The sequence below is a fragment of the Pseudoalteromonas luteoviolacea genome, assembly GCF_001750165.1.
Lineage (GTDB): Bacteria > Pseudomonadota > Gammaproteobacteria > Enterobacterales > Alteromonadaceae > Pseudoalteromonas > Pseudoalteromonas luteoviolacea_G.
Genome location: NZ_CP015412.1, coordinates 173,014 through 230,684, shown reverse-complemented (window position 1 = coordinate 230,684; position 57,671 = coordinate 173,014). Strand labels below are relative to the sequence as shown.

Annotated in this window: 49 protein-coding genes (1 of these 49 running past the window's edge); 14 read left to right on the top strand and 35 right to left on the bottom strand. The window is 40.1% G+C overall.

The annotated features are described in order from the left end of the window. The 7 genes from S4054249_RS21740 to S4054249_RS21710 all read right to left on the bottom strand — a co-directional run. A protein-coding gene (locus S4054249_RS21740; protein ID WP_046358039.1) for a TonB-dependent receptor plug domain-containing protein crosses the window boundary here: on the bottom strand, positions 1-658 show its beginning. 1,334 nt of this gene lie to the left of the window's left edge; the window shows 658 of its 1,992 coding nt (coding positions 1-658); its start codon is at positions 656-658; its stop codon lies off the left edge, out of view. Positions 659-792: 134 nt separating this feature from the next. Beyond that, the gene (locus S4054249_RS21735; protein ID WP_039610969.1) at positions 793-1,053 is read right to left on the bottom strand and encodes a CBU_0592 family membrane protein; all 261 of its coding nucleotides are present in this window, start codon (positions 1,051-1,053) and stop codon (positions 793-795) included. A gap of 153 nt (positions 1,054-1,206) precedes the next feature. Beyond that, a complete protein-coding gene (locus S4054249_RS27055) occupies positions 1,207-1,458 on the bottom strand; it encodes a hypothetical protein (RefSeq protein ID WP_046358038.1) in 252 nt (83 codons plus the stop codon). Then, a complete protein-coding gene (locus tag S4054249_RS21725) occupies positions 1,459-1,878 on the bottom strand; it encodes a DUF1761 domain-containing protein (RefSeq protein ID WP_235611283.1) in 420 nt (139 codons plus the stop codon). A 62-nt stretch (positions 1,879-1,940) separates the two neighbouring features. After that, positions 1,941-2,462: a response regulator transcription factor gene (locus S4054249_RS21720; protein ID WP_046358036.1), complete on the bottom strand. Its 522-nt coding sequence runs from the start codon at positions 2,460-2,462 to the stop codon at positions 1,941-1,943. Beyond that, positions 2,459-3,694: an ATP-binding protein gene (locus tag S4054249_RS21715; RefSeq protein ID WP_046358035.1), complete on the bottom strand. Its 1,236-nt coding sequence runs from the start codon at positions 3,692-3,694 to the stop codon at positions 2,459-2,461. Before S4054249_RS21715 ends, S4054249_RS21720 begins: the two co-directional genes overlap by 4 nt. Before the next feature lie 79 nt (positions 3,695-3,773). Then, the gene (locus tag S4054249_RS21710; RefSeq protein WP_046358034.1) at positions 3,774-4,172 is read right to left on the bottom strand and encodes a DUF4440 domain-containing protein; all 399 of its coding nucleotides are present in this window, start codon (positions 4,170-4,172) and stop codon (positions 3,774-3,776) included. Positions 4,173-4,310: 138 nt separating this feature from the next. On the opposite strand from S4054249_RS21710, the gene S4054249_RS21705 reads away from it, so the two are divergent. After that, positions 4,311-5,384, top strand: coding sequence for a ketoacyl-ACP synthase III (locus S4054249_RS21705; protein WP_046358033.1), 1,074 nt, complete (start codon positions 4,311-4,313; stop codon positions 5,382-5,384). A 276-nt stretch (positions 5,385-5,660) separates the two neighbouring features. Continuing rightward, complete coding sequence (locus tag S4054249_RS21700; RefSeq protein ID WP_046358106.1) at positions 5,661-7,136, top strand: aminoacyl-histidine dipeptidase; 1,476 nt, start codon at positions 5,661-5,663, stop codon at positions 7,134-7,136. A gap of 47 nt (positions 7,137-7,183) precedes the next feature. On the opposite strand, the gene S4054249_RS21695 is transcribed toward S4054249_RS21700, so the two are convergent. Next, entirely contained in the window at positions 7,184-8,548 is a 1,365-nt protein-coding gene (locus S4054249_RS21695) for a leucyl aminopeptidase family protein (RefSeq protein ID WP_046358032.1), read from the bottom strand. A 168-nt stretch (positions 8,549-8,716) separates the two neighbouring features. Then, positions 8,717-9,082: a hypothetical protein gene (locus S4054249_RS21690; protein ID WP_046358031.1), complete on the bottom strand. Its 366-nt coding sequence runs from the start codon at positions 9,080-9,082 to the stop codon at positions 8,717-8,719. A gap of 436 nt (positions 9,083-9,518) precedes the next feature. Here S4054249_RS21690 and S4054249_RS21685 point away from each other — a divergent pair, with 436 nt between their 5' ends. Continuing rightward, on the top strand, positions 9,519-12,140 hold the full coding sequence (locus S4054249_RS21685; RefSeq protein WP_046358030.1) for a TonB-dependent receptor plug domain-containing protein: 2,622 nt from the start codon (positions 9,519-9,521) through the stop codon (positions 12,138-12,140). Positions 12,141-12,229: 89 nt separating this feature from the next. Continuing rightward, positions 12,230-13,669 carry a tetratricopeptide repeat-containing sulfotransferase family protein gene (locus tag S4054249_RS21680; RefSeq protein ID WP_046358029.1) on the top strand — a complete coding sequence of 480 codons (1,440 nt, stop codon included), beginning with the start codon at positions 12,230-12,232 and terminating at the stop codon, positions 13,667-13,669. 10 nt (positions 13,670-13,679) lie between these two features. On the opposite strand, the gene S4054249_RS21675 is transcribed toward S4054249_RS21680, so the two are convergent. Next, positions 13,680-14,591 (bottom strand): alpha/beta fold hydrolase, encoded by a 912-nt coding sequence (locus tag S4054249_RS21675; RefSeq protein WP_046358105.1) that lies wholly within the window; start codon positions 14,589-14,591, stop codon positions 13,680-13,682. A 122-nt stretch (positions 14,592-14,713) separates the two neighbouring features. On the opposite strand from S4054249_RS21675, the gene rlmF reads away from it, so the two are divergent. Beyond that, entirely contained in the window at positions 14,714-15,580 is an 867-nt protein-coding gene (rlmF, locus tag S4054249_RS21670; protein WP_046358028.1) for a 23S rRNA (adenine(1618)-N(6))-methyltransferase RlmF, read from the top strand. Here rlmF and S4054249_RS21665 read toward each other — a convergent pair whose 3' ends face one another. The 6 genes from S4054249_RS21665 to S4054249_RS21640 form a co-directional block, all read right to left on the bottom strand. After that, positions 15,581-18,031: a PAS domain-containing hybrid sensor histidine kinase/response regulator gene (locus tag S4054249_RS21665; protein WP_046358027.1), complete on the bottom strand. Its 2,451-nt coding sequence runs from the start codon at positions 18,029-18,031 to the stop codon at positions 15,581-15,583. A gap of 119 nt (positions 18,032-18,150) precedes the next feature. Continuing rightward, on the bottom strand, positions 18,151-19,479 hold the full coding sequence (locus tag S4054249_RS21660) for an ATP-binding protein (RefSeq protein WP_052961138.1): 1,329 nt from the start codon (positions 19,477-19,479) through the stop codon (positions 18,151-18,153). Between the two features lie 52 nt (positions 19,480-19,531). Further along, on the bottom strand, positions 19,532-20,113 hold the full coding sequence (locus S4054249_RS21655) for a thymidine kinase (protein ID WP_046358026.1): 582 nt from the start codon (positions 20,111-20,113) through the stop codon (positions 19,532-19,534). Positions 20,114-20,176: 63 nt separating this feature from the next. Continuing rightward, complete coding sequence (locus S4054249_RS21650) at positions 20,177-20,971, bottom strand: substrate-binding periplasmic protein (protein WP_235611282.1); 795 nt, start codon at positions 20,969-20,971, stop codon at positions 20,177-20,179. A gap of 177 nt (positions 20,972-21,148) precedes the next feature. Further along, a complete protein-coding gene (locus S4054249_RS21645; RefSeq protein ID WP_046358024.1) occupies positions 21,149-21,757 on the bottom strand; it encodes a superoxide dismutase in 609 nt (202 codons plus the stop codon). 18 nt (positions 21,758-21,775) lie between these two features. Continuing rightward, on the bottom strand, positions 21,776-22,282 hold the full coding sequence (locus tag S4054249_RS21640; protein WP_046358023.1) for a hypothetical protein: 507 nt from the start codon (positions 22,280-22,282) through the stop codon (positions 21,776-21,778). Between the two features lie 296 nt (positions 22,283-22,578). On the opposite strand from S4054249_RS21640, the gene bfr (S4054249_RS21635) reads away from it, so the two are divergent. Next, a complete protein-coding gene (gene bfr, locus S4054249_RS21635) occupies positions 22,579-23,049 on the top strand; it encodes a bacterioferritin (protein ID WP_039610271.1) in 471 nt (156 codons plus the stop codon). Positions 23,050-23,061: 12 nt separating this feature from the next. Then, a complete protein-coding gene (gene bfr, locus S4054249_RS21630; protein WP_046358022.1) occupies positions 23,062-23,526 on the top strand; it encodes a bacterioferritin in 465 nt (154 codons plus the stop codon). Between the two features lie 55 nt (positions 23,527-23,581). On the opposite strand, the gene S4054249_RS21625 is transcribed toward bfr (S4054249_RS21630), so the two are convergent. The 6 genes from S4054249_RS21625 to S4054249_RS21600 all read right to left on the bottom strand — a co-directional run bounded on the left by S4054249_RS21625 (position 23,582) and on the right by S4054249_RS21600 (position 31,477). Then, positions 23,582-23,776, bottom strand: a complete 195-nt coding sequence (locus S4054249_RS21625; RefSeq protein WP_023397915.1) for a (2Fe-2S)-binding protein — start codon at positions 23,774-23,776, stop codon at positions 23,582-23,584. Between the two features lie 461 nt (positions 23,777-24,237). Next, a complete protein-coding gene (locus tag S4054249_RS21620; RefSeq protein ID WP_230851932.1) occupies positions 24,238-27,018 on the bottom strand; it encodes a response regulator in 2,781 nt (926 codons plus the stop codon). A gap of 58 nt (positions 27,019-27,076) precedes the next feature. Next, positions 27,077-27,967, bottom strand: coding sequence for a cation diffusion facilitator family transporter (locus tag S4054249_RS21615; protein ID WP_046358021.1), 891 nt, complete (start codon positions 27,965-27,967; stop codon positions 27,077-27,079). A gap of 147 nt (positions 27,968-28,114) precedes the next feature. After that, positions 28,115-29,287, bottom strand: coding sequence for an NERD domain-containing protein (locus tag S4054249_RS21610; protein ID WP_046358020.1), 1,173 nt, complete (start codon positions 29,285-29,287; stop codon positions 28,115-28,117). A gap of 54 nt (positions 29,288-29,341) precedes the next feature. Next, complete coding sequence (locus tag S4054249_RS21605) at positions 29,342-30,331, bottom strand: WD40 repeat domain-containing protein (RefSeq protein ID WP_046358019.1); 990 nt, start codon at positions 30,329-30,331, stop codon at positions 29,342-29,344. 147 nt (positions 30,332-30,478) lie between these two features. Further along, complete coding sequence (locus tag S4054249_RS21600) at positions 30,479-31,477, bottom strand: WD40 repeat domain-containing protein (RefSeq protein WP_046358018.1); 999 nt, start codon at positions 31,475-31,477, stop codon at positions 30,479-30,481. A gap of 289 nt (positions 31,478-31,766) precedes the next feature. Between S4054249_RS21600 and S4054249_RS21595 the strand changes: the two genes are divergently transcribed. Together S4054249_RS21595 and S4054249_RS21590 are read left to right on the top strand one after the other, a co-directional pair. Further along, positions 31,767-31,982, top strand: a complete 216-nt coding sequence (locus S4054249_RS21595; protein ID WP_145925469.1) for a hypothetical protein — start codon at positions 31,767-31,769, stop codon at positions 31,980-31,982. 291 nt (positions 31,983-32,273) lie between these two features. After that, complete coding sequence (locus S4054249_RS21590; RefSeq protein ID WP_046358016.1) at positions 32,274-33,638, top strand: hypothetical protein; 1,365 nt, start codon at positions 32,274-32,276, stop codon at positions 33,636-33,638. A 266-nt stretch (positions 33,639-33,904) separates the two neighbouring features. On the opposite strand, the gene S4054249_RS21585 is transcribed toward S4054249_RS21590, so the two are convergent. The 3 genes from S4054249_RS21585 to S4054249_RS21575 form a co-directional block, all read right to left on the bottom strand. Then, entirely contained in the window at positions 33,905-35,395 is a 1,491-nt protein-coding gene (locus S4054249_RS21585) for a trehalase family glycosidase (RefSeq protein ID WP_046358015.1), read from the bottom strand. Between the two features lie 14 nt (positions 35,396-35,409). Continuing rightward, the gene (locus S4054249_RS21580; protein WP_046358014.1) at positions 35,410-36,651 is read right to left on the bottom strand and encodes an MFS transporter; all 1,242 of its coding nucleotides are present in this window, start codon (positions 36,649-36,651) and stop codon (positions 35,410-35,412) included. 148 nt (positions 36,652-36,799) lie between these two features. Then, positions 36,800-37,807 (bottom strand): LacI family DNA-binding transcriptional regulator, encoded by a 1,008-nt coding sequence (locus S4054249_RS21575; RefSeq protein ID WP_046358013.1) that lies wholly within the window; start codon positions 37,805-37,807, stop codon positions 36,800-36,802. Positions 37,808-38,286: 479 nt separating this feature from the next. On the opposite strand from S4054249_RS21575, the gene S4054249_RS21570 reads away from it, so the two are divergent. Both S4054249_RS21570 and S4054249_RS21565 read left to right on the top strand, forming a co-directional pair. Then, complete coding sequence (locus S4054249_RS21570; protein WP_046358102.1) at positions 38,287-40,506, top strand: TonB-dependent receptor; 2,220 nt, start codon at positions 38,287-38,289, stop codon at positions 40,504-40,506. A gap of 257 nt (positions 40,507-40,763) precedes the next feature. Continuing rightward, entirely contained in the window at positions 40,764-40,955 is a 192-nt protein-coding gene (locus tag S4054249_RS21565; protein WP_039610262.1) for a hypothetical protein, read from the top strand. A gap of 47 nt (positions 40,956-41,002) precedes the next feature. Here S4054249_RS21565 and S4054249_RS21560 read toward each other — a convergent pair whose 3' ends face one another. The 8 genes from S4054249_RS21560 to S4054249_RS21525 form a co-directional block, all read right to left on the bottom strand. Continuing rightward, a complete protein-coding gene (locus S4054249_RS21560) occupies positions 41,003-42,697 on the bottom strand; it encodes a hemolysin D (RefSeq protein ID WP_046358012.1) in 1,695 nt (564 codons plus the stop codon). Between the two features lie 142 nt (positions 42,698-42,839). Further along, on the bottom strand, positions 42,840-43,535 hold the full coding sequence (locus S4054249_RS21555; RefSeq protein WP_046358011.1) for an aspartate/glutamate racemase family protein: 696 nt from the start codon (positions 43,533-43,535) through the stop codon (positions 42,840-42,842). A 198-nt stretch (positions 43,536-43,733) separates the two neighbouring features. Then, complete coding sequence (locus S4054249_RS21550) at positions 43,734-44,327, bottom strand: hypothetical protein (RefSeq protein ID WP_046358010.1); 594 nt, start codon at positions 44,325-44,327, stop codon at positions 43,734-43,736. A gap of 213 nt (positions 44,328-44,540) precedes the next feature. Beyond that, positions 44,541-45,152 (bottom strand): outer membrane beta-barrel protein, encoded by a 612-nt coding sequence (locus S4054249_RS21545; RefSeq protein ID WP_046358009.1) that lies wholly within the window; start codon positions 45,150-45,152, stop codon positions 44,541-44,543. A gap of 497 nt (positions 45,153-45,649) precedes the next feature. After that, positions 45,650-46,669, bottom strand: a complete 1,020-nt coding sequence (ltaE, locus tag S4054249_RS21540) for a low-specificity L-threonine aldolase (RefSeq protein WP_046358008.1) — start codon at positions 46,667-46,669, stop codon at positions 45,650-45,652. Between the two features lie 114 nt (positions 46,670-46,783). Continuing rightward, positions 46,784-47,272 carry a cupin domain-containing protein gene (locus tag S4054249_RS21535; protein WP_052961137.1) on the bottom strand — a complete coding sequence of 163 codons (489 nt, stop codon included), beginning with the start codon at positions 47,270-47,272 and terminating at the stop codon, positions 46,784-46,786. A 59-nt stretch (positions 47,273-47,331) separates the two neighbouring features. After that, complete coding sequence (locus tag S4054249_RS21530) at positions 47,332-47,844, bottom strand: DUF2938 family protein (RefSeq protein WP_046358007.1); 513 nt, start codon at positions 47,842-47,844, stop codon at positions 47,332-47,334. Positions 47,845-47,993: 149 nt separating this feature from the next. Then, positions 47,994-50,237, bottom strand: coding sequence for a response regulator (locus S4054249_RS21525; protein ID WP_052961136.1), 2,244 nt, complete (start codon positions 50,235-50,237; stop codon positions 47,994-47,996). A 305-nt stretch (positions 50,238-50,542) separates the two neighbouring features. On the opposite strand from S4054249_RS21525, the gene S4054249_RS21520 reads away from it, so the two are divergent. From S4054249_RS21520 to S4054249_RS21510, 3 genes are all read left to right on the top strand, one after another. Next, positions 50,543-50,977 carry a hypothetical protein gene (locus S4054249_RS21520; protein ID WP_046358006.1) on the top strand — a complete coding sequence of 145 codons (435 nt, stop codon included), beginning with the start codon at positions 50,543-50,545 and terminating at the stop codon, positions 50,975-50,977. Between the two features lie 125 nt (positions 50,978-51,102). Further along, on the top strand, positions 51,103-51,534 hold the full coding sequence (locus S4054249_RS21515; protein WP_052961135.1) for a BLUF domain-containing protein: 432 nt from the start codon (positions 51,103-51,105) through the stop codon (positions 51,532-51,534). A gap of 89 nt (positions 51,535-51,623) precedes the next feature. After that, positions 51,624-53,114, top strand: coding sequence for an EAL domain-containing protein (locus S4054249_RS21510; RefSeq protein WP_145925104.1), 1,491 nt, complete (start codon positions 51,624-51,626; stop codon positions 53,112-53,114). Positions 53,115-53,183: 69 nt separating this feature from the next. Here S4054249_RS21510 and S4054249_RS21505 read toward each other — a convergent pair whose 3' ends face one another. Both S4054249_RS21505 and S4054249_RS21500 read right to left on the bottom strand, forming a co-directional pair. After that, positions 53,184-54,359: a UPF0149 family protein gene (locus S4054249_RS21505; RefSeq protein ID WP_196302580.1), complete on the bottom strand. Its 1,176-nt coding sequence runs from the start codon at positions 54,357-54,359 to the stop codon at positions 53,184-53,186. A gap of 378 nt (positions 54,360-54,737) precedes the next feature. After that, positions 54,738-57,533, bottom strand: a complete 2,796-nt coding sequence (locus tag S4054249_RS21500) for an SEL1-like repeat protein (protein WP_167354863.1) — start codon at positions 57,531-57,533, stop codon at positions 54,738-54,740. Positions 57,534-57,671 lie beyond the last annotated feature (138 nt).

Genomic DNA, 57,671 nt, shown 5'->3' with positions numbered 1-57,671 from the left:
CGTCAACCGGATCTCTCACTTGTGCTTCAAAATACTTATCTCCATCATCTCTGTACAAAGATGTATTCGCCTGAAGTGATAACCCACTTTCAAATGTGTGATAAACACTAAGAGCACCTTGATACATACCATTGTCACCAATGGCAGCCATGAACTGATTAGCATTTTTCTTTGTGACGATATTCATCACACCTAAAAATGCGTTACTACCATACAAAGCAGAACCAGGGCCTCTTATAAACTCGACTCTCTCTACAATTTCGACGGGAATGAAGGGAGCATATACCGACGCTTTGCCAAAGGAGGCATCGTTTAGTCTTTGCCCATTAAGCATGACTAATACGTTACCGCTGTCTAAATATATACCTCTCGCATGTTCTTTTGGTACGGCACCAACCCAATCGCCTCTTGTTGATTGCATGCCCGGCACGAAATTCATTAACTCATAAACATTTGCTACACCAAGTAACTGTATGTGCTGGCGATTAAAAACTGTCGTACTCGAAGGAACTGTGGTGGGTGTTTCAGCAGTTTTGGTGGCTAGCGTAATGTTTACGTCGAGCAATTCCTCAAAGCTCAACTCAAACAGCTCTTCTTGAGAAGCAATTACATTAAAGCAGAAAAGAAAGATAAAAATAAGCGGGACTGTTTTTTTCATATTGAGCCTGACTACTGATACCGTAACAAGCTCCATTCAAGTGCATATACTCACTTAATTTTGCTTACACAGTTACCGTTCATACATCTAAATAATACGCATGAAATGTAACTGTGCAAGTTTTTACTTAAGTTTTATGCAGCCTGTAACTTCTTTGCCTTGAAATACTTATACAAGCCAATTAACGAAGCAACGATCCAAAACAGCTCAATCACAAAGCTTGCAAGATTAAAGTTGTAGCATAAACTGATAAGTAGCAGGATTGCACCAGAGAGGTTCATGAGGTTATATTTGAGGCCGTCAGGTGTGACTTTTTCAAGCTGAAGCAAAAAGAATGCCCCAACCACAAGAAAAGTACCAGTCATACCTATTACATCAAATAAAATATCAATCATGTTTTTGTCCATATATTTTGTGGATACTCACCCAAACACGCTGGCCCTTTTCCATGGGTAGGGTGACTTTCAATCGTTGAAACAGCACAAACTATACGATTATCTTTAAAACAGGATTAATAAGACAGGATATTTGTCCTCATTATAAAGGCACTACTTAAAGGTTACTTTGTTACCAACAATTTTAAGTGCTGGAGCTCCTCTAATTAAAGCCTTGCGAGAAAACTCTTGTTCGCATTCAGGGCAGTGAGTCTGGTTACTTGTATAATCGACACTGATCCGTTCAACAAAACACTTTATAAGGTTACCTTTACCCCCTTTGCGATACTTGAAAAGTCTAGCTTTGCATTTTGCGCAAAACACGTCCACAGTCCTAGTAGGGCCCTTTTTATTCGGTTTGGCCAATTAATTCAAACTCCCAACTACAAATCCAATCAGAGTAAATTGTAACGTGTGATAACCCGCATTCACCAGAAATAGTTTTAAGGGTCTTTGCTCAAACAGGTAACTTATCCCAAATGACGTTGCCACAAAAGTAATGCCTATAAACAGACCAAAAGCCATTGCGTCAAGTACTGCCGGCGCTTTTCCAACCAGCATCGCAACGGCAATAGACGCCAAAATGCAAAGTAAAAATGACCCCATGAATATAGCTTTATGATTAGCGTGCTTTAAGTCGAGTTCGGTCAATCCAGCTCCTTCAAGCCAAGCCTGCTGGAACATTAATGGAGAATACCACAGCCCCCCGAGTAAGAAAGAGCTCAATGCAGCTAACATTACCGCCACTATATTTACTTCAAATACATACATTAGCAATTGCCCCATTGTTTAACTATTTTCAATTTAGTTAAAATCTACCAATTGAGCAATGTGAGACCCTAAGATGCCTACTTTGAGACCGGCTTTTTTTGCAATTTACGCTGTAAGGTTCTTCTGTGCATATTGAGCTGCCGAGCAGTTTCCGAAACATTGCCATCATTCGCCTGCAATGTTTGCTGAATATGTTCCCACTCTAAACGCTCTGGTGACATTGTTGACTCAAACGAATCTTCAATACTCACCGCTTCACCCAGCAGTTTTTTTGAAATCAGCTTCGTGTCAGCCGGTTTTGTCAAGTAATCATCTGCGCCTAACTTTATCGCCTCAACAGCTGTTGCAATACTGGCAAACCCTGTCAATAAAACCAATTTGCAATTAGGTAGTATCTCTCGAATTTTGGCAATATGTTGCAAGCCTGATGAGCGCTCTAACTTCATATCTAATAACACATAGTCCGGTACAAAATTACTGCATTGAGAGAAAATGTCGAGCTCGTAATTAACAACCTGACATTCAAAGCCCATTTTTGACATTCTCCTCGCAAGTGTATTTGAAAAGGCGACATCATCTTCAATAATTAGTAATTTCATGATGCACCGACAATTGGTAATACAACTGTTGACAAAACCCCACCCTCTTCTAAATTTTCAAGGTGTAACTCACCATTGACTCTCTCTAACGTTGCATGAGTTAACAACAAGGCCATACCAAAACCGGTATCACTTTCAACGATAGATTTTCCTATATCTTCTAGTTTTTTCTGCGCGATGCCTTTACCCTGATCTTTAATTGTAAAATGCCATTTACCACTTTCTGAAAATGTAGTCAGCTCAATGTGATGTTTATTCGCCCTTTCGTTTGCCTTTGCTGCATTAACAATTAGATTTAGCAATGAAGGCACTAGCATTGGATCTCCATTGATTTCAACTGAGGTTGTCTTTTCAGTAATTGACAGAGACTGCTCTGGATATTGAAGCGTCATTAACTCTTCAAGTTGCTCAATGACAAATTGTGTAGATTGTGATTTTTCTTGACGTTTTAATTTAAGTAGCTCTGTTTGCTCTCTGAAACTATCTAGTTGTATCCGACACTGTGAAAGAGGCCCCCCCATTTCTGACACTGCGGGGTGATCAGGGAAATCTTCACGTAGCTCCTCGAGCAATAAATTTAAGTGAGCAATCGGAGTCGCGAGTTGGTGCGTTACCTGCGCAGCTGCGCTGCCTAGTGCTAACAGTTGTTCTTGTTGCAATTGCTTTTCTCGCGTTTTAGCCAAAAGCGCTTCTCTCTCTCGAATACGCTTTACAAGTATTGCTACAACCCCCACGGTAACAACCACCATGAAAACAAAATTCACAAACATGCCAAGTAGGTGCTCTCCCATGTGCATGCCATGATGATGCATTGGCATAGTCACTGCCAAATATAAATAACCATATGAGAGCAGAGCACTCGCGGATACAAACAAAACATAACCAATCGAAACAGTAACGGCCGCGATAATGCAAGGTAACAGCAATAAAGATACAAAAGCATTGCTTGCGCCACCTAAAAAAGAGAGTAAAACAGACAAAAACACGATGTCAGCCACCAACTGCAAAGTCATGGCCCTTTCAGATATCTCCCTACTCCTGCGATACATTAAGATACTAATGAGTTGAAACAATGATTCTAACGCAATCACTGTAAAAACGGGCTGATGAGGAATGCTTTTGTCGAGCAATAATATTGAAATTAAGACCAAAATAAGCTGAAAAACAATCGCAATAGAGCGCAGTAATAAAAGCTGCCCAAGTGCAGACTGAGGCGAGAAAGCGATAACCATGTGTCGAGCCTGAAAACAAATAGGCGGGTACTTTACCTGATCAACAAACTAACTTAAAGACAGAGTAGTTGAGAAGTGCTTAGTCATATTTGAGAACAAACTCTGGGCTAGGCGTGCCTTGATGAAAAAGTAATTGCCACCCAGCTCCCTTGTTGCGCCACAAGGACATCCTCAGCGAAAACTGTAAATTGGAATATGCGTTACGTCGATAAGCAGCATGATAGGTAAGCTGTGCTATAGAATCACTTAACATCTGCCCTCTAAAGTCCTGATTATAAAACTGCGGCACTTTTTCACTTGGCAAACGAGAAAGTACATGCCGTTTATCAAACAATAACCCATTGGCGGAAATTTCGTAAAAATCATCATCCAATAACAAAGATAGGCGCTCTTTTGACTCCCTGACATGAGGTTCAAGTAAACGCCGCTCTAAAGATATGAGTTCATCAAGTAGCTCTTGAGTGATTTTTTGAGTCATAAACTGCTGAAATTTGACCTGTTTCTTATACAATTTTAGTCAAATGTATCAATTCAACAAGGTATTCTTTGTGTAGAAATCAATAGTTTGTTATAAATATGAGATTAACCGAGTGGTCGGATTTGACAAAGAGAAACTATGATATACGCAAAAATAACAGGTTGGGGGAAAGCTATTCCACCCGCTTCAATAACTAATAACGAAATAAGCACAATTGTAGATACCACTGATGAATGGATAACGACTCGTACGGGGATCCGCGCTCGCCGCGTTAGCCACGTAAGCACTGCTGAGCTCGCGACGATTGCAAGTAAGCAAGCCCTTGCCTGTGCAGGTGTGAATGCTGAAGATATCGATTTGGTATTACTTGCAACCTGCTCTCCTTCAACTTTGGTTGCTAATACAGCTTCCTTAGTACAAAAAAACCTTGGCGCAACAGGCGCAGCCGCCTGCGATACTAATGCAGCGTGCTCAGGGTTTCTTTATGCTCTGCAAAATGCAACTGCACAGATCCAATCTGGCATGATTAAAAAAGCCGTCGTTGTAGCAGCTGAGCGCATGACTTGGTACATAAATTGGGCCAAAAGAGACAGCGCTGTTTTATTTGGCGATGGAGCGGGAGCAGTTGTGCTAGAGGCAAGCTCAGAGCCAAGTGGCCTATTGGGTACCAAAACAGGCTGTGACACCGAAGATAGAAACATTCTGCACATTGGAAATTATGGTACCGACCAGAATAAATATGACGCGGTTGGTCCATCCGAGGTATTTTTTGAAGGCCGTGAAGTTTTTAAGCGAGCTGTAATGGGGATGAGTTTGGCCTGTGATGACGTCATGGAAAAAGCAAAACTCAACCTTAACGATATTGACGCGCTAATCCCTCACCAAGCAAACTTACGTATCATTCAAGCGATACAGAAAAAGTTAGATATCGAAGACGAGAAGGTGATAGTCAATATTGACAAGTATGGCAATACTTCTGCAGCAACCATTGCTATTGCGCTATGTGAGGCAGTCGAACAGGGTATGATCAAGCCCCACGCAAACATTATGTCTGCGGCTTTTGGAGCAGGACTGACTTGGGCTGCCGGTTATATAAAATGGGGTGAGCGCATAACTCCTTTAGGCACGTCAGACTATACTTTCCCACCATGTGAGCAATCAGGGCTCGACCTAGTAAAAGATGCAGTCGCTGCTTGTCAAAATAACGACTAAATAACTGCGAGCAGCAGTATCAGCTGCTGCTCGAAATACTCAATAATAACTGATAATATTAGCCGCTCAGCGCGAGAGAAGTTTTTGCGCCTTTACACACTCAGTTGACTTACATTGACTACATTAAATAAAGCTAAATGAATTATTTTAACGTTGTGCAATCGTCTTACATTTAAAACTACTTTTGATTATTTCAACTGAGAGTAGCGAATATACAGCTGGTATCCGCTACAAAATCAAAATTACTGACAACAAGCTAGTTATTAGGGGAATATGGTGTTTAAACCTCATTCAGAGATTAGCCAACTCGAACCACAAATCGTATGGCAATTTTTCGATCAAATTTGTTCAATTCCACACCCATCTAAGCATGAAGAAGCACTCGCTCAATTTATTGTTAACTGGGCGAACTCAAAAAACTTAGCCACACGTCGCGACAAAACAGGCAATGTATTTATCAAAAAATCTGCGACTGTAGGCATGGAAAATAGAAAGCCCGTCGTTTTGCAAGCTCATATTGATATGGTGCCTCAAAAAAATGATGATACTGCACATAACTTCGAGACAGACCCGATAAGACCATTTGTAGACGGTGACTGGGTAACTGCAGACGGCACAACCTTAGGTGCTGATAACGGTATTGGTATGGCATCTTGTCTAGCGGTGCTTGCCTCTGATGATATTGCACATGGGCCACTGGAAGTCATTTTAACGGTCGACGAAGAAGCGGGGATGACTGGCGCATTTGGTCTCGAAGCAGGCTGGTTAGAAGGCGAGATATTGCTCAATACCGATTCCGAACAAGAAGGCGAAATCTACATGGGTTGCGCGGGCGGCATTGATGCAGGTTTGACGCTTAATATTGAAAGACAAGCTAGAACATCCGAACTAGCTTATTTAGAAATCTCACTCAAAGGCCTCAAAGGTGGCCACTCTGGAGTTGATATTCATACTGGCCGAGCAAATGCAAATAAGCTGCTTGCTCGCACATTAAAACATCATCTCACTGACATAGATTTTCAAATCGTTGAATTCAAAGGCGGCTCTCTAAGAAACGCGATTCCACGAGAAGCATATACGACCATTGCGATTCAAGATGCTGATGTAAATAAAGTCACTGCTTATATTGAACAAGTTCAATCTTTAATGCGCCAAGAGCTATCTGCAATCGAAACCGGCCTCACGTTCAATGTAAGTCAATCAGATTCGACTCTAGCCCCTCTTACATTATCAAGCACTCAGCAACTATTATCATTATTAAATGCGTGCCCTAACGGCGTAGTTCGTATGAGCGACGATATTCAAGGTGTGGTAGAAACCTCTTTAAATCTTGGTGTGATCACAACACAATCAGACAGCATAGAAATTTTATGTCTTATCCGTTCATTAATTGATTCTGGAAGAAAAGATGTTGAAGGTACCCTATCCTCTCTCGCAGAACTTGCTGGTGCACAGGTCGAGTTTTCGGGAGCTTACCCTGGATGGAAACCTGAACCTGAATCAGAACTAATCCACATCTTCAGAGACATGTACGAAGGCATTTATGGTAAAAAGCCTGATATCATGGTAATTCACGCAGGACTTGAGTGTGGCCTATTTAAAGAACCATACCCTGACATGGATATGATTTCTTTTGGCCCTACGATAAAATTTCCGCATTCTCCAGATGAAAAAGTACACATCGAGTCTGTGGGCTTGTATTGGCAACAAATGAAAGCGCTGCTTTCTAATATTCCAGTTAAAACGCTTTAATAGTTAATAAAAAACGGCTCTAATGAGCCGTTTTTTATATATCTTGATTATGCAAAGCGTTTTTGCAAGTATGAGAATGTAGCTCTTAAGCCCAACCCTTCACCACCAACCGGTCTGCCTGGCAAATGGCGAACATTCCAAGCCATTACGTCAAAGTGTAACCAAGGCGTCTTTTCAGGCTCAACAAACTCTTTTAAATATAGTGCCGCTGTAATTGAGCCACCAAAAGGCGTCGAACCACAGTTTGCAATGTCTGCTATCTCACTTTTAAACAGCCCCTTATATTGATCAAACAGAGGCAATTGCCAAACTGGGTCGTTTAATTCTAGGCCTTCATTAATAATGTCATTGGCGATTTGCTGATCTGTACTATAAAAGCCAGGTAACTCTGTACCTAAAGCAATACGACACGCTCCCGTCAGCGTTGCAAAATCAATAAGAAGGTCTGGGTTTTCAGTCTGCGCCTCAGCCAACGCATCACATAAAACCAAGCGCCCTTCGGCATCTGTGTTATCGATCTCCACAGTGATACCTTTGCGAGTGACAATCACATCGCCCGGTCTAAACGCATTTTTTGATACCGCGTTCTCAACCGCAGGCACCAACACGCGTAACCTTACAGGCAGGTTTGCTGCCATAATCATATGCGCAAGACCAAGTACATGAGCGGCACCACCCATATCTTTTTTCATATTACGCATACCAGCAGCAGGTTTAAGGTCTAACCCTCCTGAGTCAAAACACACACCTTTACCAACTAAAGTCAACTTTGGCGCGTTTTCATCACCCCAAGTTAAGTCCAACAAACGCGGTTTATTATCACTTGCACGACCAACCATATGGATAGTTGGGTAGTTATGCTCGAGTAGCTCATCACCAATTAACTGTCTAAATTCAGCACCAAATTGTTCAGTTAATTCTATGAAAGTTTCAGCCAAGTGCTGTGGCATCATGTCAGCAGCAGGCGTATTAACTAAATCGCGAACTAAATAAATACCTGTTGTGATATCAGCGACTTTTTTACAAAGTTGTTCATCAGAAATGGCTAACTTAGCCTGAATAGGTGCCGCTTTTTTATATGCATTATATTTGTATGCACCAAGAATATAACCAGTCGCAGCTCTTTCAACCAAGTCTTCACCACCAACAAACTGATAAAGCCCTTTTGGAAGTTGCTTAGCTAGATCGCCAGCTAACCATTGATCATCAAGTGACTCAACAACACAGACAACATTTGATAACTCACCACTAGTCAAATCCGGTATCAGCAAGACATTCTGACCTTCTTGGCGAGTAGCCAATACAAAGCTCTTTGACGGTTCTGCGTGGTCTGATAGCCAGCTATCAAGGTTTGCTTCTGTGGTTAGATGAATTGGTGTTCCTTCTTGGGAATGAACGAGTAAAGTACTCATACGTGCCTCTTATTCTAAGTTGTATTGCCTCAAGGATAACAATAACTGAGACACAATTCACCGTTATAAGAGTAAGTTTTTTCTATATTAACTTAAGCATAAGTCAATTGAACTCATTCAACAAAATGTGGAAGTAAACGTTAAGGCATCATCAGCTTGTAAATGCAGTTATTTCTTTTTATCTACTTTTTTGGTGGTAAAAGAACTTGGCAAAACTTCAACACCAAACTTGTTGCCCAGCGCGATGATCAGCGGAATGGTTATTGGCGCAAACGGTAAAATAGCAAAGATACCTAAACCTAAGCCTTTAAGTACATCAACAAACTGTTTGTTGGCAACCTTTAGCTCCGTTTTCGTAGCGTTGCCTAAAGTGTACCTTTTATAAATATCAAGCATTTCTTCCGTTTCTTGCTTTTCTTGTGCAAGCGCTCCCTTCAAAGCAATTAGCGTGCGTTTAATCCTTAACCTTTGCCTTTTTCTACTTATGCGTGCCACTCGTATAGGCGCTTTGTGCACGACTTTTATCAATCGCATTGATAACCAATATCTGCTTATTTTCTGACATTCTAGCAAACTTCTATTTAAAAATCGTGTAGATATTTGGTCCAAATCGAAGTGCGATATATAAGCGAGACTCCCCTTTAGTAAATGTCACCATTCGCATATTAAATAACTGTTAATAACAATCCCACATATAACAACAAAACCAATTGGGTTCACGTTATATAAATCATTTACCACCACAGCAAGTACCCATTACATTAACAAAAAGAACAAATAAAAATAAATATAAGCCTTTAAAAATGACTATTCTAAGAATATATACAATTAAATCAAACAAAACATTGAACTTAACAAATTCGCTGCTACATTTATACACGTGTTAATTGATTGATTAAAATCATGTAAAAACACAGCATTTAAAATTGCAATTTAGTATACAAAAAATTTAGAAAACTGGGGAAACAGGATGAAACTACAGAGATGCAAACTAAGAAAAGCAATTCAGTATGCTATTTCTACGACTGCAGCAACTACAGCTCTTCTGGCATTTGCCGCTCAAGCAGATGCTAGAGAAGAAGGCGCCAATAAAGACATAGAAAAAATTGCTGTTGTCGGCTCAAGAGCAGCACCCAGATCAATTGGTGAATCACCAGTTCCGATTGATATCATTGGCGGTGATGAATTAAGTAAAGCTGGTGGTGATGACATGCTCGAACTGCTTAAAGGTTCAGTGCCATCACTCAATGTTCATGCGAACCCAATTAGTGACGCGGCAAGTTTAGTGCGCCCAGCTAATCTTCGAGGACTTCCTGCAGACTCAACTTTAATTTTACTTAACGGTAAACGTCGACATCGCTCATCTGTTATCGCTTTTTTAGGCGGCGGGATTAATGATGGTGCACAGGGTCCAGATATTTCGGTAATCCCAAGCGTTGCACTCAAACAAGTCGAAGTACTTCGTGATGGTGCTGCAGCACAATATGGTTCAGACGCCATTGCCGGCGTAATAAACTTTGTTTTAAAAGATGCCTCTGAGGGCGGAAGCTTTTCCGTAAAACAGGGCGAGTATTATGAAGGTGATGGTGATACAACAACATTTGAAGGTAACATCGGACTGCCTTTCACTGATCAAGGCTTTGCAAACTTAAGCTTTCAATATAAAGAAGCTGATGCAACAAGTCGAAGCGTACAAAGACCAGATGCACAAGCTTATATTGATGCAAACGTAGAAGGTGTGAGAGATCCAGCGCAGATTTGGGGAGCGCCAGAAATCAAAGACGACATCACACTCTTTGGTAACGTAGGACTAGAGCTTAGTAATAGCTCAGAATTTTATATGTTTGGTAACTATTCCGAGCGTGATGTGAAAGGCGGCTTCTATTATCGTAACCCTCAAACACGTCCGCAAGTCTACTCTGGTGATGGCGGTAATACTCTGCTTGTTGCTGATTTAGATGGCGTTGGAACAGGTATTGAGTGCCCAATTGTAAACCTCATAGGTGCGGATGAAAAACGCATACCAAATGTTTCAAACATCGTCGCATACCAGCAAATTGCAGCTGACACAGAACTAGGCAGAAATTGTTTTGCATTTAATGAAATTTTGCCAGGCGGCTTTACTCCTAATTTTGGTGGTAACATCACAGATACATCACTGACTATCGGAACGAAAGGTGAGTTTACTGAAGGCTTTATGGAAGGTGGCTTCTACGATGTGAGCGGCTCTGTAGGACGAAATGAATCTCGTTACTTCATCACCAATACGGTGAATGCTTCACTGGGTGCTGAAACGCCGATGGAGTTTAGCCCAGGTAAATATATTCAGTTAGAGAAAAACTTTAATTTAGATGTATCAAAAGGCTTCGACTTTGACCTGGCTTATGAAGTAAATGTCGCAGCTGGCCTTGAATGGCATGAAGAAACCTTTGAAGTTATTGCCGGAGATGAAGCATCTTTCATTGCAGGTCCTCTTACACAACAAAACTTCGGTATTGGTTCTAATGGTTTCCCAGGCTTCCAGCCTTCTGCCGCTGGCGAATTTTCGCGACGTAACTATGCTGCATATGTTGATATTGAAACGCCATTCACAGATGACTTTTTAATGGGGTGGGCACTTAGATTTGAGGATTATGATTCATTTGGCTCGACGACCAACTTCAAAATTATGGGTCAATATCAACTAACTGATGATTTATCGGTTCGTGGCTCTGTTAGCACAGGCTTCCGTGCACCTACAGTTGGCCAAGCAAATGTTAGTAATGTTCAAACCAACCTAAGTAGCGGTGTTCTAGTTGATTCAGCGCTTCTTCCACCAACAAACCCGGTGTCGGAAATTCTCGGTGGTACAGAGCTACAACCTGAAGAGTCAGAAAGTTACACATTGGGTTTTGTATATCAGACAGGCGACTTGTTCTTAACCATCGACTATTACAACATCCAAGTTGAAGACAGACTTAGCCAATCTGAAAAAATTAACTTAACACCAGCTCAAAAAGAAGCATTGAAAGCTGACGGCGTGCCAAATGTGGACAGCATTGCGCAGGTATCTTTCTTTACCAATGACTTTGATACTACTACGCAAGGTGTGGATGTTGTTGCTAACTACTCCATGGATCTGTTAGGTGGCTTTGCGACCTTCAGCATGGCGTATAACTGGAATGAAACTGAAGTAGATAAGTTTTCTGACATTACAGGTGCTTTCAAGGTTAAACGCCTAGAGAATGACTTACCACAGCATCGTGCTACTTACACTTGGACACAACAATGGGAAGATTTCTCTGGCTTTATTCGCTACAACTACTTTGGTGAATACCAGGGTGTTCACGTTGACTATGATGCCACGGCAATTATGGCAGATCCGAACTTCACGTTCGATGCCGAGTTAACGTATTACGCGACAGAGAACATCAGTTTAACGGTAGGTGCAAATAACATCTTTGACCAAGATGCAGAGAAAGTCATTGACTTTCTTGAAGAGGGCAACAATGAACTTACGCCTTCAAACACATGGGGGGGTATCTACTATGAAACCTCTCCATTTGGTATTAATGGCGGCTTCTACTATGTCAAAGCAACTTATACGTTCTAAACTTTATCTGTAACCCAGAAGCAAAAGAGGAATTAGCGATGGCTATTTCCTCTTTTTATTTTTATCATTAAAATAAACAGCTTAAGAACATGTTACTTTTAGACCGTGCAACTGAATTACTGTTAGAAAATAGGCTTAGAGAAGCTGAATTTATGTTTAAGCAAGTGCTTAAACAGAACCCCAAAAATGGCAAAGCCCTATTCGGACTAGGCCGCATATGTATGCGTTTAGAGCAATATGATAACGCCATATATTACCTTAAAAGAGCATGTGAACACCTACCTAAAATGCTCGACCCGCTCTACGCGTTGGCTGATGCTTTTATCGCAGTCGGATCCCCAGTAGATGCCAAAACAGTGCTTGAATACGCGCTTAGCGTGGCGCGACATAATGCTCAAATCCACTATCACCTTGGACAATTCTACTTAGACCATGGGTTTATAGATAATGCATATCAAGTGTTTAAAAAAGGACTAGACTGTCCTGCTTCTGGCGTGTCGGTCTTCATGATTTTCGAACTCATGCAACTTGTACGCCCCGATGAAATTCCACGTTTAATCGAGCGTCTTAACGAATTTGAAAATAAATTCGAACATCCCAAATTTCATATTGTTGCATACCATGCCTATGCAACAGCCCATCAAGCACTTGGCGAGAACAAAGAAGCATTCGAGTATTATAAAAAAGCCAACGAATTGCAGCTCACTCAATGTACATTTAGAACCGCTGATATGTTGCCTTTTTTCAGTCGTTTGCTCGATACATGTAATGACGATTTCTTTTCAAAACCAATAGATAAAGTCAAATCCACCTTTACACCCGTTTTCATTGTCGGGTTGCCAAGAACCGGTTCCACCCTGTTAGAGCAGATCCTCACTCAACACTCTCAAATTGGCACAATCGGCGAAAGTATCGTACTGAGTGATAAAATCGTACCTTACCTTGAAATGCGTATGGAGCGGAATTTCCCTGATTGCATCTATGATCCCTCAACATCAATGTTGGACTATTGCCGCAGCGTATACGTGGATGAGATAAAAAAACATCGCGTGCAAGAGGAAGCCGTGATTAATAAATTACCCTCCAACTTTCAAAACATAGGCCTAATATACAAACTATTTCCAAACGCCAGAATAATACGTTTAACTCGCGAGTTTAAAGCTAATGCATGGTCTGTGTATAGTAATCATTTTGCCGAAAACGAGCCTTATTTCTGCTCACTGACAGAATTTGCGCTGTATGCAGATATTGAGAAACAAGTCATGGATCACTTTTCATCTCAAATTAAAAGAAATATTTATCAAGTGAGCTATGAAAAATTAATTGAAGAGCCAGAGAGAACCATTCAAAAAATACTCAACTTTATCTACTTGAAGTATGAGCCAGAATGTATGGAGTTTTATAAAAGCCGAGCCAAGGTGTCAACTTTAAGTAAAACCCAAGTAAGACAACCTATACACACTCGCTCTTTGAGCCGCTGGCAAACTTTTGAAGCTCAAATTGAAAAAGAATTGGGCAAACCAACATAAAAGTAAAAGGCTAACCATCCCCCTTATAGTTATCAAACCAATTAAGCACATCTTTAAACTGGTCGTTGATAGCACTAGGGTGGGTTAACATGTCGATATGGCCATAATTATGTTTATGGCCATATTTTTTACCATAAATATTAAGTTCTTGAATGCCAATACCAGACTCTTTCATAAACATTTTAATGTCGATAGGCTGAGCCAGTGCTTTATCATTAACACCAGCAATATGCAGTGTAGGCGGTAAAGCGACTTTATCTAATGCTTTGGCATAATCAAAGGCATCATCACTGTCGACCCAAGGGCTTATTTTAGCCCACTGCGCACTTTGTCTATGTGACTTTGCAGTCTCACTATCCGACCCCCAGCGCAGTTTTTTTGCAGGTAAAAAACCATGTTTTTTTGTATAATAGTACGCCAGCCAATACCACATTATATTGGCCTTTAGTAACTTCTCTGGGTGATTGTTATATAAACTGCGTTTAGAGCCAAAATAGGCACATGCTCGCACGTACTCAATTTCAGACGGAAAGCGGGCAAACACACTATTCATAATTACCCCACCCCAAGAATGAGCAACCCAATATTCTGGCCTTTGCCCCAATTGCTCAGAAATAAAGTCTAATGCTGTCGGCACATCCTCTAAAATAGACTCTGTCTGTCCATAGTCATGACCTTTACTTATTGCAGGATCACTTTCGCCTCGGCCACGTAAATCCAAAACAAAGCATCTATACCCTTGCTCTGCTAAATATGGCGCCAAGCCTTTATTTGAGTGAGTGTAGAAAATTTTACCATTTTCAATTGCGCCATGAAGACATAAAACGATTGGTCCGTGTTTGCCTGGAGTGTGAATATATCTAAGATGTAATGACGCGCTACTATGTGATAAAGGTACTCGTATTGATTCTTGTTTTATCATGATATATCCAAAATTTTTACTCATCGTACCAGTTAGTGTATTTAAAAGTAAACCCATTAGTGGAGGCATTGAAAGTAAGGTATAATTGCACGTAGTAATTTTGTGAAATAACATTTTCAACCATGCATCCTAGAAATAAACACGCTAACGGCTATGATCTGACTGAACTATCAAAGGCCATTCCGGAGCTAGCGAAGTTCATAATCAAAAAACCAAACAATCACAGTACCATTGACTTCTCTGACGCTCATGCCGTGCTGTTACTAAATAAAGCCTTATTATTTAAACACTATGGCGTCAAATTTTGGGATTTGCCACAACAGTTTTTGTGCCCGCCGATCCCAGGAAGAGCAGATTACATCCATGCATTAGCTGACTTACTCGCAGACGACAATGACGGTATCGTGCCTACAGGAAAGAAAGTGAAGTGCCTAGATATAGGAACCGGTGCAAACCTGATTTACCCTATACTTGGCAATGCAGAATATAAATGGCAATTTGTTGGTAGCGATATCAACCCTGTAGCAGTGAAAGTCGCTGATAATATCGCCAAGGCAAATAAGCTCCCAGTAAAAGTAAAGCATCAAGCCGATAGCAATACGATATTCGAAAACGTCATCACCAAAGAAAGCTATTTCGATATTACAATGTGTAACCCCCCATTTCACGCAAGTGAACAAGAAGCGCAGCAAGGCACTCAAAGGAAATGGAAAAACTTAGGTATAAATAAAACAGCCAATCAACTCAATTTTGGCGGCCATGCCCCTGAGCTTTGGTGTAAAGGGGGTGAGCTCTCATTCATAACGAATATGATAAAAGAGAGTAAACAATTTGGTCACCAAGTAGGCTGGTTCACGAGCTTGGTATCTAAAAAAGATAATTTACCTGCGTTAACAAAATGCTTGAAACAACACAACGTCAAGGACCATAAAATCGTCAAAATGCTCCAGGGAAACAAGCAAAGCCGCTTTATTGCATGGCAGTTTTAATTAACTGCCCCATTTTTTATTTCCTTCAGGAGTCGAGAAAAACGTTTTTAAAACGCCGAACAATTCCCGCATATCTATAGGTTTACCTATATATGAAACAAACCCTTGAGACAAATACCGCCGTACATCTTTAGGCATAACATTAGCGGTAAGAGCAATTACTGGTAAGTTTGGCTGCTGCGCGTTTATTAATTGCTGTGCTTCCATGCCATCCATTTCAGGCATATGAATGTCCATTAAAACCAAATCAAAATGATTACATCGACAAGCCTCAACCGCCAATAATCCATTTTCGACCAAAACTAATTCAGCTTGGGTATCTTTTAGCATCATTTCAACAAGCATTTGATTTATTTTGTTATCTTCTGCGATAAGTACCCTCTTTCCAACTAAGTCTGGGGGGGATAATGATTTCTTAGGGGTTGAATTCGAAGCTTGAGTATTTTTTTCAATTGGTAGTATAACGCAAATACTTGTGCCTTTTCCTTGCTCACTTGTTAATTCAATGCTCCCATGCATAAGCCTAACTAAACTGGCTGTAATCGACATGCCAAGCCCTGTACCACCATACTTTCTGGTTGTTGAAGTGTCAGCTTGTGCAAAACGATCAAAAATACAACTTTGAACTTCCGAGCTCATACCAATGCCAGTGTCACAAATTTTTACTAAGGCAGCAGCTTTTTCTCCGAACACAGTTTCAGATAATTGAATTTTTACAGATCCATTCTCCGTAAACTTTACAGCATTTGAGGCTAGATTAAGAAGTATCTGTTTGACTCTAACTAGGTCTCCCAGCCACTTGTCTTCAAAGTGTTCATCAATAATGATGAAGAACTCAATCCCCTTCTTACTGATCAACGCATCCAAATCGTATTTAACTGACTCCAAAATATCCACAAATGATATGGGAGCACTCTCCAACTCAAGTTTGTTTGACTCTATTTTTGAGTAATCCAGAATATCATTGATAATTGTCAGCAAGCTTTGAGCAGAAAATGAGGCGTTAGAAAGCGTCTTTCTATAATCTGAACCTAACTTCGCGCTTTGCAGTAACTGAAGACCCCCCAGAATGGCATTCATCGGTGTACGGATTTCATGACTCATATTTGCCAAAAAGTCACTTTTAGCTTTTACTGAATTCTCTGCAGCCAGCTTGGCCGCTGCTAGATTTTCAATAACCGCAACCTTATCTGTGACATCGTAATTCACACCAATCACTTTAATCGGTTGGCCCGATTTATCCTTAATTATCTCAGCACTGGCTTTCATAGTCCGGATATCTCCATTAGGGTGCACAACTCTAAATTCAGGCTCGTACACACCTTCTCCCCGGACAGCTGCAGCCAATTTAGAACGCGCAAATTCGAGATCATCAGGGTGTACACTATTTTCCCAAGCTTCATACACACCTGAAAACTGTCCCGGTGTTACGCCGTATAACCTGAACATCCAATCGTCCCAAATAAGCTCGTTGGAAATTAAATCCCACTCCCAAACTCCAATCTCCGCAGAGTCATTGGCAAGTTGCATCCTAATAGCAAAAGAATCCGCTTCATCTATTGCTTTCTGGAGTTGTGCCTCAACCTCCTTTTGGCGTGTTGTGTCTTGAACCACAGACCAAATAAAATCTTCTCCATCGTTATCTGTAATTTTGATACCGGATAATAAGACAGGAAATACTTTTCCGGATTTATGAATATACTCCTTTGCATAAGGGCCATATCGCCCTTTCATTTTTAAGTCTTCAAGCTGTTGATACTCTTGCTGTTCATATTTTTGCGGAGTCAATTGCCAATAGTCCATTTGATTAAATTCTTCGATAGAGTGACCTGTAATGTTACTAAACTCCTGATTCACGTAATCAAAGCTGCCATCCTTCATAAAATTAATGGCAATGCCTACTGGTGCCAAATTAACGAAGTGCTCAAACTTTTCTTTTTCTCTTTGATATGCTTTCTTATAATGCTTAATATCAGAGTGGGCTTCATCAAGCTTCTGTTGAGCATGCACAATTTCCGTAATATCCCTTCCAATCGCTAAAATAAGTTTCTCATTATGAAATTGCACAGAGGTGAGAGACACTAAGCAAGGAAAAGTCGAGCTATCGGGGCGGCAATGAGTCCACTGAAATAATTGAGCCCCCTCTTTCTGCGTTTTTTCCATATAATGCTCAGCTAATTGTTCAGATGATTGGCCACACGGTTGATATTTTGGCGAGATGTCTGCTGGGTTAAGTTGCAAAAATGCCTCCTTACTATCGATCCCATGCATTTCAATCGCGGCTGTATTACACTCAACAAATTGTCCAGATTGCACGTCTATTATAGAAAGGGCATCACCAGACACATCGAATAGTTTTTTGTACTTATCTCGCTCAAAGGTTACCTGCTCAAGTTCAGACCTTAACCTTTCAAGATCACGCTCTAAATTTGCACACTTAGTTCGAGACATAGCAGCTCCGTATGCGTATCAGTCTTAAATTCTTACATAGCCTGTGATAACTATAGGAGATAATTTTTGCTATTTGAAATACGTAAGTGTTGCCCAGTCCACAAAACGCAAACAAACGATTAAGCAAGTTCAGTGTGAGGGAGTTGAATTTCAAACCGGCTGCCGATATTGAGCGTTGATGCAGCAATAATCTCACCACCTTGGTTTTTAACCATCATTAAAGCGATGGTCAGGCCCAAACCTACATTAGAGCCAACCGGCTTAGTAGTGAAAAAGGGGTCAAATATGCGCGGCAATTTATTTTCTTCGATTCCACACCCTTTATCTTCGAACACAATATGCACAAACCCTGCGCTTTTGTTTGTTGTTACTTTTATTTCATTTATGTCCGAACCCGACTCTTTTGCGTTAATGTATAAAACTTCAAAAGCACGCAAAAGTTGCTCTCTGCAGCATGTAATCTGCGCGCTTTGAGCATGTGAGCTCTCATAGATACCATGCTCAGCTTTATCGCTACAAAACGTCGTGAGCATCTCCTGTAAATCATGCCCCCTGGGCTGCTCATCAGATACTCCATTGAAAATAGACAATGCTGCTACTATGCGCTCAATTCTATTTAAATCGATGGCATTGTCTTCTAACAATTCACCGATGTCATTAAAATCACTTTCTAGTTGATGTTCCCTAAGGCCCCCTACTTTTTCCTGTAAAGTGTCAATATAATCCTTCAAAACAGCAAAGTTACATTTCAAAGCGCCGAGCGGGTTATTTATTTCATGGGCCATACCCGCAGCTAAATAACCAACAGATGCCATTTTTTCAGATTGTAACAATGTAGCCTGCTGCCTAATAATCTTATCTTTTGCTTCTCTAAGAGAGTGATTAGAGGCGACTAACTCTGCAGTTCGTTGCTCAACCTTTGCTTCAAGAGTTTCATTCAATTCCTTTAATTCACTCGCTAATTTTGATTGCTTTTTGATATCTCGAAAAGCCCGCAAAGCGCTTGTCATCGTGATATATAAACGAGATTTTGTCAGGTCTACTTTATTTTTGTAATCATTAATATCATATTTAAGCATCACTTCATGCTCTGGAATGGTGCTGGGCTGCCCTGTTCGTAATATAATTCGCACATCATGATTACTTAGCTCTTGCCTAATTTGGCGCACACATTCAAGGCCAGCGTTGTCTGTCTCCATAATCACATCAAGAAGAACAACACAAACCTCAGGCTCTGACTGAATGTGCTTTATTGCATCAGCTTTAGAGTAAGCATGCAAAAAAGATAGTTCTCTGCCATCATAGGTAAACTTTGATAAGGCCATAATGGTCACATCATGTATCTCGGGCTCATCATCGACGATGAGTACTTTCCATGGAGGAAGCTGAGATGTCTGAGTTGTTTGCGAAGACTCGCTCGCGAGAAAAGAAAAAGTTGAGTTAGGCATGGCTACCAATTATCTGCATTGATAGCCTTAAGCATGGCAAAAAATGTTAAAATTACAACCTATTAAGCTCTGTTTTATAGTGCTTTCTACAAACTGATACGTATCGATCGTTACCACCAATTTCGACTTGGTCGCCGTCTGCAATTGCATTACCTTGCTCATCTAAACGCAAAACATGGTTCGCCTTTCGACCACAGTGACATACTGTTTTGAGCTCAATTAGTTTATCTGCCCAAGCCAGTAAATATTGAGCCCCCTCAAAAAGCTCTCCTCTGAAATCTGTTCTCAACCCATAGCACAATACAGGAACCCCCAAAGAGTCCACAACATCAGTTAATTCAGAAACCTGCTCTTTTGACAAAAACTGACTTTCATCAACCAGAATGCAATCTAACTTTTGTTTTTGATGCTCAATATGCACAAGTTCGAATACATTCGTCGTCGGCTCAAATGTACTTGCATCAGCTTCCAGACCAATTCGAGATGCGACTTTTCCAACACCAGAGCGATTGTCTATGGCTGCGGTTAAAATGAAAGGCGTCATACCGCGTTCACGATAATTAAAGGCTGATTGCAATAAAGTCGTTGATTTACCCGCATTCATTGCTGAGTAATAAAAGTATAGTTGGGCCATAGCTGCAAAGTTATGTTTTAAAGTGCGCGTAAGTTTACAGAAACTTATCTATTCTGACCATAATCAATATTTTGGAATTTCATGATTTACAGGGTTATTCACATAATCTAAGTAATATTCATGTAGTGGCATCCCTCCCAACTCTTGCCACAATAGTTGTGCGACGTCAGGGCTTTGCTGCAAAAACTCTTTCGACAATGCCAAATACCCATAACTAATATCAATGGGCGGAAATACTGGTTCTAACGAATCACTATATGGAAAACCAGACACTTGTTCACTGTAAACTTGACACAAGCCTAGTGCACCATCAACTAACCCCTTAAGTACTAGCTGAAATGCATCATCTTGTGAATCAGTTTGGATAACACGGTACAACTCGTGCTTCAGCGCATGCAAAACAGCATAGCCGCGAGGGACGGCTAAACTTATGGGGTAATTCTTATTTGCTACATCTTGACCAAGGCCTTCTTGCCCGACTAAACACGTACCAAGCATACTAATTGCTAAGCTCTCGTCGACGTCTCCTTGTGCATTTTTAGGGAAATTTAGAAAAGACGACCTTTCAGAACGATACGAAGCAACCACTGCATCCACTTTATTTTTCTGTATTTCATTTAAACACCTTTGCCAAGGTTTGCGCACAAAATTAAAGCGTACGTTCTTAACTTTACTTTCTAACCCCCTCAAAATTTCTATCGTTGCACCAGGTCGATGGTTAGGTACTTCAAACCCACTACCAAGAAAGAACGGCGGTATGTTTTTATCTTCATAGCACAAGGTGATATAAGTGGTAGCGTGTGACAATGAAGAACAAAATATTACAAGTAAAAACGCTAACAGACGCATAGAGCTCACAACTCGTTTTAAGGTTTAAGCATTGCAATCGCATGCCTGATGCTACTAATACTATAGCTTACCCTGTTGTCTCTGTCGTTCAATAGAGGTTTTTGATGAATGATTTAGGCATTTTTGTGGGTTAGAAAAAGTACCTTGTATGGTAGATATACAAGGTACCAGTGAGTATCACATTAATTATTTAGCGTCTTGGTAACGCTTTTCAACTTCAACCCAGTTAATTACGTTATAGAATGCTGCAATGTATTCTGGACGACGATTTTGATACTTAAGATAATATGCATGCTCCCACACATCCAAGCCTAAGATTGGTGTCTGGTTACTCATAAGTGGGCTGTCTTGATTTAGAGAGCTTGTTACTTTTAGCTTGCCGTCGGCATCAACAACTAACCACGCCCAACCACTACCAAAGCGACTTACTGCCGCTGCTGTAAATTGTTCTTTGAACGCATCAAAGCTACCAAACGTTTCTGCAATTGCTTTAGACAGTTCACCTTCGTGCAACTCGCCGCCATCTGGAGACATAATAGTCCAGAATAAGCTGTGGTTATGGTGGCCACCGACATGATCTCTGACTGCGCCCTGTAAGTTTTCAGGTAGTGATTTGATATTTACAAGCAAATCTTCAACACCGCGTTCAGCAAACTCTGTGCCCTCTAAAGCTGCATTTGCCTTATTAACATAAGTTTGATGATGAAGTGTATGGTGGATTTCCATAGTTCTTGTATCGATATGCGGCTCAAGCGCATCATACGCATACGGTAGTTGTGGCAATGTAAAAGCCATGATTTTTCCTCATTTACTTTAATGGACGATATGTGGACGGTTAAAACCACCTTCCATTGCTATGTTAACTTGTTCAATTAACTCAGGAAGATGGGGATGACAAGATGCAAAATTAATCAGCTCCTGCCGTGTTTTATGTAAGTGGTGGCAAGCAATCTCAACGATTTCAATTGACGCATTTTCGACTAAGTGAAGTATCGCAGTATGTACCTCGATCAACTGTTGGCACGCTCGTTCAGGCTTAGATAATGCTAAAAAACAGTCCGCTAGATTATGAGCAGCAACAACCAATGCTGGGCAGCAATGCTCAATCGCAGTTAACGATTCATCACTTGGCTCACTTTTAAGAAACCGTTCCAATAAATGCCCGGCCAAATTCAAAGCACTTTGATATTTGTCTCTGGCCGAGTCAAATTTACCGTGCTGAAAAGCGTGATTACCTGTTTTTATTGCATATTGCCATGGTGCCAATGCGTACTCCAAAGGAGTATCAGCTGAAGTCTCTGGTTGCTCAATTAGGGCCATTACGCTCCCCTTAGATTGCTTTACACCTGACAACTATAAACAAAACCAACACCTTAATGCAAATTGTTTTTATTTGCATTATTACCATAATTTACTAGTGGTTATTACTTTAAATACAGTTCATACCCAGTCTCCCCAGAACAACTGTTTAAATAACAAACTAAGTTAAAAGCATAAAAGACAACGATAATGAGAATAAGAATCAATTGTTAAACCTATGATTTTAAAGGATTTTTATTGACAAATATGTTCTCACATATAGAATACCCGTAAAGTCAGAGTTTGAGGAACATCCTATGAAGGGTAAACAAAAGATCATCGATGCATTTAATGCGCTACTGGCAAATGAACTTGCTGCAATTGACCAGTATTTCATCCACTCTCGTATGTACGAAGACATGGGCCTTGATAAACTGTATGAACGTTTGAACCATGAGATGGAAGAAGAAACAACACATGCAGATTGGTTAATTAAACGCATTCTATTCTTAGAGGGCGTACCAAATATGACAAAACGCCGTGACCTATTGATCGGTCAAGACGTCAAATCGATGATGGAAAATGACCTGACACTTGAGCTTGAAGTAGTGGCCTGTGTTAAAGATGCAATCAAAGCATGTGAAGAAGAGCAAGATTACCAATCTCGCGCGGTACTAGAAAAGCTGCTATTCGACACAGAAGAAGACCATGTATATTGGTTAGAGCAACAAATTGGCCTAATTGATAAGATCGGTATTCAAAACTACCTACAATCTCAACTAGCATAGGAAAGACTCAGCATGAAAGGTAATAGAGAAGTCATTGTCGCGCTCAACAAAGTCTTAGCAAATGAGCTTGTTGGTATCAACCAGTATTTCTTACATGCTCGCATGTTTAAAGACTTTGGTTTTATGAAGTTAGATAAAGCCGATTATAAAGTGTCTATCCAAAAAATGAAAAATGCAGACAGACTGATAGAGCGTATTTTATTTTTGGAAGGCCTGCCAAACCTACAAGACCTAGGTCGCTTAAACATCGGTGAGAATGTACCTGAGATGATTGCTGCCAATCATGCTTTTGAAGAAGCCTCTTTAAAAGATTTGCAAGCCGCTATCGCTTTGTGTGAAGAGAAGCAAGACTATATCAGTCGTGAAGCTTTAGACAATATTCAAAGTGAGCAAGAAGAACAAATTGATTGGCTTGAGACTCAGCAGCAATTACTTAAAACGATGGGTCAAGAAAACTACTTACAATCACAAATGTAAGTTGCTCCCATTAAAAAAGGCGCTCAATTAAGCGCCTTTTTCGTTATTCAATTCTTTATGCAACTTGCTCAGTCACATCAACAATATCAATAAGTTTTTCATTCAAAATCTTTTTCGTGCAGTTACAACATTTACCGCATTGTGTACCGACACCTAGCTCTTTGCTAAGATCTCTCATAGAACGAGCACCGTCATCTATCGTCTGCGCTATTTTTTTGTCTGTTATACCGTGGCAGATACAAATATACATGAATGAAAACCAATCTCAATTACATCAACTGAGACTAAGTTTAATCTAAACAAAAATAGTTATCAACTCACTTACGCATAAAAATGAGAATAGTTACTAATAGCATTGATCAATAAAGAGTTTTATTTCGCTTTTCTCGGTAGCTCAAACTTCTTCTCACGTCAAGATTGTACAAAATTCAATTAATTTTTTGTCTATTTGCTATATTAAACAAAGATATTTTTGAAAAATACGCATGTAAATTTCATTTTTAAAATGAAAAAAGTAAAACTCATGTGTATTAAAAGGCGTGATTTTCCCCAGTTTAGGATAAGAAAACCGATTTCACATGTACTACATCAACAGTACAGAGTGTTATCTAGGTACAATCCAATACGATTAAAGTCAGACATTAGACACGAAACTGAGCTGAACACTTGCAACACTGAATACTCCAACATAAAAAAATGAAGTTAAGCACGCTAATCATTATGTAAATCATGTGCCTGCCAAGTCATCAAACAACGATACAACTCAGACGACTCAATGGGCTTCGCCACAAAGTCATCCATACCCACTTGCAAACACTTAGCCCTATCTTCACTAAATGCGTTAGCAGTAATGGCAATAATATAAGGTTTGCCGTATTCATCTGGCTGCGAACGTATTGCTCTAGTACACTCAAATCCATCCATATTGGGCATTTGACAGTCCATGAGTACCACATCGTATTTTTGTACTTTTAAGGCTTCCAGTGCTTGTATACCATCTTGTGCTTTAACGATTTCACCACCTGTCTTTACCAACATTTGCATAGCGACTATCTGGTTTATCGGGTTGTCTTCAACCAGTAACAGGCGCACACGTTCTAAATTTGGAATTCCAATGCTATCTTGAACCGACCGCTCTATCGGTTCGCCTCGTTTTGCAGGGATCACAACCGAAAACTCACTTCCTTGATGTTCTTGTGAAGTAAAAGTCAGCTCCCCTTCCATCAGCGATACTAAACGTTTGCAAATCGTCAAACCAAGTCCTGTTCCACCATATTTGCGTGTAGTAGACAAGTCAGCTTGCGTAAATTCATCGAATAAATCTTTTTGTGCAGCTTCTGAAATGCCAACGCCAGTATCCTTGATACTGCAAGTTAATTGCTCGTTGTGATAATTAAGCTCAAAGCGAATAAAGCCTTCCTCTGTGAATTTACCAGCATTACTCAATAAGTTATTGATCACCTGACCTACACGCAGATCATCAATGACAAGTACATCAGGGACTGTATCCGACATCACATAAGTGAAATCGACTTTAGGATTTTTTATGGACTGTTCAAACGATGCTGAAAGTTCCTTAACAAACTTTCTAATGTCAGTATCTTGCTTAGAGAGGTGCAATGCCCCTGCTTCAATTTTTGAGTAGTCCAAAATATCATTGAGAATGAGCAATAGTTTATGGGCTGACTGATAAATAATATCCAACTGCTCTTTTGCTTTTAAATCTTGCTCTGACTGAATCAGCGCCTCTGACATGCCAATGATGCCATTGAGCGGCGTTCTTATCTCGTGGCTCATATTAGCCAAAAACTGACTCTTGGCTGAGCTTGCTCGATTGGCACTTTCAAGAGCAGTAATAAGCTCCTCTGTTTTTTGACGAACTTCTAATTCCAGTGTTTTGTTGAAGTCTTGTAATTTACGGTTTAGTTGCGCATTTTCATCGTTCGCCGTATTTAATTTCGTGAAACTCATCGAGAGTTTAAATGCCAACTGTGAAAACTGCTGCTGTAAAATAATCACCTCAAGGCAACTTCCGTCCGTCGTATTATTCACTTCAGACATTTTTTTACTTGGATCAAAGGAATTAATGCTGTGACTTAAATCCACAATGGGTTTGGTGAATACCCGAGTCATTCGATTCACCAAAAAGCTGCTGATAGCAATGATAAATACGGCCAAAATAAATGACTGGATCCAAGCTGACGCAACCGCTAAGTTAACGTGTTTTCGCTCTATTAAGCTAATTACACGCCACTGGAAGATATCCGATTGCATGCTTTGCTTGTAATACACATCTCGATTATTACTAATATAGATTTGGTCGGTTGTTTCTGTTAGTTCTTGCAGCTGTTGATCGGCAATATTATCTAAAATATTAAAATCAGATTTCAATGAGCTATAAACAATATTATTTTCATGATCAACAATCAGTAAATGCCCTTTTTGCGCAAGCACTCGAGGGATAAACTGCTCAAAGGACTCAAAGTAGAGTGAGCTTTCAACAATGCCTTGGAACTCTCCTTCTTCATAAAGTGGAGCTGAAACCGCCACCACAGGATCATTACCAAACCCTCGGCCTTGAAATATTCCAGATACATAACCATTAGGATAGTAAGGTGCTTGCAAGAAGTATTCACGATCAGCCACAGATGGTACTTCACCCACTAAACTCACTTTCAAGGCTTTTGGATAAAAGTGCGTAACCATCGCGCTGTGATCAGCCACAATCGCAGTTCTAAAATTAGGGTAAGTCTCGACAAGTCGTCTGATCACCTGCTGCTTTTCAACGCCAGACTGAATGTCTTGTGCTGCAACCATGATGGCTCTTCGATAGCTTTCAAGGTAATCATCTATTTGCTTAAGCGCACTACCAGAAGCGTCTTGCAATTGAGCAGTGACCTCATATTCAATTCGTTTGTAATGGCTATTGGTTAAGACAATGGTTGTGATCAATACAACCAAAATGATCAACTGACTGATCATATAATTCAGAATTTGATAAAGAGATTTCGCCTGCCAGACACGTTTGAACAAAAACAACGATATCAAGTCAACAATGGCAAGGTAAACAGCGGCGTTAATGATGTACTTTGCAAGGGCAGTAAAAATTACTAATAAGGTTAAACCAAGGACAAACTTACCAACAATAAATAAAATGGGTACACCAAAGAACAGCCAGTAACCTAGGCCCCGAATGAACAACGGCTTATTTGCACGAATACAAAAAATCTGTAGCCACGCGATTTCGAATAAAAAGACAAGGGAAGCCCAGCAATGCCCCCACCGATACAACAAGAATAATGCACCAATGGCAACAGCGATCACTGCATAGCGCCAGCCTAAAGCAAGTAAGCACAGAATGACAAACAGCTGCCCAAATAAAAATTCAGAGCTATCTAAAAACCAAATAGGCAGTAGGTTTGCGATCCCGCCAACCCCGCCTAAAAAAAGTGCAATAAATACCTTGGGTAACTTAACGAATTGATTCAGCAATACCAGCTCCTCTTTATATTCTATTAAAAAATAAAGGAAAGCTGGTTATTTGCCAAGTTTAATGGTGGGGACAATCGTGACTTTCTATTTGCAGAACACACTTTTCTACTGAAAATAGCTGCTTTAGGCGCGCTTCAACTTGAAAACGACAGGCATCATCATGCATTTCAATAGTGCAATGATGCTTTAACACAATATGCGCACCAACGATTAATTCATTATCAGTATTGGATATCGTTACGTTGTGCACGCTTTCGACATGCTCTGTATCCACAATCGCCTGTTCGAGTTTGTTCACATTAGGTAATGCGCCACCTTTGCTTAGTAATCCGGTCAAGCAAGATTTAATCACTTTAAAGCCAGTGAACAAAACAAAGCTCGAAATCAACATACTGGAGAGTACATCAATAATATTCCAGCCAGTCAAATGAATGAGAATGCCTGCGAAAAATGTAGAAATTGTTGACAATAAATCAAAGAAAGAATGTAAAAATACCGCATACACATTGATGCTGTCCTTACGGCCTTTGTATAGCACCCAAGCTGCGACACCATGAAATAAAAATCCCACACCCGCAATGGTAGACATCACAAATGTATTTACCTCATGGACATGGCCTTGAGAGTGCAATTCTATGCGTTCTGTCGCTTCCAATAAAATAATAACCGCTATAGAAACGTATAACACACCGTTAATGAGTCCACCGGTGTATTCTGCTTTTTTGTAGCCCTCGTTAAAATTCTTAGCCAATTTCACAGCGATGCTTGATGCAATCAACGCGATAAGCAAAGAACTGTTATGAACAAACAAGTGTCCAGCGTCAGCGAGCACGGCTAATGAATTGGCAAAGTATGCGCCAATAAGCTGGATAACCATAAACGTGCAAGTTAATGCAAGCGCAATAAGTAAGCGCTTCCGAGAAGCCTCATGAGTTGTAAGATCGGTCATTCGAAACTTGAGAAACCTTTGTAACTATAAATTAGAGGGTGCCTTACGATAAAGGCCGATAATTGTAACTCTATTTCATTTCAGACGCATCAAAAATCACAATATTTAGCAAATAAAGAGACTATTTTTTTCATCTAAAAGCATGATCTAACTTACTGTTTGTTGTGATGGGCTCAATCTATGACTTGCTGCGTACAAGCCTTGCTCAAAATAACGCAGTTGTTCGTAGCTAAATATGAATTGTGTATAGCGCATTACTTCAATGGCGACCTGCGAATTATCAAAGCAGTTTATAGGTTGGCCAGGGTAAAAGCGTACGCCTTTATTAAAAGCAACGATTTGCCTTACTCCGCAGCTCGCACCAATGCTATCGGCAAACTTACTTGCGCGCATTTTTGATGCATTCAATGGGTTTAAGAAAAACTGTGAACTTCCCTCTTTGCTTGCGTGCCACATTTCACCACTTAAATTGGCTTCAATGTCGCCCTCATGATGCACACACACAAATGTAAAAATACCATACGGCGATAATACCACTCCATCTATATCTAATTCTTGCAATAGTGGGCTCATACTCTGCGGGATAATAATATACTTTTTTTTGTCTAGTTTGCTGCTCAACGCATCGAAAGTGCCTTTGAAGCCTATTTTTTTAGTTTTATATGACGCGCTGGATGTATGAAAAAAGACGCGCTTCCCAAGTTCAATCAATAAGTAACCACCCAAGACAATACTCAACCAAAACCCAAATCGTGCAAAATGTTCAGGCTCTTGGCTTATATTTAACGTGTGGAAATTGCTCGCTTCATACTGAACTGCGCCGAGTGGTTTTGCTGAGGCGACTGATTCAGTAATAACAGGAGCCGAAAAAATAATGTTACTTCGCCTATTAATTTCATTTCGTCGGTTTTGTTCAGCTAACTGGGCTTCAAAAGCTTGCCTTTGTTTTGCAACTTGCTCCGCACATTTAACTGCACTTTGAAAATTCTGCTCACCGTCATGACAAATGATGGGTTTCTGAAAAAAGGCTTGCCACCGTTGATATACTTTTGGATCTTTAAACTGGTTGGTTCCATATATCGACGGACTTACATTTGTTTCTGCAGAAGTAAGTTCAACTTTTGAAGGAGATTGACAATAATGTGCCACCCTCTCTAGCAGTCGAGTGATACGAGCTTGCTCTGAACCTGTCAAATTACTGTTGTTTTGTAAAAACACCAATTCTGAAGCATATCTGTCGCATTGATTTACATCGAGTTGTATTGGGTTTGACGCCACACAACCAGCATAAATGAGTAAAAACAAAATCCATCTGTTCATTTTACCGTACCTAAATTACATAACTTTAAATGCCAACTCAGTGCATACTTTGATTCACTTTCTGTTAGCCAACATATTTAACGCCCACTCTTCTAACAATCCATCGCTACTTAAAGTCACAAGCTTTTCTTTAGTCGGTGCATACATATCAACAATCGTCGCACCTGAATTAACGGTGTTGATTTGCCATGTGCCTAACTCATTGCCACTTTGAGTATCCCATATCGTCAACTGGGATTTAGATGACGAGGTTGCCAATAGGCGACTTTTTTCAATAAATAACGCCTTTCTAAATACTTTAAAGCGCGCCATGTACTTAAGTTCGCTTTTATCAGCCCCATCAATGAGCGATGCAATAACCTGATTGTCTAGCGCATCCGATACAAAAAACTCTGAAAAGTCTTTTCGCACTGCCAAGCTGGTTACACGATGATTAAACTCTTTGGTAAAGACAGGCTCTGGCGAACCAAATTGCCAAAGCGCTAACTTGCCGTCTTGCGCAGCAGTTAAAAACAACTCTCCTTTATCGTCCCATTCAACATGCATGACTGGTCGACTGTGGGGAGCAAATTGATTATTCACTTGAGTATGCAGATGAGCCATATTGACCGTGCCATCAGACATAGCCACGATTATTTTATCCATAGAAGGTGAAAGAGAAACCGAGGTGATATGCGCATAACCGCTGACGCCCGTAAAACTTACTTTGGTCACTAATTTTTCTGTCGACAAAGACCAAAATTGAAGCAGATTATCGCCGACAACAATCAACATATTATTATCTTTTGACAACACGACATCTCGAGATAGTTCTGGCATTTTATCCTTCGGAACCGAAAACAACTCGGTCATCGACTTACTATCCCACACTGTTAAAGTGTTTGTGCTATCTACAGTAACTAACTTACTCCCATCTTGTGAAAAGTGACCGATCAGCACTCCCTTATTTCCAAGTTGACTGATCGTACCTTTACTCAACAAGATTTCATCCTCACAGCCAGTCAAAAACAGCATTAAAAGGAATGGGATTAGTCTAAACAACATGGTTCTAGCTCTCTAAGTTAAAGGGCAATAAATAATCTGTGCAAATAGTATAGCCTTTTACTTGTTTGTACAGTGTATTGTCTGCTCTCATTGATACAGCCCCATGAGCTGCGTGATTTGTAGGCAAAATAAGCAAAGTCTGCGCCACTACTTTCTCAAGCCTGTTAAGGTGTTGATATCCCAATACTCAACAATCCCATCACTGTTCAATGTGACAAGTTTACTTTCATCATTTATGTGCATATCAACAATCAGCGCCGTAGAAGTTGCCGCTTGTATACCATAAGCGTCAATTTCTTGCCCTGTTTTTACATCCCATAATGTCCACCAAGACTTACTAGACCCAGTTGCTAAGTATTGACCATCAGGGCTAAATGCTGCTGCACGAAACCATCTGAATCGCTCGCGATAAGCAAGCCCAATGAACTCTTCTTCCGAAGAGAAAGGCCTTAGGATTATTTGCTCATTGAGCGCATCAGACGCAAAAAGTAGATTTTGCGACAAATTATAGGCAACACTCGTCACACGTTTTGACAGTCGGTGTTCGAATGTTGGCTGCAATGTTCTCGCATTTATAATATTGACTACACCATCATGTCCTGCACTGAGTATGAGTTGTCTCTGCGCGCCTAACTTGAGAAAACTCACCCTCGCGTCATGATACTTAATTCGCTTAGTCAGTTTATTTTCAAAGTCAATCACACTGATGGTGCCATCAGTCATCCCCACTAACAGCTTCATTGGGTTTGCGTAAATGGCTACCTTTGACGTTTTAGCGAATTCTGATTCTCCTGCAACATCGAATTGACCTAACCTCACATTGTCGACGAGATCCCAGACAACCACATACGTTGCGAAGCTTGCAGCTAATAGTCGATTGTCTTGTGATATTGCAATATCTGTCACCTTGGCCTCATTCAATTTAAAATGAGCTAAAACGCCACCGCCATTGGTCTTTGCAATGTTCAATTTGCCTTGAGCCACAAAAGCAACTAGGTCTGCATGTGATGAAAACACACCAAGATCTATTGGCACTTCACTGACTTGATGAAAAGCCCGCTTTGGATTTTCACTCAAGCCATCACACCCAAGTAACAGAGTCACCAGAACAGCGGTTGATAAGATATGGATGATACTTTTACACATAGGCGTTCTCCCAATACTACTCATTCCTTGTTTCGCCTCAAAACAGCTATATTCTAAACTTTAAGTTTTAGTCTCTTACCTATATTATCGGACATAAATCTTATTTATTTAGAAAATATAAACGACAGGGCAATCTAAAAGTACTATAATTAAATAGTCGTAGCGAGAAGTTCACTCGGCATAGCATGATTGCACATAATTGCCGTGGAGCTAACAAACCGAGGTAGCTATGTGTAGCGCGCCAAGAGCAAGAGTATCAAAGGGTAAAGTAGTCGATTATCAAGACTCGATGAATCAAAACTTAAGCCCCAAAAAACGCTCCGAATTTGCCAAAAAAGCCAATGCCGCCTATGAAAAACGCCACCCTAATGAGGAGTATAAAATGGCCTACAAAAATGAAAAGAAAAACCAAAAAACAAAATCGCTAGTACACAAAATAGAAATAATTCTGGTTCTTATCGTTTTTATCGCCATTGCAGTTAGAGTGATATTTATATCAGAATAAATGCATTCAGGCTTTCAGCCTTGCCCCTCTTCTTTGACGCGTTCCTTGCAGATACACCACATCGGTCAATTATAAATCGACTCACCTTTAACTGTTCAAAGTTAATTGCCTTAATCGACATACTCGTAGATCCACTTTTAGGGACTAATTTCCAAATTAGTGCCAATTGTGCCTTGCACAACAGCAACGTTATAGTATAACATAATCTAGAATTGTTATTTTATAACATTATAAAAGCAGGCGTTTTTACTCATTTCCTGCAACTTAAATACTCTAATAATTGAAAGAATTATGAAACACACACACAAATTACTCTCCGTTGCAGTTGCAACAGCATTGCTAGCAGCTTGTGGTGACACAGAAACAACTATTGTTGAACATGCTCCAGTCGTAGAACCTGTTGAGCAAGACAAAGGCCATGACGACCACGGTCATGATGGACATGATCATGACCACGATTCAGTTGGTGAAGCAGGTCGCTTATTGGTAACTTCACCTGAGTCAAATTCTGTACATGTCCTAGATATTGAGCACAAAGAGGTCGCAGGTGAGCTTGCTTCTAGTAACTATGCAAACAGAGTGTATGCAACTGAAAGCAGCCGCTACGCTATTTTGGTTCAATCAGAGCAAGGTCGTGTTGAATTTGTGGACGGTGGTATTTGGCAAGAGGACCATGGCGACCACATGCATCCTTATGAAGAAGCACCTAAATTAAGCGATGTTGCTTTTGACCATGTAAAACCTGCGCACGTTACTAACGGCGAGCACAGCACTGCAATTTTCTTCGACGGCAGTGGCGATGATGCTGTTAATGCAGAAGTCGTTGTTTTCTCTGAAGCTTACCTTGGCGGTGATAAAGACAAAGTCGCTGAAATTCACTATGAAACAAACATGCACGGCGCTGCTCAATCACGTGGCGAATACACATTCAGTACAATTCGCGATCCACAAGCTGAGTCTACACTGCCGACACAAATTGGTGTTTACCACAAACATGATGGCCACTTTGACCAAGAAAAAGTATTCGATGTCACTTGCCCAGCGCTTCATGGCAGTGCGCAAAACCACGAGCATGTGTCTTTTGCCTGTGGTGACGGTGTTGTCGTAATTGCTGAAGAAAATGGTGAGTTTGTCGCTTCTAAAATTGCAAACCCAGAAAGTTTTGTTGAAAACCAGCGTATCGGTTACTTAATTGGACATGAAAGTAGCCACCAATTTATTGGTGTTGCAGGTACTGAGCTTGTAGCAGTTGATGCTGAACACGGCGAAATCGAAAAGATTGAATGGTCAGTCACAGAAAGCCACAGATTTGCTGGCGGTAACTTCAACTATGACGGCTCTCATGCAGCTGTATTAGACACAGCCGGTGTCTTAACAATTTTCGAACAACACGCCGAAGGTGATGAGCACCATTGGGAAATTGCACACTCAGTAAAAGTACATGAACATGAATTGTCAGCTATTCCTGAAGGTACTGTATTTAGCATTGCCTTCTCTGGCGCTGAAAACATTGCTTACGTAACGGATTCAACTGCACAGCATGTACTTGGCTATGACCTCGAAACAGCTGAAGTAAAAGTTGAAATTGAGCTAGATTTTACACCAGAACGCTTAGTTTGGTTAGGTATTGAAAAAGGAGGCGAACACGCACACTAATACTCCCGGGTATAACGTGTATGTCTCTTGATTGTGAGCCAAAGCGCCTTTTATAAGGCGCTTTTTTCTTTTCAAACCTACGATAAACCTCTGAATTTAACCTTCCTTAATTTTTTTTCGCAAAGATTTTAAAAGTCCTACGACGTTACAGGCGATCAGATAAGTGTTATGAAATGCGAGAGGGTTCAGGGATACACATAGGACTTGATGAAATCATCCTCAGAGGTAAGCATATAAGAAAGGCTGACCCCTGAGAGTATTTAAAACTAATTATCAGCGAACAACTTATACAATCGACACGCGACCCCGTTCGTCCAACCAAACCCTTGTTGTACGATATACTCGCCGCCTTGTGCTGTTTTATTCAACTCAATGACATTGTACTTTTCTAGCAAACATTGATTGATGGCAAAATTAGACTCAAGTGTATGAAGCCACCTTTTGCCAATCTGTTTTGCTTCCTGTTCAAAACCATAATTTAAAAGCCCTTTAACACCAAACCACTGCAATGGTGCCCAACCATTTGGACTGTCCCACTGTTGAGGCGTCTCAGTGAGCGTCGTAACAAGCCCTCCAGCTTTACAAAAGTCAGACATGATTTTCTTCGCCATACGCTGGGCACGGCTACTACCTTTTACCAAGTTAAAAAATAATACCGTGGCACCAGCCATGGTTTGCACTTCTCGCTGACACTTGTTTGCGATGTCATAATCAACATACCAGCTTGCCTGCTCATCCCACATATACTGTTCAATCAGATCAGCACGTGATTTCGCTTTTTTATCCATTTCTTTATATTCAGCATGACGACTTAGTGCAAGATAACAGCGAGCCAATTGTGACTCTAAAAAATAGACTAAAGTATTTAAGTCGACTGGCACCATTTCTGTTGTAGCAATGGTTTTTAGATCACTCGGCTCTCGCAACCAGCGGCTACTAAAGTCCCAGCCAGACTCACAGGCCGCACGTATATTTCGATAAAAAGAGAGTTTCTGCTGTGCCGTTAGGTGCTTTGCATCTTCCAAATCCTCTCGGTAAGACTCAGGTCTAGGCAACGCTTCATTATCCCAATAACGGTTTAGCACACCACCACAAGGCATCATCACAACACGGGCATACGTGTTATTTTTTGAAGAAAGCTCCCTTTGCCCTTTCATCCAAAAATCATATTCGCGACGCAATGCCGTTGTCACTTTGTTCAACCACTCTGTGTCACAACTCTTTTGATCCCATAACAAATCGACCATTAAAGCTGTCACAGGAGGTTGAGAACGAGTCGCATAATAGCTGCGATTTCCATTCGGTACGTGTCCAAGGGTGCTTATCAAACTGCAAAAGTTATCAAGCATATTTTCAACGAGCGATTCTCGGCCCGAGTCCATCAAGCCAAGTGCTGTAAAATAACTATCCCAATAATAGATTTCATTAAATCGGCCACCTGGTACCACATATGGCTTGGGTAAAGTTAATAAAGAGCCCGTATTTTGCTCACTAACTTGCCTTGTTAACCTACCCCAAAGCTGTTCGATATAGTCTGCTACGGAACTAACATCATCTAATGCCTCAAGCTCAGGGGCCTGTGCAAACTCAAAATGAATATCCACAAACTCAGCTAAATCTTTAGGCTGCAATTCGTCATAAAAGTCACAAACTGCTTGCCATGATTGCTTTGGAATAGCGTCAGCAAACGTTTTGCTATCATTGAAAATCCCTGACAATTGTACATCCTTAAACAAGCGACTATGCTCAAACTTCATTATTAACCCTCGACTTAAACTGCTGACGAGCACGCTACTTGCTGAGCACGCTTTTTAAATAAAAATAAGGTAATTGTGATAATAGCCATTGGAATTAATGACATATAGAAAGCATGTTGACCGCTCATATATTCAAATACAAAGCCTGTAATTAATGATCCAGTTGTGCCACCTAACGCAGAAAACACCACGATTAAGCCAGTCATTGCGGCGTGGCGATGCTTCTCAAGACTGCTGAGCATAATTGAATTGATAACCGGATAAATTGGCGCCATCAGTAGTCCAATCAATGGCATTAAATACGCGGCTGTAGGCGCATCGAACACGCTTGTCACTTCGCTTTGCGGCAAATCTTTAGTCATAGGCAAGGTCAATAAGACCAATATGGCCATACCTGCTAGACAAATATTCAGGAATACGTACCAATCTACTTTTTTCAGAATTTGACCAGCAGCCAAACGGCCAATTGCCAAACTAGCGGCAAAAATACTGCTCAACTGAACACTAACATCAACGGGCAAATTAAGTACTTGGTTATTAAACGTGGGCAACCATGTACCGACACCTTGCTCTATCAACACATATAAAAACGCACTGATCACAAACACCAATACCAGTGGTTGGTAGGTTAAACGCAACATATCAAAGAAATCATTTTTAGCACTGCCTGATTCAAGTGCCTGCTCTACTGGTTTGTCGATTTTGGCAAACCAAACCAAAAACATCGTAGCAACAGATAATGCACCCAGCAGATAATACACGTTCAACCAATTACTTGAGCTGATATCTTCACTCAAAAATGCAGCAAACACCCAGTACCCACTGAGCACTCCCACCATGAATACTCCTTCAATGGTATTTAATAAACTAGAGTGTGATTTGGTTGAATCAGTGACTTGACCAATTAAGGCATATACGGAGACTTTAACAATCGCAAATGCACAACCAACAGCAGCAAATAACGCTTTGAGTGCCCAAAAGCTACCTGCGATTGGCGTGATTAAACACATTACAGTGACCAAAGATAGACCACCTAATAATGCAAATTTGTAACCTATTCGAGGGATAAATGAAGCAACTAAAAAAGAAACAATCGCAATCGGTAAATCTTTAAATCCTTCTAGCGACGCAGCCTGGGCTTTAGAAACGCCAAAAGTGTTGATGGCTTGCAAAATAACGGTACCAACACTATTAAGCAATATTGCAAATAAAAAGTAGCAGGCTCCCATAGCCAAAATAGTTCGCATATTGTGCATTGAAAGACTCGTAAATACTGTAAGTTTAATTCAGTCTAGCGCTCATATGCGAACAATGCAAACGTTTGCATTTTAAATTTTAATATTGACTGTTAATTACTTTGAACTCTCTTCTCCTAAATTTTCACACTTAATTGACACCAATACGCTAACTTGATTGGCGTTCAATTAATTCTATCCCCAACTGACTAGAGGTCACCTGCTCGCCTTCAAGCTGAGCCAATAGCTTATTCACCAAGAGCTCCCCCGCTTGTTTTGTATCCTGTCTAATTGTGGTCAATGATGGAAAGCTAATATCTGCCATTGCAATATCATCAAAGCCAACAATATGTACATCATTTGGAATGCTCACATATCGCTCTTTTAATGCTTTCATTGCACCTAACGCGACCATATCACTACAAGCAAAAATACCATCAAAATCAAGCCCATCACTACGCAGCTTAAGATTTATCGCGTCATAAGCCGCTTGACTGGTGATGTCAATTTTCAACAACTGACACTCACCTTCTAAGCCTTTGCTTGCTATCGCTGCACAAAAACCATTGTACCTTTCACCTAATTCAGCATGCTCAGGTTCGCCCAAAAACAGAGGGGCTTTGCAACCTCTCGAAATCAAATGATCAGCCGCTAACTTTCCACCAAGGTAGTTATCACTACCAACAATCACATAATCAGTATCTGTTTTTGGATCGCCCCACACAACCAGTGGCATACCTGCTTTAGATGCGCTTTCTATTCGCGCCTGTTGTTTGCCTTGGCCAACAACGATCACCCCATCAGCACGGCGTCCATCAATAAAGTAACCATGCCAATCGTCACCTGCCATAAAAGAGTTTGATAATAACAATTCGTAGCCTTGTCGGTTCACCGCAAGGTTAATATCACTCACCACCTTGAGCAGAAAAGGATCATCAATAGATTGCTCCGTTTCCGAGTCAAGGTTTATCAATACCGCGATAACTTTGGTTTTTTGCAGTCTTAACCTACTCGCTGCAGCGTTTAGGCTGAAATTATGTTCTTTCGCTAACAGCTGGATCCGCTCACGTGTCTCTTGTTTAATTAACGGATTGTCATTGAGTGCCCGTGACGCCGTCGAAGTTGACACTCCTGCTAATTTTGCCAGATCAGCCAGTTTTAATTTTTTTTGTTGCATAGCTTATTCACTACTTCAAAAAGCACTTTGTAATGCTTGAGCATGACTTAACGGGTTTAAACACCCAATAACCTTCATGCCTCTAGATTAAACTAACCGAGAAAATTCATCCACAGTGAATTCCTCTTCTCGCTAGGAATTTTCGTTTCTGACCATTTTTTATTAACCCATTGTTTTTATTGTCTCCGTCTAAATGCCCGAGGTTATAAAAAAGCACGCACATGCGGCATTAGGTAAACTCAAGGTAAAAAAATATCGCAACACCCTATTGCAAACGTTTGCATAAAGTTCTATTTTAAAATAACGCCAAGTACAAACCAATTAAAAATACACTGAATGAATCATTATTTTCGTTCAGTTTTGCGGCGAAAAGCGATGCCAACGCGTAAGTTGGCCATTATGACAACACATATGACACAACCAAGGGAGCAGCTCCTGTGAACCTAGGCAAGAAGTATTCTGCACTTGCAGCAGCGGTTATGGCCGCAATTACATATTCAAATGTAGCCAACGCTGAGCAACAAAATAAAGCCAAAGACAAAGTAGAAACCATTGTTATTTCTGGTACCCCTGGCGGTATGGGGATCCGTAAAGTGGATGCCGCATACGCCGTTACCAACGTTGATGAATCTTTAATTGAGCGACTTGCGCCAAAAAGTACAGCTGACTTATTCAAAGCCATACCGGGTGTTTGGGTAGAAAGCTCAGGAGGTGAGTCTGGTGCCAACATTAATGTACGAGGATTCACATCAAGTGGGGATGCACCATTTTTAACTGTCAGTCTCGATGGTTCACCAGTTTATCCGGCTCCAACGCTGTCATTTTTAGAAAATTCGTCTATTTTCCGCCTTGATGAAACCATTTCAATGATGGAAGGACTTAGAGGTGGCCCAAACCCTGTCTTATCAAATGGACAACCAGGTTTAACAACCAACTTTCGACTTAAACGTGGTCAAGAAGACACAGAAGGTACCTTTAAATACACTACCTCAGACTATGGTTTACAACGTATCGATGGCGTAATAAGTGGAGAAGTAAGTGAAGACCTTTACTATATGATCGGTGGCTATATCAAACGTTCTTCAGGGATCCGTGATGCAGGTTTCACATCCGAAAAAGGCCATCAATTTACTATTAAACTCACCAAAGAGTTAGAGAACGGCGAAATCAACGTTTATACTCGTCAAACTGACGACACTGGCGCATGGTATCTACCCACCCCGCTGAATGAGGCAGGTGTCGACGCAGAATTTACTCAACTTGGTACATTGAACCGTCAAGCTACGATTTCTGCAGGTAATGGGAAAGTTGATATTGATTTAGCTGAAGGCCGTGGCTGGGACGGGCATGTATCTGGTGGTAGCATCTCATTAGAACTAGGTAATGACTGGCACTTTATCGACCGCTTTAGTTTGACTCAAGGAAAAGCCAATACTTATGGCCTTGTTCCTGCTGGTAATGCTATTAACTTATCCGAAGTTGCTGACAATGGCGTAAGCGCCACAGGTGTCGCAACTGGCAAAGAATATAGCGCTGACACACGAGTTCAAGACTATGGCCGTTGGGTGGTGCTTAAAGATATCGAAGCCTTTACCAACGACCTTGCACTAAGCAAAGATTTTGGTGTAATTAACAGTGCTTTTGGTATTTACACTGCAACCACCTCAGCCAAAGATTGGTGGAGCCTTGGCAATACCGCTTACCATGTTTTAGAGCAAGGTGGCGAAATGCTGACAGGTATTGCTTGTAACGATTCGCTTGAAGGCTGCGGTTTTAACTACGATATCAACAGCAACGGCGACGCCACAACACTTGCCTTTTATACAACACATAGCTATGAAGCTACAGAAAACTTAACCTTTGATTTAGGCCTTCGTAATGAGCGCCACCGAGTTGACTACACTGTTGATGAAGACCTCGATGGCGTAATCACAAAATCGGTTGACTACAGCGCACGCAAAACCTCATGGACAATCGGTACTGATTACAAACTAGATGAGCAAAGTGGCGTATTTGTGCGCTTCAATAAAGGCTTCAAAATGCCTTACTTTGACGACTTCAGAGATAATTTTGACGCTTATTCTGCTGGCGATGATCTCATAAAAGAAGTGGCTCAAAGCGAAATTGGCTATAAATTTATGGGTGAGAATATGGACTTTTTTGCGACTATTTTCGCCAATGAAGTCAAAGGTGAGTCCTTCTCTGTTCGACCTGATCTACCTGCGCAGCGTTTTACCACTGAAGCAGAAGGTATTGAATTAGACTTTAACTACAATCATGACTCCGGTTTTAGTGTGAATTTAAATGGTACTTGGCAGAACAGCGAAATTGCACAAAGCCCTGACGCAACCCTAACTGGCAATAAATCACAGCGTATCCCAGATTGGCAATTGCGTATCACGCCAAGTTATGAATTTGAACTCGGTGATATGTTCGCGACCATTTACGGTACAATTTCAGCGGTTGATTCACGTTATAGTGACATTCAAAATACACCAAATGCGGTTTTGGATGGCTATGAAAAAATCGATATTGGCTTAACACTCGAGCCGATGGAACAAGTGCAAGTACAAATCGCCGTTGATAACTTAACGGACGAGCAGGGCTTAACAGAAGGCGACCCTCGTAACCCTGCGGCTGCTAACGGACGCTATATTTTGCCGCGTAGCGTTAAGTTAAGTGTTGCTTATAATTTCTAGTCCCAAATTTAGCCCATACTTGAGTGGGCATACCTAAAACTAACGACCAAAGCCCAATGAGGATCACCTTTATATTGGGCTTTTATCTTTCATTAGCTACACTTTAAACTACTTAATGCGCTTTTTTACATAATGTAATCATTCGGTTTGTAACAAAGTGATGAGTAATACTCTTTGCAAATTTTAATGACTTTCACTTGTTAGCAATACAATAAAGCTACTCAATACTATGCTTCGCAAGTGCTGGAGTGACATTTATGAATATCGAAGAAATTCAAAAAGGTGAATGGTTAGAATATCAAGACCACCCAGTAGAAGTATTAATTGTCGATAGGCGTAACCATGTAGTTACCGTTTGGGATGAGCGCAGTCAAAGGAAGATAGATTTACATGCAGATTTACTTAAAGAAGACCCACAGTGTCATTGCGACTCATTTCTCTATTACTAAGTAACTGCCCAAAGCGTGGCAACTGCTTTGGGCGTACTCTCATTAAATTATTGTTTAACTAGTAACCATTGTGCATTTTCATTATCCGCATTGCCTTTACGAGATAAGTGCACTTGCCCAGACTCAATTTCAGCCCAAACATACTGCTGCCAAAAATTATTTTTTAAATTCACACGAGTACCGTATGACTCAATGTTAAAAGATGCCTTATTAGGCGATGTCCAAAGTTTAGCATCACCTGTGAAGTTATTTTTATAGCTTAAAAACAGCTCAGCATTCTCCCTGGTTCTAAAATAAGCGTCACCGCCTTCGTCATTTACCAAAATAAAATCAATGGGCGTTGCATGCTCAACGTATAAAAGCGCATTCTTCTGCTCACCATTTCGTGATCCCATGGCCTTTCCGTTACTCGCATTATGAATATGTACAACGTCACCAGTATCCGCATTAAGCTGATTTGGTTGCCAATTTGCTGGCGGCGTTTTCCACGTTAGTGATTTCCATTTCCAATTGTATGGCATATTAATCAACGGGTCGTTGACATCACTGTAACCAGCTTCGGCTTCGATATTATATAAGCAGTGTCGACGCTCTTCTTCTAGTTGTGCAACTCGGGCACGCTGATCAGTGGTGCCTACTTTAAGTTCAGTCATACAATCGATTAAAGACTTACCTTTACCCTGCTCGCCTGGCGCTAATACGTATGTATGGTCACGCTTTGTTTCATCTTCATACCAATTGAGCATGGCTTGTTCATCAAACGACAGCCAGTTATCCACCAGCTGCTGAGCCTCCTGATGAGCTTTGGTTCTTCGCTCTTCTTTAGGGAGCGACATAGTGCGAATAAATGCCGCCCATAAATCCTTACTGGCTTCTAAAGACACCAAAGCAACAGGCTTTATATTACTGGGCTTATAAGCTTGCCAGCCACTTTGGCCTCTTGACTCAGGTTTCCAGATCACGTCACCACTTTGGTAGTTAATTGCCTCTTTAGTGTCATGGGTATGTTGTTCGGCTCCCTCAGAGCAAAGGTATGCTTTGACTTGCCAAATTTTTTCATAATTATCGACTGCCAAACGCACTGTGTGTTCAGGACTGAATGAATCTTGAAATAAATGCACAGCCCGGCCAAATAAAAAGTAGTTGTGGTCAACTTCAACTGCTTTGGCATAACCGCCGCCATCCCAGACTTTAATTTTTTTAGACTCGGCCGTTGCGGCATTCACAAAATGATTTATGAATCGGATTTGCGCACGCTTTGCTGCATTGACACCACCAATACCACCGACATCATCATAGCGACGCATAAAGTGATCTTGCTGCAAATCTGCAGGCTCTTGTGCGACGGCATTAAAACAGTTTGGACCCGTTGGATCTGTACTGGCGTTTGTCACATTGAATCCGGCAATATCAACCCATCGTTCACCGACTATTGCAGCAAAAATAGCATCATAACCTGACCAGTAAATCCCATCATCATTGGTGTTAGATAAGATCCTTTCAACTTCGTGCTGTGCTACGTTTAATTCTATTGATTTAGCCAGACCTTTGTTCCAATCAAGCCTTGGATCTTGGCTATCACTGACTCGTGTATCTTGCCCCATTAACTCTAATGCTGACGTACGTGTAAGCCATTCATGCCCAATGGGCATAACACCAGCACCGCCCAATTGAGTGAAGGACATCGCCGTAGAACTAGTGACCATTGCAGCCACAACACATGAAAGATATTTTAATTTCATAATTACTCCTTTTAAAACGAGTAAATTTTTACACAAAATTAAAATAAAAGCTCTAATTTTTGAATTGTTTATTATTAAAAATCAATACAAGTACATAAAACATTCCTTTAACTGGTGGAAGTTAAGTATAAAGCACTGATACTCAATGCTTTAATGAATTCGATACAGCACTATCCGCATGCAAAACAGCTGTATCATATACTGGGATATCTGTATCATTTTCGTTAACCAATAATGCAATCTCTGTACACCCCAAAATGACAGCCTCAGCCCCCTGTGCCTGCAGTTTTGCAATAACTTCTAAATATACCTGCTTAGATTCAGACTTAATTTCACCGACACAGAGTTCGTTATAAATCACATCATGAATTACTTTTTGGTCCGCTTCATTAGGCACTATCACATCAATATCAAATTTACTTTTAAGCCTATCCTTATAAAATGACTCTGACATCGTAAACTGTGTACCAAGCAACCCAACCTTTTGCTTGCCATCATGTTTTAATTGTTCTCCGGTAGGGTCCGCAATATGAATGAGAGGAATACCTACGCCAGCTTGCACCGCATCAAAAATCAAATGCATGGTGTTTGTACAAATAAGTATGAAATCAGCCCCAGCTCGTTCAATATCTCGGGCATCTTGTGTAAGCATGTCGGCCATTGTGTCCCATTTATTTGCTTGCTGAAGCTCAGCAATAGGAGCAAAGTCGAGGCTTTTCATAACGATTTCTGCCGAATGTAACCCCCCTAACTTTGACTTAACCCCATGATTGATATGCTTATAGTAATTTGCCGTCGATTCCCAACTCATGCCACCAAGTAAACCAATTGTTTTCATTTTTTATCCTTTTGAGATGTATGTTTTTAGCAACGCAACAACCATTATTAAAATAGTATTACCATAAACATATAGTTGATAGAATACATCGCAATCGATAATGAAAAATATAAGTCGACCTTTAGCATTTACTCATTATTTTGTTTTCCATACCAAGCCGTGACCCCAAAGAACAGGTTCAAGCTGTTACTCTGTTTATTAGAATGCGTAACGATACGTTACACCCAGTTGGTCCATGCCCTGACTATCAAAATAGCTCAGCACAATGCTTGAGTCACCCATGTGAGCTTGCACGCCAAGTTCAGCCCATGCCCCCTCATTATTTTTCGCTCCTTTCGGGTCAAAGTACTCATAGCCTAGCCGAGCATACCCCGAAAAATATTCATTAAAGCGGTGTTCGTACTCGGTAAAAAAGCGATAAAAATCACCTTCAAGTGTGTATTGTTTCAGATACCAGTCCACTTCCCCAATACCTGCACCAAATGAGAATCTGCCATTGCTTGTTTCATATGCGATATAACCGAGCTCAAAATAATTTTCGTCTATGTCTATATCTAGTTTTCTTACGTCACTTTCTATCGTATCTCCTTGACGTTTTGCCGTGAAACTGGTGTAGAGCCCATTCTCAAATTCATAGCCAAAGCCCAGCTTGATACCATCTGGCTCTACTTTTGATTTATCTCCAAAATCACTTTGTACATATCCAAACTCAATGAATGTTTTGCTTAAATCAGCCGCTTGTACGTTTAGCCCTGAAACCGATAACATCATCATATATAGAATTTTTTTCATTACTTTATTCCTTCATTTAACACTTGGGAAAATGGTATAGAAGATAAAGCAATGGGTCTGTATCAAAGTGTCTCAATCGTTATCAAGCTATACAAATAAGCCGCTAGATCAAAATTGGTGACTCAATAACGAGTACCCAATTATCCGCGAAGAAATAAATAAATGGGCTGATAGGGAGTGTACCAACCCAGAGGAGAAATCTAAGATAAAACGTTAGAATGAATAGCGGTATACAAAAGCAACTTGCTCAATGCTTTTGCCTTCTGAGAATTCCCAAGAAAAGCTCGATGCACCCCAATGTGCGCGAATGCCTACTTCGGTCCAAAGTCCATTTTCACTGCTCGCTTCCTTAGCGTCCAAAGATTCATAACCAAGCTTGGCAAACGCCGAAAAATACTGATTAAATCGGTAGTCATATTCCGTATATAGGCGATAAAGATCCGCATCACTGCTACTATCTTCCACTACCAGCTCTAACTCTCCTGCAAATGCGCCAACAGAAAATCGACCGTTCTCAGTTTCATGAGCCACATACCCTAGTTCCAACAAGTTTTCGTTAAGGTCAACATCTCTGTCAAAAAAAGCAATTAGAAATGTATCTTTATGTCTTTTAGTATGTATACCTGCGTATATGCCACTATCAAATTCATAGCTTAAGCTCACTTGATGGCCAACTAAGTCTAAATCCGTTTTATCATCAAAATACATGTTATCTTTGAAATCTGACTTTGAATAACCCAGTTCAACATAAGTTTTACTCAGATCCGCAGCTTGGGCCGTAATACTACATGCTGCGACTACGGCCATTAATAATTGTTTTTTCATTTATAGTGACTCCTTAAAGTATTGGTACTCATGTTAAACCTCAGCTCTAAGAAAAACCGTTTCAAACTGTTTGAAGGCACATTAAAAATAAGCCAATTATTCAAAAAAATCAGACCACCCATTTACACTCATTTACAAACCTACCTTTTAAAAAACCACCTTAAAACACACGAAAAAATTTAAATAAGCTTTTAAGTCAGAAACTTAAAAATACCAACCTTACTATAAATGCAGTTAGCGAAACCGCTTTAGTCGATAATAAAAGTCGCTATTAGGCTATTTATATGTCTATTTACGCTTACTAATTTAAGGTGACAGGCTTATATCAAATCTCTGGTTTGAGTATGAATACAAGCTAAAAAATACTTAAGCTTCACTCCTCGGGAAGAAAAAGCTGCAGCCTGTTGGGTAAAAATGATCAAAGTGAATATAGGAGGGCTTATGTATTTTTTAAGATTCATAAGCCTCTAAAATGAAATGCTGGTGGAAGTTACACGTTAATCAATTTTAAAATATGATTTTGCCGTATCAATAAACACATCAATTTTGTCTTTATTCACACCTGAATGCGTCACTAAACGCATACCTTGATATCCAGGAGTCACATTGATGCCATTGCTAAACATCACTTCCGCAAACGCTTGCATGTTAACGCTCTCATCAACATTTAAAAACACTAAATTTGTTTGTACATCATATGATGAGCTATCAAAACCAGGAAGTTCATTGACACGCTGCGCTAAATAGCGCGCATTATCATGGTCTTCAGCCAAGCGATTAACGTTATTTTTCAGCGCATATATACCTGCAGCGGCTAATATGCCTGCTTGTCGCATACCACCACCGAGCATTTTTCTAAGTCTTCGTGCTTTTTCTATAAACTCGAAATCCCCCATGAGTAATGACCCGACAGGTGCTCCAAGCCCTTTCGATAAGCATACCGTCATCGAATCAAAGTATTGGCTGATCTCTTTTACATCCACCCCTAACGCAATCGCTGCGTTATATACTCTTGCACCATCCAAATGCTGCTTTAGCGCATATTTTTTAGTGAGTGCTCTCGCGTCTTTTAAATAATCTAGGCCCAGAACCTGACCACCGATGGTATTTTCTAGACTTAACATTTTAGTTCTCGCAAAATGAAAGTCGTTAGGTTTAATAGCCGCTGCGACTTTATCTAAGCAAATACGTCCATCAGGCAGGTTCTCTATAGGTTGAGGCTGCACTGAGCCTAATACAGCAGCGCCACCGGCTTCATACTTATAATTATGTGCATCTTGACCACAAAGATATTCATCCCCTCTGTCACAATGTGCAAGTATCGCCAATAAATTGGCCTGCGTACCTGAACTAACAAATAGAGAAGCTTCAAATCCATGCTTTTTTGAACTGTACTGCTCTAACTCGTTCACAGTGGGATCATCACCATAGACGTCATCACCAACCATAGCGTTACTCATTAAGCGCCTCATATTTTTGCAAGGCTGTGTCACCGTATCAGAGCGAAAATCAATCATAAAGTTTCCCTATTAAGTCAGTTATTACACAATATGTTGGCTAGAATATATCATTCTAAGCCAACTATAAAACCACTAACATTCAGAGGCTAAACATAAACAGCTCAGCAGACGTTATGTCAATGGGCGGCTATCTTCGACAATGCCAAACTCCTTGTTTAAAACCGGACACGTAAGCTTGCTTTCGGTAGCTTCAAACTGGTAACCCTCTACAGAGTCTATAACTTCTCCTTCCATACGTATCATTTTTTCAATCCCTGATGGCGTATATAAAATCAGTACTTTCACTTGCTCATTCGTTTCATTTCGAAATCCTCTTAATGAGTTGATTGGGCAGAAAATAAACGTTCCTGGGGTTGCCTTATATTGATTATCGCCATCAAATATTGTCAGCGTTCCACTTATTACTAAAAATGATTCTTGCTCATTGGTATGCGTATGGAATGGCCCGCCTTGTCCAGGCTTAATAATTGATTCGATCAGAGAAAATTTTCCCTCTGTCTGCTCGCCATTGATGATTTCTCGGTATAAATTTCCCGATGATTTAAGATAACTTCCACTTTTAGGGTAATTCAAAAGTACTTTGTTCATTGCTTTATCCATTATTCATTCCTTTATCTTGATTACAGTAGAGATAGATATAAGTGACTGACCACTTAACGTTATGTATAAAATAGTGAGAGACATAGCAGAGTGAGATAGAGGCCAAAACCAAAGGAAACATGCGCACCAATACTCTTTAATCTAGCAATATTAGCTTTTGGCATTTTGCTCGCTGCGATGCCCATACCAAAACATGGCTGCATCACAAAAAAAGGGAAACACACCGTCAATGTGCCGAATAAAATTACGAACAATGGGTTTAACAACAAACTCATATTTATCACTTGCGCGATAAAAATAATGGTAAGGGCGAATATCACACCAGTAATGTAATGGACGACCCAACCTGTAATACCTTCAAAGTTTTTGGCCTTTGCGTTGGCAATACTTTGATGCGACAACTTGCCCTGTAGGCAGTGGATTGTCCAACGACCCACTAAAGCATAATTTAACGGTTGAATACCAAAACTACGTTTTAAAAATTCACTCCAGATATCCATAAACACAGTGGCACCAAGCCCAACAATGATAGATAACCCTATCAATTCAAACACACTTTCGTATAAGAACATGCATATCTCCTTAAAGCTGCGTTCAGCAAAAATTAAACTAGTCAAAAAACTATGCCACTTCAAGCCGACTTTAAGTCAAGAAAAAATTGGAGAGTTGTGGACAGGTGCTGTCCCAGGTTTATTAACGAATTTAACGGTGTGGTGAAAAGCTAATGTGCCTTAGCAGACACCAGAAATTGAGATAAAATGTCAGTCAAGTTATCCAAAACAATTGGTTTCGTTATGTAGTCATTCATGCCAGCTTCAATACAAGCCTCTCTATCTCCTTTCATGGCGTTTGCAGTCAATGCTAAAATTGGAATGTTTAAAAACCGCTTACCACCTTCACCACTGCGGATCCGTCTAGTCGCTTCAAAGCCATCCATATATGGCATTTGGCAATCCATTAACACCAGCTGGTACGCATACTTCGCAGCGAACAGCTTCTCTAATGCCTCTTTCCCGTTGCTTGCCAACTCAGTTTTGAGCCCCAATGAATCTAGCATTTTTTTAGCAACCAACTGATTGACAGGGTTATCTTCTACCAACAGAACCACCTGCTGCTCAAATGTCATTAAGTCTAAGTTTTCCTTTAGTGATGGTGCAACTTCAGTCTCCTTAACAGACTTTACAAACCCTTCAAATTCACTTTGTGTGAATGGTTTATTAAAACGACTATTGAATCCACAATCACTAAAATATTGACTGCTCTCTACATCATTTAATAGCGTTAAAATAATTGCTGTTGTATTTGGGCCTAAAGACATTTTTTTAAGCCGGCGCTCTGACTTTTTCCCTTTTACATAACGGCTTAATATTAATAAATCAGGAGGCGTGTTTAAGTATAATTTTGACTCGTCTAAATCACACGCAATGCTAACCATTGAGGCATACTTGCCAACAACACTTTTAAGTGTATTGGCCGCTGACTTATTGCTATCAATGATTAACACTGAATTGAATTGAGTAATTGGCGGTACATGCTCACAAGGCATTGACTCGAGCATAATTTCAAAACTAAAAATACTCCCCACCCCCAACTCGCTCTGCAACGATGCTTTCCCTCCCATAAGTTGACAGAGGGTTCTAACAATGGCTAGACCGAGTCCCGTTCCACCGAATCGCCTCGTTGTCGTTGAATCGACTTGTGAAAATGACTGGAATAATTTTTGCTGTTTATCAAGTTCAATACCAATGCCAGTATCTTTAACATGCCCTATCAACTTCACTTTACCATTGTGATCTTCGGTGCTAAGCGTAATAATCACTTCGCCTTCACTTGTAAACTTCAATGCATTACTGATCAAATTACCTAATATCTGTTTAAACCGAATAGGATCGCCTTTAACACTGCGTGTTGTTACGTTCACCGTATCTAATACCAGCTCAATCCCTTTTCCATGCGCAGCATGTGCATGAGTCTGCACTAATGATGCACTTTGCTTAATAAGATCGAATGCTACCTTTTCTATTTCTAGCCGACCCGCTTCAATCTTTGAAAAGTCTAAAATATCGTTAATCACGACCATCAGAGCATCTGCGCTAGATTTTGCTGTCATGACATAGTTATGCTGGACCTCGTTCAGACCTTCTTTCTCGACCAGATCTAACATCCCAATCACTCCATTCATAGGAGTACGTATCTCATGGCTCATATTGGCCAAAAACTCTGATTTATGCCGTGAGGCTTCTTCAGCTCTTTTTTTAGCAATGGCTAATTCGTGATTTGTATTGAGCAGCGCTTGCTGTGCTTGTTTAATAGCAAAGTTATGTAACTCACCCACCATGATTGCAAAGCCAAAATTGAAAACCAACTGTGCGACCATAATAGTAATAAAGAACAGTTGGATATAAATACTTGTATCCGTCATGATGCTTGTCGCACTATCCTGGATTGGAGCACTAATCCTAAAAAAACCAGCTGTGTTTAAGCACCCTAACCCCAGAACAACTAATGCACCTGATACTTCGAATCGGTTTCTTCGATGCTCAAGCATAAAAACCACCATCCATATGGAAGTACTTAAGATTGTAAATACGGCGAGCTTTAATCGATATTCATAAGAATCGAACCAAAAAGTAAAGCTCATCAAAAGTATCAAAAATCCGAATATATATGCTCCCAAAACTCTCCATGGAGGACGCTTATCAACCGCGTAATACAAACCAATTAACATCATGATTAAGGAAAGTTGCCCACACAAATTGGATGCAATGTGTTTAAAAAAATAAGGCAGTGCATTTTGCGCAGCAAATAAACCAAAATTAGCCACAAGTAACCAAGGTCCTACAGCCCAAAATGCGGTCGCTTTGATATTACGATTAGCCATCCATAGAAAAGTCAACGCAGTTGCCGAAGCAACAATGCCAACTGCACACATCAACAATATTGTTTGTGTCGATAGTGCCAGCATTCGCCCTCGCTTTTATATGATTAAATATAGATTCAGTTACTAAAAAAGTAGGAGAGAGCACACTCAAAGTAAAGTACTATCGCTTGAAACTTCAATAAATTATTGCATTTATATATATGCACAGACCCAACTCCTTCCTTTCAAAAATGAACACTCTGACACGGCCATATAGAGATAACAAAAAGTTACAAATTCTTAAATGAAAGTTTAAATTTTAAATGATAACTTAATTCCGCCATTAATTTATTTATATTTAAAATATAGTGGCATCACTAAATTGAAAATCAAAAAGGAAATTGTTTAAAATGAAATTTACAAAAGTGGCCTTAATTCTAGCAACTCTATCAGCAACATCAGCGGTCTACGCAGACTCAGGTTTAGGTGTGAGTATTACCGAAAAGCCACGTCCTGGTGTACCACAAGCGCGATGGACCTACATTGATATCACAGACAGTTATGGACAAAATGGAATTGCCAAGTTCAACTACAGCATTTCTAACTACAACATCAACTTTGATTGGATAACAAATAACGGTTTAGTTGGCGGCTGTAATATCTACTACGATGTAAACAAAGACAGCTCCAATGCATGGGACGATCAAGTGGCAAGGCGTCGCTATGACACAACTAAATTAATCTTGTCAAACCTAAAGCAAGGCGACCGACTTTTTGTGCAATCAGCATTTGGTCAAAATTCTGCACCGTGCGAAGTAACTGTCTCGCATAAAATTGGGCTATAACTGACCTGATAAGATTGAGGGATTATCTCCCTCAATTTTTGACTAACATAAATATACTTTGTTTTAGTGCGAACCAATATATTTACGACTATCTTTGACAGTATTGCAACAAACTCAATCGTACTATGGAATTAATTGAGCTCATATACATCAGCACCGTCACAACGCCTTTAAGCGATGCAGAGTTAGAAACATTAAGAAGACAATGTGCCGCGGCCAATCAATTAAGCAGTATATCTGGTATGTTACTCTACGATAGACATCACTTCATGCAGGTTATTGAAGGGGATAAGGCGACAGTCGAACAGCTGTTTGAGCACATAAAGCAAGATAAGCGACATACTGAAGTGGAAGCGCTCATTAGCAATCCGATTGGCAAACGTAACTTTAGAAAATGGGCTATGGGGCTTATTGATTTGGATAAAGAGCCCTCTTATCACAAAATCAAAGAGACTAGACCTCATCGACGCCTGCCGTTGAGTTATAAACTCCTCAAGTCATTTCGCAATCATGAATTTGAAATTGAAGAACATATCAAACGCTCTTTCGGCTCCTAGAAGAAATTGAGCATTGCTCATTCCTCACCAATAATCTAGCTCAATTGAGCAGTGGTGTAATTGACTGTAATAGGAAAAGCAATAATTCATTGAAAAACACATATTTTGTCCATTTTTGTATATTTAAATTCAAATGCACATTTCTCAACTATGTATTTTTTATGGACAATATATTTTTAAGCACCGCAATCATTATTGCAGTAATGAGTTTAATTGCTTTGATAAAAACAAACCAGCTGCGTAAAAAGGATTTAAAAGTCTTAAATGAATTGAAAAAAGCAAAAGAGGCGCTGAGTAAATCTGTGCTTTATCACGGTACCAGCGACATCCCAAATTATCTATTCTTTATGCAGAAATTAATAAAAGTAGATAGAAAATTCTCTCAATTTCACGTCTCTTTAATTAAACTTGGGAAAACATCAGTTTTTGACTCCATTGAAGGCAACGAGGAAACCTTAACTCAGCTTTTTAAAGAGGTCGGTAAGTCATGCCAGCCGTTCGCGCTCGCTCTGCATGATTCCGATTATATGGTTATGGCATTTGTAACCCATGACACAGGTACAGATCAACGAGAAGCTGAAGCGAAACAAAAGGATATTTTATCCAAATTACCAAAACAAGTATGGGTTAATAATACGCAAGTCCCTATTGATTACGCGATTTCTTCTATGAGCCTCACTGGTCAGTCATCTTTATATGGCATAGACAAGGTGCAAAGAAGGTTAACCTTTTCTATGAAATATGCTTTGGAATCTCAAACTGGTACTTTTTTTCATAATGAAAAACTCTATCAAGCAGAAATGTATCGGAAACACGTATTACTTAAATTAATGAATAGTATTTCATTCAACCCTGATGACTTTTACCTCGTTTTCCAACCAATATTCAAATCTTCTGACATTGACAATCCAAAACGTTATGAAGCACTGATACGTTGGAGGAATACAAAAAATCTTGGCCCTAAAGCTTTTATGCCAATGATTGAAGGTAAACCTGAACTGCATAGTGAGCTGACCAAGATCGTCATCAACCAGATCTATTCAATGCTAAAGATAAAACTGGATGCGCACGAAAAACTTAAACCAATCCATATGAATATATCAGCCCAGCTATTAGAAGACGAAAACCTACTTGCTTATGTGAAAAAAGTGATTAGAGATACTCCTTCTATCGCGGCATTTATCACTTTTGAACTTACCGAAGGCAGTAACCTTAAACTAAGTGATAACGCTATAAACACATTAAGAAAAATGTCTAACTTAGGTTTTAGTTTTTCGATAGACGATTTCGGTAAAGGAGATAGTGGACATGAGCTGCTAAACAGTCGTTACTTTAACTCTGTAAAAGTCGATAGAACTTTCATTGCACATGTTCAAGATAAAGAAGCAAATGCGCCAAAATTGGACTTGATGATCAAAACCGCGCAACACAGCAAGAAAACGGTAATCGTCGAAGGTATTGAAAATAGATTCCAATACGAATACGTAAAACGCTACCCAAATATATATATACAAGGATATTTCGCATCTGTACCACTCACAATGAATGAGTTTTTATCAAACGAGCAAGATGCGGCTTAATGAAGTTGTATTAAACGATCTTACGTCGGTTTCGGCTTCTATTTAGTTGAAGCCGACTAAGAGTGGCAATTAATTTTTCGATTTGAGCCAAAACAGACTGCCCTCTACAGAGCACCAAGCAGTCAGTCCACCTTTATTGATATACTCGGTCACACTATTAGGTTTATCTCCACCCATTTGCTTAATGCCTTGCCCACAAATAGATACTAAATCAGGGAATAACGCTATTACTTTTTCTTTTAAAGCCTTTGTCTCTGGATTACTACCATGCTGAGCATATTCATTCAGAAGCTTAGTTGCACTGTCTATTAACTTATTTTCACTGAACAAATGGCAACTATATTTGTTTAAAAGCGCCGTCAAGCTAGACCATTTACGCTTTTTAATATAGCAACTATAAAGTTGGTAGCGGTTCTCATAATAATCATTAGGCGCCAATTGAAGTAATTCTTCCAACTCCTTTTGCGCTAAGTCATAGTGCTCTAAGTTAAAGTGTATTTGCGCTTTCCTCGCTTTTAAAATTAAATAAGGCTGTACCTCACTGAGGTTTTCTAGCTCATCTGCATACTGTTCAATAAAGTGTTTTGTTATAAGCTCTCGTTCAATCACAGTAATCAGGTCATCGATAAGCTTAAGCGTCGAAGAATTATTTTGACTCAATATTTCGTTGAGATGACTTTCGATTTGTTTACGGTTAAACCCTGGAAGAGTACTCGCTTCATCTGCTTTTGATAGGCAATGCTCAGAAAATCGTAATTCATATGCCGTTTTACTGATACATAATTCAAGATCTTGATAAGCTGAAATAACTGTTGTGGCAAAGTCTTGTTTATCTGATGAAAAAGTTTTTGTTGCATTCAAATAGCCTTGAAAACCACTTAATACACTTTGTAACTTATCCAATTGATTATATTGCTCAATATTTAATTCTATTTGTTTTATAAAGTTGAGGGAGCTAAGCATTCCAGAGCAATAATTCGGTAATGGCATACCTCTTTGCAATGCATTTTCTAGGTGAAGTTTGGTTAAGTCACATTCTTTAGGTAACGAGAAATCTCCTTGCATGACTCTGTCCATACAAAGGTTATAATATTCCATTAACGATTTTAACTCTAGTTCGTCTTCTGGTACTTCTTCTGCAAAGAGCTCAGGGATCCAAACACTTGGTAAAACTGTTTGAGGCGTCAAACCTAAACCAGTTATATACCCTTCGATGAAAAATGGATCAGGCTGCTCTTTCGACAAAAAATACAACTCATCTATCACTTTCTTAATGCTTTGTAATCCTTAAAAAGCCACTTAACTTTATGTTTATATTAATATCATACATGAGTAACCATATTATTTATACATAAAAATAACTTACGGCTACCAAAGCCACTAAAATATAAAATATAAATCCATATAAAGTTCCAATAAAAGATACATTCTCTACTTAAAGAATTGAGTACTCATTTTTCATATAACATAGTGCCAACTGCCTAAATAATTGACATATTTAATATAATAAATTAATTTGATTATCCTTTTAAAGTGAACTATTCGGTAAAACTTAAGCGCTATAAAAAAACAATAACATGCGTAAGGTTTCTATGTTCACCAAATAAAAATCAACGAAACGACCTACTCCCTTTCGACTTCAAGCTCTTTTACAATAGTTTCAGCTTCCTCATGTCCTCTTGAAGCTGCTGCTCTTAACAGCTTTTTGGCTTCAGTCGTGTAAACATCACTGTTTTGCCTTTTGAGTAACATAGCTAGCTTGTACATCCCCTCTAACGCCTCCTCTCCAGCAGCTAATTGTAGCCACTTCAATGCTTTGCGCACTGACTCACTGGATGTTTTCTGAGCATAGTAATCACCTAGTAAAATATAACTTTTAACAAATTGCATATCAGCCGCACGTTGTAACCAAGCTAAACCATCTTCCTTTTTATCTATTGATAAGTTTAAAGCCCCTAAGTTATGCATTGCATCAGGTAAACCTAAGCTGGCTGAACGTTTAAAGTAATTGAGGGCCAAACTAGTGTCGACAGTGACATGTAGCCCATCCCTATAAATCTCGCCCAACGAATTAAGCGCGATATCATCATTTTGTTCCGCAGCTTTTATGAAATAACGCCTTGCCTTGGCATAGTCATTGCCAATATTAATACCATGGTAAAAGTGTTCACCGATAAAAGAAGCAACATTAAAGTTGTTTGCTCTCGCTAATTGGGAAATCGCCTCGATTGCTTTATCTTCATTTTTTTTGACCCCTTTTCCATACCAGTAAAATTCCGCAACTTTATTTAAGGCCTCGACTTCTCCCAACATTACCGCAGTTTGGTACCAATTAAGTGCCAACTGCATATTTTTAGGATGTTGGACGTCAGATTCATACCAAACACCCATTTTTAATGCCGCGGAAGCATTACCTGACTTGGCCGCGCTTTTGAGCAATATAAGTGCATCTTGAATGGTTTTATTGGGCACTCTGTTGGCGACGATTAACTCAAACTGCTTTACAACACAGCGCTGGCAATTGTCTGCGCTTTGACCTAGCAATTCAAATACATGCAATGCATCAACGCCTTGCTGTATTAAACAATTGCTATGTCGTATCGTCGTATTCATAGCGCCAAGTTCATGTGCTTTTTTGAATAGCGCACACGCTTTTTCAAGCCCCCCCTCTTCACCTTTGTCTAAATAGAGATCTCCCAGGTTAAGCATTGCTGCAATGTGATTATCTTTCGCAGCTTGCTCATATAGCGCCTCAGCTTTAGATTTATTCTTTTTAACAACTACGCCATTTAGATAAAAAGTCGCCAGATTATTTTTCCCCAGCGCAGATCCAGAGTCAGCCGCCCTAGCATAGAGAGCCGCCGCTCTTTCAAGATTCTGCTCTACTAATTCGCCCTGTTCATAAAGAACCCCTAATCTCGCCATTGCACTGCCAGAACCAAGCGCCCCTGCTCGCAAATAATATAATTTTGCAGTGTCGAAACTGATCAGTTCTCCAAAATCACCATTTTGATACGTTTTTCCCAACTCTTCGACTGCCATCACATCATTACGGTTCGCAAATGACTTTAAGACTTCAACAACAGGCAAGTCCTTTTCCCGATTAAAACGCATCCCCCTAACTAGGTTAATCAAACAGTCTTGTTGACCTAGTTTTGCACCTTCAAAAAAGTATGACTTTGCTAAGGTCCAACTTTGTACAAGTACAACCTCTGCGGCCTTACAAAAGCTCGGTGCATACCCTGCTTTTGCCGATAATAAGTAATACTCAAGTGCTAAATCCTTACTCTGTGCTTTCCCATCACCATAAAAATAAGCATCGGCCAAATGAAAAGCTGAGAATCGATTTCCTAAATTTGCAGCTTGCTCAAATAAAACCAACGCTTTTCTGCGGTCCTGCTCTACACCTAAGCCTTCATTATACAGTGATGCCAAATTATGTATCGACTGTGCATCTTGGAGCTGCGCCCCTTGCTCATATAACGTAATAGCTTGCTCATAGTTTTGCGTTACGCCATTTCCTACTTCAAACAAACGACCTAAGTTTCCATAACTTGATTTACTACCGAGCTCAATCGCCTGCTCAAAGTACGTCTTTGCCAATGCAAAATTGACGGCAACACCATCTCCATTGTTGTACATCATGCCTAAATTATTTAACGCATCGCTTTCACCGTGTTTGGCCGCAGTCGTATACCAATAAAGCGCTTGCTCTGTATCAAGTAAACTCGTGTGATACAAATACCCAAGTTCAAAAGCACACTCTTGATGGCCTCGAGCATAGCTCACCTGAAAATAGTCTTTAGCCTTATTTAAATCACCTAGCGTTTTTGACTCCCGATAAACAACACCTAAACCGCATAGTGCTTTTATGTCTCCTTGATAGGCAGCATTGGCAAATAATTGCTGTGCGGTTTCATACCCCTTCTCTTCTTTCCAGTGCCTGATAAAAATATAACCAAGCTCAGTCGCTGCTGAAGGTTCTCCTAATTCAATTGCACGAGCGTACAGGTTCATCGACTTTTTCAGATCGGCTTTCACGCCATCTCCACCAAAGCGATACCATTTTGCTAAAAACATAATTGCAGGGGTATAGTCTCGCTCGGCCGCTTTAGTCGCCCACTCTATTGCACTGCCTTGCACATAGTTTTGGCCATGACCTTTCAAGAGACTTTTTGCGATCTGTAATTGGGCAGGTCCATATTCGTATTCAGCTAGCTCAGTTAGTATCTCGAACTCATAATCAAAGTCCTTAAGTCGATAGGCTTCTTGCGCCAGTAAAAGGTAGCTTTGCGCAACAAGTGCATCATTAGGCACATCATTGGGTTTATGAAAAAGCAAGTGAGGCTCAACATTGTTCTGGCTAAGGTTACAGCCAGATAAAATAGAAATAAAAATAGCTAATACTAAGAATCTCATACAAAAATCTAATCTTGGTGATGCTAAGGCCAAGCCTGCCAGCATGGACAATCAACGGCAGGTCGTTACAAGTAATATTAGTCAAGATTCGTATATTTAACATCAAACTACGCAGCGTTATCTACACAAAGCCATAAG

What these genes read in the sequence shown, in the direction of transcription:
- S4054249_RS21645 (WP_046358024.1), bottom strand. Translation starts at nt 21,757, where the DNA reads ATGGCTTTTACATTGCCACAACTACCGTATGCGTATGATGCGCTTGAG.
- S4054249_RS21690 (WP_046358031.1), bottom strand. Translation starts at nt 9,082, where the DNA reads ATGCGATTGATAAAAGTCGTGCACAAAGCGCCTATACGAGTGGCACGC.
- bfr (WP_046358022.1), top strand. Translation starts at nt 23,062, where the DNA reads ATGAAAGGTAATAGAGAAGTCATTGTCGCGCTCAACAAAGTCTTAGCA.
- S4054249_RS21625 (WP_023397915.1), bottom strand. Translation starts at nt 23,776, where the DNA reads ATGTATATTTGTATCTGCCACGGTATAACAGACAAAAAAATAGCGCAG.
- S4054249_RS21710 (WP_046358034.1), bottom strand. Translation starts at nt 4,172, where the DNA reads ATGACTCAAAAAATCACTCAAGAGCTACTTGATGAACTCATATCTTTA.
- S4054249_RS21600 (WP_046358018.1), bottom strand. Translation starts at nt 31,477, where the DNA reads ATGTGTAAAAGTATCATCCATATCTTATCAACCGCTGTTCTGGTGACT.
- S4054249_RS21695 (WP_046358032.1), bottom strand. Translation starts at nt 8,548, where the DNA reads ATGAGTACTTTACTCGTTCATTCCCAAGAAGGAACACCAATTCATCTA.
- S4054249_RS21555 (WP_046358011.1), bottom strand. Translation starts at nt 43,535, where the DNA reads ATGAAAACAATTGGTTTACTTGGTGGCATGAGTTGGGAATCGACGGCA.
- S4054249_RS21560 (WP_046358012.1), bottom strand. Translation starts at nt 42,697, where the DNA reads ATGAAATTAAAATATCTTTCATGTGTTGTGGCTGCAATGGTCACTAGT.
- rlmF (WP_046358028.1), top strand. Translation starts at nt 14,714, where the DNA reads ATGCATCCTAGAAATAAACACGCTAACGGCTATGATCTGACTGAACTA.
- S4054249_RS21610 (WP_046358020.1), bottom strand. Translation starts at nt 29,287, where the DNA reads ATGAACAGATGGATTTTGTTTTTACTCATTTATGCTGGTTGTGTGGCG.
- S4054249_RS21525 (WP_052961136.1), bottom strand. Translation starts at nt 50,237, where the DNA reads ATGCTGGCACTATCGACACAAACAATATTGTTGATGTGTGCAGTTGGC.
- S4054249_RS21565 (WP_039610262.1), top strand. Translation starts at nt 40,764, where the DNA reads ATGAATATCGAAGAAATTCAAAAAGGTGAATGGTTAGAATATCAAGAC.
- S4054249_RS21595 (WP_145925469.1), top strand. Translation starts at nt 31,767, where the DNA reads ATGAATCAAAACTTAAGCCCCAAAAAACGCTCCGAATTTGCCAAAAAA.
- S4054249_RS21655 (WP_046358026.1), bottom strand. Translation starts at nt 20,113, where the DNA reads ATGGCCCAACTATACTTTTATTACTCAGCAATGAATGCGGGTAAATCA.
- S4054249_RS21580 (WP_046358014.1), bottom strand. Translation starts at nt 36,651, where the DNA reads ATGCACAATATGCGAACTATTTTGGCTATGGGAGCCTGCTACTTTTTA.
- S4054249_RS21515 (WP_052961135.1), top strand. Translation starts at nt 51,103, where the DNA reads ATGGAATTAATTGAGCTCATATACATCAGCACCGTCACAACGCCTTTA.
- S4054249_RS21530 (WP_046358007.1), bottom strand. Translation starts at nt 47,844, where the DNA reads ATGTTCTTATACGAAAGTGTGTTTGAATTGATAGGGTTATCTATCATT.
- S4054249_RS21675 (WP_046358105.1), bottom strand. Translation starts at nt 14,591, where the DNA reads ATGATAAAACAAGAATCAATACGAGTACCTTTATCACATAGTAGCGCG.
- S4054249_RS21705 (WP_046358033.1), top strand. Translation starts at nt 4,311, where the DNA reads ATGATATACGCAAAAATAACAGGTTGGGGGAAAGCTATTCCACCCGCT.
- S4054249_RS21575 (WP_046358013.1), bottom strand. Translation starts at nt 37,807, where the DNA reads ATGCAACAAAAAAAATTAAAACTGGCTGATCTGGCAAAATTAGCAGGA.
- S4054249_RS21665 (WP_046358027.1), bottom strand. Translation starts at nt 18,031, where the DNA reads ATGTCTCGAACTAAGTGTGCAAATTTAGAGCGTGATCTTGAAAGGTTA.
- S4054249_RS21660 (WP_052961138.1), bottom strand. Translation starts at nt 19,479, where the DNA reads ATGCCTAACTCAACTTTTTCTTTTCTCGCGAGCGAGTCTTCGCAAACA.
- S4054249_RS21640 (WP_046358023.1), bottom strand. Translation starts at nt 22,282, where the DNA reads ATGGCCCTAATTGAGCAACCAGAGACTTCAGCTGATACTCCTTTGGAG.
- S4054249_RS21725 (WP_235611283.1), bottom strand. Translation starts at nt 1,878, where the DNA reads ATGGGGCAATTGCTAATGTATGTATTTGAAGTAAATATAGTGGCGGTA.
- S4054249_RS21605 (WP_046358019.1), bottom strand. Translation starts at nt 30,331, where the DNA reads ATGTTGTTTAGACTAATCCCATTCCTTTTAATGCTGTTTTTGACTGGC.
- S4054249_RS21680 (WP_046358029.1), top strand. Translation starts at nt 12,230, where the DNA reads ATGTTACTTTTAGACCGTGCAACTGAATTACTGTTAGAAAATAGGCTT.
- S4054249_RS21715 (WP_046358035.1), bottom strand. Translation starts at nt 3,694, where the DNA reads ATGGTTATCGCTTTCTCGCCTCAGTCTGCACTTGGGCAGCTTTTATTA.
- S4054249_RS21685 (WP_046358030.1), top strand. Translation starts at nt 9,519, where the DNA reads ATGAAACTACAGAGATGCAAACTAAGAAAAGCAATTCAGTATGCTATT.
- S4054249_RS21535 (WP_052961137.1), bottom strand. Translation starts at nt 47,272, where the DNA reads ATGGATAAAGCAATGAACAAAGTACTTTTGAATTACCCTAAAAGTGGA.
- S4054249_RS21520 (WP_046358006.1), top strand. Translation starts at nt 50,543, where the DNA reads ATGAAATTTACAAAAGTGGCCTTAATTCTAGCAACTCTATCAGCAACA.
- S4054249_RS21545 (WP_046358009.1), bottom strand. Translation starts at nt 45,152, where the DNA reads ATGAAAAAACAATTATTAATGGCCGTAGTCGCAGCATGTAGTATTACG.
- bfr (WP_039610271.1), top strand. Translation starts at nt 22,579, where the DNA reads ATGAAGGGTAAACAAAAGATCATCGATGCATTTAATGCGCTACTGGCA.
- S4054249_RS21550 (WP_046358010.1), bottom strand. Translation starts at nt 44,327, where the DNA reads ATGAAAAAAATTCTATATATGATGATGTTATCGGTTTCAGGGCTAAAC.
- S4054249_RS21735 (WP_039610969.1), bottom strand. Translation starts at nt 1,053, where the DNA reads ATGATTGATATTTTATTTGATGTAATAGGTATGACTGGTACTTTTCTT.
- S4054249_RS21590 (WP_046358016.1), top strand. Translation starts at nt 32,274, where the DNA reads ATGAAACACACACACAAATTACTCTCCGTTGCAGTTGCAACAGCATTG.
- ltaE (WP_046358008.1), bottom strand. Translation starts at nt 46,669, where the DNA reads ATGATTGATTTTCGCTCTGATACGGTGACACAGCCTTGCAAAAATATG.
- S4054249_RS21585 (WP_046358015.1), bottom strand. Translation starts at nt 35,395, where the DNA reads ATGAAGTTTGAGCATAGTCGCTTGTTTAAGGATGTACAATTGTCAGGG.
- S4054249_RS21615 (WP_046358021.1), bottom strand. Translation starts at nt 27,967, where the DNA reads ATGACCGATCTTACAACTCATGAGGCTTCTCGGAAGCGCTTACTTATT.
- S4054249_RS21720 (WP_046358036.1), bottom strand. Translation starts at nt 2,462, where the DNA reads ATGAAATTACTAATTATTGAAGATGATGTCGCCTTTTCAAATACACTT.
- S4054249_RS21500 (WP_167354863.1), bottom strand. Translation starts at nt 57,533, where the DNA reads ATGAGATTCTTAGTATTAGCTATTTTTATTTCTATTTTATCTGGCTGT.
- S4054249_RS21570 (WP_046358102.1), top strand. Translation starts at nt 38,287, where the DNA reads ATGGCCGCAATTACATATTCAAATGTAGCCAACGCTGAGCAACAAAAT.